Genomic DNA, 56,809 nt, shown 5'->3' with positions numbered 1-56,809 from the left:
TAAAGAATTTAGTGCGTAGAGCATGCGAAATATCTGAGCGCGCCCAGGCGCTTTACTTAGTAAGGCGGCTTATATGCCGGGCTTGGAAGTACGGCGTACACGTGATCGACGTCACAAAAAATGTCCCAACGAGCCAAACCGGTTGAATACCGGGCAACTGTTGGCGGGGTCGATCTCTAACAGAACTCAGGCCACCGCGAACTCGATGGCAGCACCGTGCGTACGCGCGGTGTGCGGCGTTGCAGGCGCAGCGCCCTCAGTAGCCAGTACCAGCGCATACGGCCCTTCGCCGCGCGTGCCCAGCTGCGCTCCCGCCGACTGCCCTGCGGCACCGCGCAGCGGCCCTTCCTGCGTCAGCACCAGCGTGCTGCGTCCCAGCGTCACCGTACCCACCCGCGCACCCGTGCCGGGCTGCAGAAAAGGTGCGCTCACATTGGCGGCCTGGGCTTGGCCCAGCAGGGCGCGGTAGTGGGCCAGGCTGGCGTCCAGGTCCTTCACGGCCAGGGCCAGGCTGGCCACGCCGCGGGCGCCGTTGGGGTGCACGCGGGCGTCGCCTTCGGGCACGCGCAGGGCGCGCGGGGTCTGGTCGCCGCACAGGAAGGGCAGGTCGTGCGACGGGGGGCGTGCCGTCTGCCACTGCAGGCGCTCGCCGTCGGGCCGCACGCGGCCGCCGTCGTGGGGGCCGCTGTAGGCCAGGCCCCGGTCCTTGGCGCCGGCCACGGTGGTGGCGGTGTCGGGCGGCAGCAGCGCAAAGTCCACGATGCCGTCGCCGTGCGCGTTCAAGAGCTCCCACCAGCGCTCGCCGGGCGATGGGGATCGCCACGCGATCAGCTCGAAGTAGGAGCCGTCCGCAAAGACGACCAGCGCGTTGTAGGTGGGCCGGCCGGGGTGGTCGCCGCCCTGCAGCACGTTGAATCCGAGGGCGCGGTAGTCGGCGATGGTCTGCTCCAGATCCTTCACCGCGATCACGATGTGGTCGAGTGTCAATGCCATGGGGGCTGTGTTCCTTGCGGGGTCAATGGGTGGTGAATGGTCGATGTGCGGTCAGTCGGTGGTCACGCGGGCACGGCTTCGGCGGGCTGTGCGGCTGGCTGCGGTGCGGTGGCGCTGGAGTTGGTCAGCGCGACGCTGGCGCGTACCTGCTGCGGGTTGCGCAGCAGGTTCAGGATGGGGCAGGTGCGCTCCACCGCTTCAAACAGTGCGTCGATGTCGGCCCGGCTCGCGGGCGAGTCGATGTGCACGGTGTAGGCGATGTCGTGCGGCCAGATGGGCGTTTCCTCGTGCCCGGGCTTGCCGCCGCGCGGGTCGATCACGCCGGTGACCTCGACCTCCAGGCTGGTCAACGGCACCTGGCGCGAGGCGGCCTGGATCAAGAAGATGTGCGTCACGCAGCTGCCCAGCACACCCAGTTGCAGCTCGGGTGAACTGGGGCCCAGGTTGTAGCCCGCGAAGTCGGGCGGGCTGTCGCTGATGACCTGGTGGTCGCGGATGCGGATGCGGCGCACGCCGCTGCGGCCTTCGGCGCTCACGCGGGCCTTCAGGGCCGCCGGCTGTGCGGTGCCGCGTTCGATGGCTGCGTCGCGCGCCAGCACGGCAGCGCGCTTTTCGGCCAGGTAGTCGTTGAGGTGGGCATGAAGCTGGGGCATAGCGGTGTGCTTTCTGCTGCTTGCCGCCGCGGACATCGGGCGCAATACAAGCAGCGTGTTGCTGCCATTGTGGGAAGCCACGCACCCCCATGCCAACAAAGAAAACCGCGCTCGCATATGCGCGTTCCGGATAAGTGCGCAGGCAGTGTCGACTGCATCGTTTTGCGCATATCGATGCTACTTAATACATGCCTGCAACCGCTCTTGCACCGATAGCATGAATGCATATGAACTGGCCCCGCTGCAGTGCGCACACCGCGCTGCAGCCTGTGACAACAGGTCCGCAAGGACGGCGCCGGATGTGTTATTCCAATGCCGGTACGGCGACGAGGTCATCACGTGTTTTTCGCAAAAAAGAAGTCGGTGGGATGGTGGGCCGCGGGTGCGGTCGCCGTGGCGGTAGGGGTGCTGTTGGCTGGCTGCTCCAAGCAGGGCAGCGAGCCTGTCGCGACCGCAGGTGCCAGCGCCGACCAGCCGGTGCAGGGCGGCACGCTGGTCTACCTGGAGCAGCAGGCGCACACCAACCTGTACCCGCCAGCGGGGGGCTTCTACCCGAACGGCGGCATCCTCAACCAGATCACCGACAAGCTCACCTACCAGGACCCGAAGACGCTGCAGATCCAGCCCTGGATCGCCGAGTCGTGGACCGTGAACGACACCGCCACCGAGTACACCTTCAAGCTCAAGAGCGGCGTGACCTTCTCCGACGGCACCCCGCTCGATGCCGCCGCTGTGGCCAGGAACTACGACACCTACGGCCTGGGCAACAAGGAGCTCAAGCTGCCGGTGTCCGAGGTGATCAACAACTACGACAAGAGCGAGGTGGTGGACCCGCTCACCGTCAAGTTCTACTTCAAGAAGCCCTCGCCGGGCTTTCTGCAGGGCACGTCCGTCATTGGCTCAGGCCTGGTGTCGCTGGCCACGCTGGCACGGCCGTTTGAAGAGCTGGGCGATGCGACGAAGATCATCGGCTCGGGGCCCTTCGTGGTGACGGCCGAGACGCTGGGCAAGGAGCTCACGCTCACCGCCCGCAAGGAATACACCTGGGGCCCCGCCCAGCACGCCCACCAGGGCCGTGCGCGGCTCGATGAGATCAAGCTCATCGTCACGCCCGAAGACAGCGTGCGCATCGGCGCGCTGCTGTCGGGCCAGGCGGGCTTCATCCGCCAGGTGCAGGCCTATGACGAAAAGCGCGTGCAGGACCAGAAGTTCGAGATCTATGCACCGTCCACGCGCGGCGTGAACAACAGCGTGGTCTTTCGCCCCGACAACGCGCTGGTGGCCGATGTGAAGGTGCGCCAGGCGTTGCTGCACGCCACCAACACCAAGGAGATCGTGCAGACGCTGTTCTCGGCCAACTACCCGCAGGCCACCTCGGTCATCGCGTCCACCGCGCTGGGCTATGTGAACCTGTCGGCCAAGCTGGGCTACGACGAGGCCAAGGCCAAACAGTTGCTGGACGACGCCGGCTGGAAGCTCAATGCCAACGGCCTGCGCGAGAAGGATGGCAAGGAGCTGGTGCTGGCCGCGTACGAGTCGCTGCCGCAGCCGCAGAACAAGGAAACCCTGCAGCTCGTGGCGCAGCAGTGGGCCAAGGTGGGCGTCAAGCTCAACGTGCTGGCGGGTGACGCCGGCAGCCGCGTGGTGGACAACCTCGACCCCGAGAAGACCCCTGTGTCCCCCGGCATGGTGGGTCGGGCAGACCCCGACGTGATCAAGAGCAACTACTACCCCACCAACCGTAACGTGCTGCTGCAAAAGGGCGGCGTGAGCGGCAAGGTCAAGGCGTTCGAGGACACGAAACTCAACGGCCTGCTCGACGCCATCGCCGCCGAGACCGACCTGGCCAAGCGCTTGGCGCTCACGGCCGATGTGCAGAACTACCTGATCGACCAGGCGTACGTGATCCCAGTGTTCGAAGAGCCGCAGGCGTTTGCAGGATCGCCATCGGTGAAGGGCGTGGGCTTTGAGGCGGTGGGCCGACCCAGCTTCTACGGCACGTGGATCGCCGCAAGACATTGACTCCCCCTGAGTCGCTGCGCGCCTTCCCCCTGGGGGGGACGCCACCGGTGGACCGGCGAAGCCGGCTCCACGGTGGCACTGGCTTGGGACGCGCCAGTTTCTAACGCTGTGCGGCTGCTGGCTGCTGCTAATGCTGTTGCTTTTGATGAAGGAGTGACTTCCATGTTCAAGTACCTTGCCCATCGCACGGGCCAGGCCCTGCTGGTGCTGTGGGCGGCGTTCACCGCGTCGTTCGTGCTGCTGCAGCTGCTGCCGGGCGATGCGATCCTGATCAAGTTCCTGAACCCTGAGTTTGGCCTGGGCCCACAGGAGATCGCGGACATCCGTGCGGCCTACGGCGCGGACACGTCGGTGTGGCAGCAGTATCTGCACACGCTGCTGGGCTTCCTCAGCGGAAACTTCGGGTATTCGGTGCAGGCGGGTGTGCCGGTGAGCCAGGGCTTGGCCACCAACCTGCCGCCCACGCTGCGCCTGGCGGGGCTGGGCTTTGCGGCGGCGCTGCTGCTGGCGGTGGTGCTCGCGTTTGCCTCGCAGCTCACGCGCTGGGGCTGGCTGCGCTCGGCGCTGCAGTCGCTGCCTTCGCTGTTCATCTCGGTGCCGGTGTTCTGGCTGGGGATCATGCTGATCCAGGTGGTGTCGTTCCGCCTGGGGTGGATTCCGGTGATCAACCCCGGCAAGTGGCAGGGCCTGGTGCTGCCCACGCTCACGCTCGCCATTCCCATCGCCGCGCCGCTGGCGCAGATTTTGATCCGCAACATCGACGAGGTGCTCACGCAGCCCTTCGTGGCCGTGGCGCGCGCCAAGGGCGCTACACGCCAGTGGGTGTTGTGGAAGCACGTGGCGCGCAACGCGGTGCTGCCCACGCTGACCATTGCGGGCGTGCTGTTCGGCGAATTGCTGGCGGGCGCCGTGGTGACCGAGGCGGTGTTCGGCCTGAACGGCCTGGGCAGCCTCACGCAGCAGGCGGTGGGCAACCAGGACACCGCCGTGCTGCAGGCGGTGGTGGTGGTCTCGGCCACGGCCTTCGTGTTCATCAACCTGGTGGTGGACCTGCTCTACCCCGTGTTCGACCCCCGCCTGCGTTCGCGCCTGGGCACTTGAGGACCACCCCATGACCACCACTTCTTCGACCGCCGACCTGGGCGTTTTTACGGGCACTGCACACCCGGCCCCGCACCGCTTCGAGCGCGCCGTGGCGGCGCCTGCAGCTGTCGTGGTGCCCACGGCGCCCATCCCGGCCGCCCCGCCGCCGCGCGCGCACGGCAGCACCTGGGGCGGCCGCATCCTGCAGCGCACGCGCAGCGCACCCATCAGCCTGTGGCTGGCCTGGGGCGTGATCGCGCTGGTGGCGCTGTGGGCGGTCGCGCCCGGGCTCTTCACCAGCTACAGCGCGACGGTGGGCGTGGCGGGCCAGCAGCTGCAGGCGCCGTCGGCCGCGCACTGGCTGGGCACCGATGCGCTGGGCCGCGACGGCTATGCGCGGCTGGTGTTCGGCGCGGTGCATTCGCTGTCGGGCGCGTTCCTGGCGGTGGCCGTGGGGCTGGTGCTGGGCACGCTGCTGGGCGTGCTGGCGGGCTCTATCGGCGGCTGGGTGGAAGACGTGATCATGCGCACCGTCGACGTGCTGTTGTCGGTGCCTGCGCTGCTGCTGTCGCTGTCCATCATCATCATCCTGGGCTTTGGCACGCTGAACGCCGCGGTGGCGGTAGGCGTGGCATCGGTCGCCAGCTTTGCGCGACTGACCCGGTCCGAGGTGGTGCGCGTGCGCCGCTCCGACTACGTGGAGGCGGCCTTCGGCAGCGGCGGGCGCTTTGGCGCTGTGCTGTGGCGCCATGTGCTGCCCAACTCGCTGACCTCGGTGATCGCCATGGCGGCGCTGCAGTTCGGCTCGGCCATCCTGTCGATATCGACGCTGGGGTTCCTGGGCTACGGCGCGCCGCCGCCCACGCCCGAATGGGGCCTGCTCATCGCCGAGGGGCGCAACTACATCTCCACGGCTTGGTGGCTCACCACCGTGCCGGGGCTGGTGGTGGTGGCCGTGGTGCTGGCGGCCAACCGCATCAGCGCGGCGTTGACGAAGGGGCGCGCATGACCACCATCGCCCAGGCCGTGGCGCAGCCGCCGGTGCTGGAGGTGGAGAACCTCTCCATCGCCTACCGCGACAAGGACCATGAACAGCGTGTGGTGCACGGCGTGTCGTTCGCCATTGCGCCCGGCGAGGTCGTGGCGCTGGTGGGCGAGTCGGGCTCGGGCAAGACCACCACCGCGCAGGCCCTCATCGGCCTGCTCGCCGACAACGGTCGGGTGGAGCGCGGCGCAATCCGGCTCAACGGCACGGACATCGCCGGCTGGTCGCCCGACCGCTTCGACACGGTGCGCGGCCGCGTGGTGAGCCTCATCCCGCAAGACCCGACCAGCTCGCTCAACCCCGTGCGCACGGTGGGCGAGCAGGTGGGCGAGATCTTGAAGATCCACCGCTACGGCGACCGCCAGGCCATCGCGCGGCGCGTGGTCGAGCTGCTGGCCAAGGTGGGCCTGTCGCAGCCCGAGCTGCGTGCGCGACAGTACCCGCACGAGCTATCGGGCGGCATGAAGCAGCGTGTGCTGATCGCCATTGCCATTGCGCTGCAGCCCGCGCTCATCATTGCCGACGAGCCCACCAGCGCGCTCGACGTGACGGTGCAGCGGCGCATCCTCGACCTCATCGACGAACTGCGCAGCGAGTTCGGCACCGCCGTGCTGCTGGTCACGCACGACTTGGGCGTGGCGGCCGACCGCGCCAACCGGCTCGTGGTGCTGCAGGGCGGGCGCATCCAGGAGCAGGGCGACACCGCCAGCGTGCTGCGCAACCCGCACAGCGCCTACACGCGCAAGCTGCTGGCCGATGCGCCGTCGCTTGCGCAGGGCGCGTTTCGCCCGGCCCGTGCCACCGCGGCCAACGACGCGCCCGAGCGGCCCGAAGACTTCGCCATCGTGGTGGACGGCCTGGTGCACGACTTCGACGTGGCCGGGCGCAAGGAGCCGTTCCGCGCGGTGGACGGCGTGTCGTTCCGCGTGCGGCGCGGCACCACACACGCTATCGTGGGCGAGTCGGGCTCGGGCAAGACCACCACCATCCGCGACGTGGTGGGCTTTCGCCAGCCCACGGCGGGCCGCATCGTCATCGAGGGCACGGACCTCACCACCCTGCGTGGCGAGGCGCTGCGGCAGTTCCGCCGCACGGTGCAGCTGGTCTACCAGAACCCGTTCAGCTCGCTGGACCCGCGCCAGACCATCTTCCAGATCATCGAAGAGCCCCTGCTCAACTTCGAGCCGCTGCCCGCCGCCGAGCGAGCGCGCCGCGTGCACGACATCCTGGCCCGCGTGGGCCTGCCGCCCGCCGTGCTGGAGCGCCGCCCGCGGGCCCTGTCGGGCGGCCAGCGCCAGCGCGTGGCCATTGCGCGCGCCCTGGTGCTGCAGCCGCGCGTGCTGGTGCTCGACGAGGCGGTGTCGGCCCTGGACGTGACCGTGCAGGCGCAGATCCTGGCGCTGCTGGAGACGCTGCAGCGCGACCTGGGCCTGACCTATCTCTTCATCTCGCACGACCTGGCCGTGGTGCGCCAGATCGCGGACACCGTCTCGGTGCTGCAGGGCGGCCGGCAGGTGGATGCGGGCCGCGTGGAAGACGTGTTCCTGCGCCCCGGCAGCGACTACACGCGCGAACTCATCGACGCCATCCCCGGCAAAAAGAACCACCTCCCTCACCATGACCCTCTCGACATCCACACCACCCACACCACCCAAGCGCCTGGGCTTCTTCAGCAGACTGCTTGACGACGCGCCTGCGGGCGAGCGTTACCGGCTGGTGACCGAACAGATCGCCCATGCCGAGGCCTTCGGCTTCGACTCTGCCTGGGTCGCGCAGCACCACTTCCACGCGCACGAAGGCGGCCTGCCTTCGCCCTTCGTCTTCCTGGCCCACGTGGCGGCGCGCACGCGGCGTATCCGCCTCGGTACCGGCATCGTGACCCTGCCCCTGGAGAACGCAGTGCGCGTGGCCGAGGACGCCATCGTGCTCGACCTGCTCTCGGGCGGGAGGCTGGAGCTGGGCGTGGGCACGGGCGGAACGCCCGAGTCGTTCGCCGCGTTCGGCATCACCAACTACGACCGCAGCGCGGTCTATGCGCGCCACCTGGCCCTGGTGCGGGACGCATGGGCCGGCAGGCCCCTGCCCGGTGGCGACCGACTGTACCCGGCGTCCGAACAGCTGCTGGGCCGCATCTGGCAGGCCACGTTCTCGGTGGCGGGCGGCGAGCGCGCGGGGCAGGCAGGCGACGGGCTGATGCTGTCGCGCACCCAGCCGCGCACGGCCGAGGCGCCGGGCGCCGCGCTGCACGACCTGCAGCACCCCATCATCGACGCCTACCTGGCCGCGCTGCCCGGCGGCGCCACGCCACGCATCGTCGGCTCGCGCAGCCTGTTCGTGGCCGACGACCGCAAGGAGGCGCTGCGCCTGGCGGATGTGGGCCTGCGCCGCGCTGCCTCGCGTTTTGCCACTGCCGCGCTGCAGCCGGGGCAGGCACCGCGCCCCGGGCCCGATGCGCCCCTGGAGACATTGATCGCCGCGTACGACGTGCACGTGGGCACGCCCGACGATGTGATCGCCTCGCTGCAGGCCGACACGGCACTGGCGCGCGCCACCGACATCGTGTTTCAGGTGCATTCGGTGGACCCGCCGCATGCGCACATCCTGCGCTCCATCGAACTCACGGCCACGCGCGTGGCGCCAGCGTTGGGCTGGGTGCGTAAGCACACCGGCGCTGCCACCACCACTCCCACCACTGCAGCCGCAACCACTACGGCACCCACACCAACAGCTTCCTCCACCCGCACCGAGGCCATCGCATGAGCACCCCTGCCCCCATTCCCTCCCCCGGCGCAACGCCGCACGCTGCGGCGTTGCCCGACGTGATCGACCTGCTCGCTGGTATCGAACCTGGTGACCACTTGGACACCATTCGCCGCCACCGGATCGAGGCGCGCACCCATGCGCAAGCGAGCTACCGCGCGTTGTTCGCGCCCACCGCCCCGGCGCCGGGCACTGTCACGCTGGCCGAGCGCCTGGCGGTTGCGGCCTTTGTCGCAGGCCTGCACCAGCAGCCGGACGCCGCAGCGTTCTATGCCGCCGCGCTGGTGGCGCAGGATGCCGGTGCGGGCCTGGCCCAGGCCATCTCGGCCGAGGTCAGCCGGGGCGCAACGCAGGGCCCGTACGGCCACTACCCCGCCGGCCCACTGAGCCGCGAAAACACCGACGGCCCCGCCTACGCCGTGGGCGATGCGCAGCGCACCGTGCTGGGCGTGCGGTTGTCGGCAGGCCTGGCGCACGCGCACCTGCTGACCTTCCACCCGCGCGATGCCAGCCCCGAGGCCTTGCAGGCGCTGCTGGACGCAGGCTGGTCGGCCACCGACATCGTGATCCTGTCGCAGCTGGTGGCGTTCCTGTCGTTCCAGATCCGCGTGGTGGTGGGCCTGCGCCTGCTCGCAGCGCACCCGGCACCTGCCGCGTCGTCGTCCACCCCCCACACCGCAGAGGCCCAGCCATGAGCGATACCGCCGTCATCACCCACCCCGGCAACCATGAGCCCACGGCCTTCACGCAGGCGCAGCTCGAATGGCTGCCCTGGCTGCCGCCGCTGGCCGAGGACGAGCTGACCGAGCGCCACTACGCCGGCCTGGTGGACGCGGCACGTGCCAAGTCGCCCTACTTTCGCCTGCTGGCGCGCGACCCGGACACGCTGGGCGCGCGCACCAGCACCGACAAGGACATCTTCTACAACCCGGATGCAGGGCTGCCCCGGGCGGAGCGCGAGCTGTCGGCCACGGCCACCTCGCGGGCCAACGGCTGCATCTACTGCGCGTCGGTGCATGCGCGCTTTGCCGCGCACTTCTCGCACCGCCAGGCCGATGTGCAGCGCCTGCTGGACGAGGGTGTCGGGGCCGATCTCGACCCGCGCTGGAACGCCATCGTCGCGGCCTCGGTGGCCCTCACGGCGACCCCCGCGGCGCTGGACGGGACCCATATCGAAAGCCTGCGCGCTGCAGGGCTCGACGACTTCGCGATCTCCGACGCGCTGCACGGCGCGGCGTTCTTCAACTGGGCCAACCGGCTGATGCTGTCGCTGGGGGAGCCGCAGCAGCAGACTGCGGCGGCTGCGGCCTGAAGCGGGTGATGATCGATCTTCCCTGCGCTGAGTGATCGACCTCGGACCTATGGGGCGGGCCACTCCGGTTTGCTTTCCGTTCCACTTCGGCCACTTCGGCCACTTCGGCCGCTTAGGCCCATTTCGGTCATGGCCTCCCACCATCGCTCACTCCCCCAACCGTTCGGACTGAGCCTGTCGAAGCCCTGCGCGGCGCTTCGACAGGCTCAGCTCGAACGGTGGGTGGTTGGGTTGGGCGAGGTTAGGTTGCGTGAGATTGGGTGAGGTTCGCTGGGCTCGGTGGGGTGCGACGGCATCCAGGGCCGCAGCCAGCCTCAGCCCAACAATCCCTTGGGCACCTTGTCCGCCTTCTTCTCCACCGGGTTGGCCGTGAGCCACTGGGGCGCGTACTGGCGCATGAACTCCTTGGCCTTGTCCTGCCGGGCCGTGAGCCAGGCGTCGTAGGCGCCTTCGTTCAGGATGGCGGGCATGCTCTTTTCGCTGCCGGGCTGCTGGTAGCGGTGCAGCAGTGCGTGGTTGTTGGCGTTCACCGTCAGCAGGCAGTAGCTCACGATGACTTCGCCGTCGCTGCCCTGCCAGCGCGCCCACAGGCCCGCCACGCCCATGGGCTTGCCGTCCACGCGGGAGATGCGGGTGGGCAGTGCCTTGCCGGCGCGGTAGTCGTCTTCGTAGAACGCCTGCATGGGCACGATGCAGCGCTGGCCCTTGAGCCATGCGTCGCGGAACGCGGTGCCGGTGGAGGCGAGGTCGGACTTGGCATTGACCAGCTTGGGCGCGCGCAGCTTCGCGTCGGATGCAGACTTGACCCAGTGCGGCACCAGGCCCCACTGCGCAGGCACGAACACGCGGGCGGTCGCAGGGGTGGCTGCGGCAGTGCCTTCGCCGGGGCCGGCTGCGTCTTCCTCGGCCGCGGCAGCTTCCGTGTCCTGGGCGCTGTCGCCTGGGGCCTCGACGGCGGCGGCGGTGGTCGCTGCAGCCGGGTTGGCAATGGCGGCGGCGGTGGCGGCGTGGACGATGAAGCCCCCTGGCTTGCGCGGCCACAGGTGACGCTCGCCGGGCTCGGCGGGGGGCTCCACGGCGAACGCCTCGCGGTAGGTGTCGGCGGGGTGCAGGGTTTCGTAGTGCGTGCTCATGGTGCGATGGTACCGGGCTGTGCCGAGGTTTCCATTAAAAATGCCGGCTACCGCTGAATTGGCGAGCGCTGATAGCTATCAAAAAAGGAGTGTCTGTACGCGGCCAAGTGGTGGAGCGGTGGAACTGTGGCACCGGTGGCCCGCCTGAAGCACCTTGGCGCCTGCCTGGTCGTGGCAACCGGTGCGCCTGCAGGCGCTCAGGCGCGGGCGCCGAGCGGCTTGCCGGGGCCTTTGCTGCCGACGCGGGGGCTCACCGGGGCGACGACGATGCGGTTGCGCCCGAGCGACTTGGCGGTGTACAGCGCCTGGTCGGCGCGCTCGAGCGTCAGCTCCACCGTGTCGCCCGGCAGGTGCAGCGCCAGGCCTGCCGACAGCGTCATGTGCAGGCTGCCCGAGGGGTGCGGGATGTCCATGCCGGCCACCGCCAGGCGCACGCGTTCGAGCAGTTCGCGCGCGTCGTCGCTCTGGGTGTCCGACAGCAGCAGCACGAATTCTTCGCCGCCCCAGCGGCCCAGCACGTCCGTATCGCGCACGCTGGCCCGCACGACGCCGGCAAAGGCCTGCAGCGCGCGGTCGCCGGTGGCGTGGCCGTGGCTGTCGTTGATGCGCTTGAAGTGGTCGATGTCCAGCTCGGCCAGCAGCATGGGGCGGCCGCTGCGCAGGCTGCGGCGGTGCTCCAGGTCCATCAGGTCCTGCATGGCGCGGCGGTTGGGCAGGCCGGTGAGCTCGTCGCGCGTGGCCAGTTCGCGGTTCACGGCCAGGGCCTGGGCCAGCGCCTGGCGCTGCTCGCTCAGCCGCGCGCGGATGCGCTGGATGCGCAGGTTCAGCGCAATGCTGCCACCCAGCACGATGAGCACCATGAGCGCGTAGGCCGTGTCCAGGTAGCCGAAGGGAGAGGTGCTGAAGCGCGTGGTGGCCGCCACCGCGCAGCTGAAGGCCAGCAGCGCGTACACGCCGATGCCGATCACCTCCGCCACGCTGAGGCCGAAGGTGCCGAAGAAGAGGATCATGGCCAGCACGCTGGGCACGATGCCCCGCGCTTCGCCGGCCAGCACGTACGCCACGGCGCCGCTGGTGATGGTCCAGACCATCTGCGGTACGGTCAGGGAAGGGTCGGCCAGGCGCGCTGTGTGGCCGGATCGGATGAAAGCGGTCATCACGGCCAGCCCACCCACCGAGATGGCGGCCCACCACTGCACGGCGGGCGCATTCGTCGCATCGCTGGCCCCGGCCACCAGCAGCATCACGCCCGAACTGGCGCTCATCAGCACCAGCGCGAGCAGCGCCACGCTCATCAGCGTGCGCCGACGGGGGTCGGTGGAGAGAACCACGTCCCTCAAGCGTTTCCAGCGTGACGGTGCGCGCAAATCGAAGCTCCTGACTGGACCAATCACCGCGCAAGGCACGGAGCAGCAGGCCGCCCCGGGAGGGCCTGGGCCTGACGTCGTTTCATTCTAGGCCTCGGCCTGCGGGGCGTACAGGCCCACAGGGCGGGATGACGCCGGGTGCGGGTGGCCGCCTACAGGGTGAGCGCGGCCAGGGCGGCCAGTGGCGCCGTTTCGGCCCGCAGCACGCGCGGGCCGAGCGTGGTGGGGGCAAAGCCATGCTGCAGTGCAAGATCTTCCTCGGCGGCGCTGAGGCCGCCCTCCGGGCCCGACAGGAAGATCACGGCCCGTTCGCTCTCCGGCTCGACCACGCTGCGCAGGGGCGCCGTGCCGGCGCGCAGCGACAGCAGCAGGCGCTGCGCACCCGCGGGTGCGCCGGCGAGGCCCGTGGCCGCGCCCTGCGCGCGCACCCACCCGGCCAGGTCGACCGCGTCATGCACCACGGGCACGCGGTTGCGGCCGCACTGCTCGCACGCGGCCACGGCCACGGCCTGCCAGTGGGCGAGCTTCTTCTCGGCGCGCTCGCCCTTGAGCTTGAGCACGCTGCGTTCGGCCACCAGCGGGGTGATGCTGGCCACGCCGAGCTCGGTGGCTTTCTCCACGAGCCAGTCCATGCGCTCGTTGGCGGTGATGCCCGCCAGCAGGTGCACGGCGCGCGGTGCCTCGCGCTCGACGGCGTGGTGCGCGCCCACCACCACGCGCACGTCGCTGCGGCCCATGCGCAGCACCGTGGCGTCGAACTCGCCACCGGGGTCGCCCGCGCCCTGCCCGCCGTTGAAGAGCGTGATGCCGTCACCGGGCTGCAGGCGCAGCACCTGCACGTGGCGCGCGGCGCCGGCAGGCAGGTCCAGTTCGGCCCCGGTGATCAGGACCTCCGGGCAGTGGAAACGGGGCATATGCTATTGATTTGGTAGCTTCTGGCGCTTGCTGGATGAGCGGCAGAGGCTGTTTTGATGGTGAAGACGGCTGGCCTACATGCGGCCGTAGGCAAAGCCCACGACCGGCTGCGTGCCTTCGATCTCGTCCAGCATCTTGAGCAGCGGCCCGAGTTGGCGGTAGCGGTTGGCCGTGGCGCCGATGTAGGCCATGAAGCGCGGCGTGTCGGCCAGGTACTTGGGCTTGCCGTCGCGCAGCGTCAGGCGCGCAAAAATGCCCGCGACCTTCAGGTGGCGCTGCAGGCCCATCCACTCCACGCTGCGGTAGAACTCGCCGAAGTCGTTGCCCCAGCCGCTGGCGCTGTTGGCGCCCAGCAGGCCGGCCTTGCGCGCCTTTTCCCAGTAACGCACGGTAATGTCGATGACAAACTCTTCTTCCCAGCTGATGAACGCGTCGCGCAGCAGGCTGGCGATGTCGTAAGTGATGGGGCCGTAGACCGCGTCCTGGAAGTCGAGCACGCCCAGCGGGCCGTCGGCGGGTGTGGCCGGGCTGTGGGCGTGCCGGCCCGCCGCAGGCTTGGGCGCCATCAGGTTTCGGGTCATGAAATCACGGTGCACATACACGCTGGGAGCAGCCAGGTTGTGCGCCACGATCGCATCGAACGCGCTCTGGAGCGTGGCCTGCTGGGTGGCATCGAGCGTGACGCCGCGGTGCTTGCCGAGGTACCAGTCCGGAAACAGCGCCAGCTCGCGGCGCAGCAGGGCTTCGTCGTAGACGGGCAGCACGCCGGGTTGCGAGGCCTTTTGCCAGTCCAGCAGCGCATCGGTGGCCTGCTGGTACCAGGCGTACGCGTCCTGGGGCCGGGCGGGGTCCAGCAGTTCGATCAGGGTCTGGTGCCCCAGGTCGGACAGCAGCATGAAGCCGCCCGCCTCATCCCAGGCCAGTATCTGCGGCACGTGCAGGCCCGCGGCGGCCAGCAAAGCCTGCACCTGCACGAAGGGGCGGCAGTTTTCCTTGTCCGGCGGCGCATCCATCACGATGCGGCTCACGCCGCTGGCGCTGTCGATGCGCAGGTAGCGCCGAAAGCTCGCATCCGCCGAGGCGGGGCGCAGCGTGTGGGGCAGCAACTGGTGGGGGCCCACCAGCGGCGCGAGCCACGCATCGAAGGCGCTGCGGCGGGCCGCGTCATGCCAGGTGACGGCCGTGGCGGCGGGGGCTGAGCCGCCCGGCGAGGCGGGTGGAACGGCGGGCAAGGAGGGGGATGGGTGGCTCATGGATAATCCGATTTTACAAACCGCTGCGGGCCTCCCGCCGCGGTCTTCCTTTTGTCCGCCCTCTGCCCACCGTCCCACGTGCCACGCAGCCAGTCTTCTCCCGCGCAGACCCCCTCCCTCCGGACCCGGCCCGCCTCGGCAAAGGCCGCTCGGCTGCGCCCGCCCGTGCCCCGGGCCCTGGCCTATGGCGTGGCGCTGGCCTGGTGCGGCCTGCCCCTGTCCGCCCTGGCCCAGGCTGACACGGCACCTGCCGCCAGCGCCTGGGATGCGCCGCCCGCGCTGCGCAGCTCGCCCCTGCTGCAGGAAAAGATCCCGGACGCGGTGCGGCCCCAGTTGCCCGTCTTCGTGAAGGGTGACCACATCAGCGGCCAGACCGACTTGAACGCGGTCATCGAAGGCAATGCCGAGCTGCGCCGGGGCGACACCGTGATCCGCGCGGACCGGCTGGACTACGACGTGCCCGAAGACCTGGCCAAGGCCCGTGGCCAGGTGCGCGTGAACCGCGCCGGCAACGTGTACGAAGGCACGGCGCTCGAGCTGCGCGTGGATGCGTTCGAGGGCTTCTTCAGCGACGCGCGCTACCGCTTTCTGGCCACGCAGGCGCATGGCGAATCCAAGCGGGTGGATTTCATCGACAAGGACCGTGCGGTGGTGCACGCCGCCACCTACACCACCTGCCAGGTGGGCGATGAAGCCAGCTGGCAGCCCGACTGGGTGCTGCGCGCCAGCGTGATCCGCATCGACAACGAAGAGTCGGTGGGCACGGCCGAGAACGCGGTGCTGGAGTTCAAGGGCGTGTCGCTGCCGCCCATCCCGTACATCAGCTTTCCGCTGTCGGACAAGCGCAAGTCGGGGCTGCTGCCGCCGACCATCGGCCTTGATAGCCGCGACGGCGTGGCCTATTCGCAGCCCTACTACTGGAACATCGCCCCCAACCGCGACGCCACGCTGCGCGCGGCGCTGATGACCAAGCGCGGCGCCAACCTGGGCGGCGAGTTCCGCTACCTGGAGCCCAGCTACAAGGGGCAGATCAGCGGCGACGTGATGCCCGGCGACCGGCTGCGCGACCGCATGCGCTGGAGCTATTCGGGCCAGCACCAGGGCATGCTCGATACCGCCATCGGCGGCGTGGGGCTCAACATCAACGTCAACCGCGTGAGCGACGACAACTACTGGCGCGACTTCGGCCGAGCGTCCGAGCCGCTGCGCCAGCGCCTGCTGCCCAACGACGCCAGCCTGTCGTGGGGCGCCAACGACATGAGCGCCACGGTGCGCACGCTCAAGTGGCAGACGCTGCAGGACGTGAACTCGCCCATCGTGCCGCCGTACGACCGCATGCCCCAGATGCAGTGGCGCTACGTGCCGTCGCAACTGGGCGGCGGCTTCGATGCCACGGTGGAGCTCGACACCACGCGCTTTCAGGCGGCCCGGGCGCTGACCAACCAGCCCAATGCCGACCGCAGCTATGCCATGGCGGCGATCAGCCGGCCGTTTCTGGCGCCCGGCGGCTTCGTCACGCCGCGGCTGCAGCTGCATGCCACCACGTACCAGTTCGACACGGGCCTGAGCAACGGCGACCGCTCGGCCAGCCGCACGCTGCCCACGTTCAGCCTGGACAGCGGCCTGGTTTTCGAGCGCGACGCGGCGTACTTCGGCCGGTCCTTCCTGCAGACGCTGGAGCCGCGCGCCTTCTACACCTACACGCCCTACCGCGACCAGAGCCGCCTGCCCGTGTACGACACGGCCGCGAACGACTTCAACTTCGCGACCATCTACACCGAGAACGCGTTCGGCGGCAATGACCGCATCGCGGACAACAACCTGCTGACGCTGGGTGTGACCACGCGCCTGCTGGACCCGAACACCGGGGCCGAGGCCGCGCGCTTCGGCGTGGCACAGCGCGTGCGCTTTTCTGACCAGCAAGTCACGCTGCCGGGCGGTGCGCCGGTGAGCGAGCGCCTGTCGGACGTGCTGTTGGGCGCGGGCATCACCTGGACGCCGCAGTGGGGCTTCGACTCCACGGTGCAGTACAACCCCAAGACCGGCCGCTCGATCCGATCGACCATCGGCGCACGCTACAGCCCCGGCAACTACCGCACCGTGAGCGCGGCCTACCGGCTGCAGCGCGGCACCAGCGAGCAGATCGACATCGGCTGGCAATGGCCCTTGAACGACCTGTGGGGCGACAAGGGCAAGGACCTGGGCCCTGGCCGGGGCCAGGGCGGCAACCGCTGGTACACCGTGGGCCGCCTGAACTACAGCCTGCAGGACAGGAAGCTCGTGGACACCGTGGTGGGCCTCGAATACGACAGCTGCTGCTGGATCGGCCGCGTGGTGCTCGAGCGCCTGCAAAGCGGCGTGACCACCTCCAACACCCGCCTGCTGTTCCAGGTGGAGTTCGTGGGCTTCTCCCGCCTGAGCCTGGGCTCCAGCCCGCTGGAAACCTTCAAGCAACATGTGCCGCGTTACCAGTACCTGCGCGAGCAGGTCAGTACGCCGAGCCGTTTCACCAACTACGACTAGGCGCTCGCGCGCCCCAGTACCTCACACGCTCCACACCATGAACCAACGAGCATTTGCCCTGGCCTTGGCGGCCGCCCTGGTTTCCCTCATGGCCCAAAGCGCCGCCGCGCAGGGCCTGCGGCCGTCCGGGGCTGCTGCGGGCACGGGGCTGTCGCGCCCATCTGCCACACCGTCGGTCACGCTGCCGCCTGAAAACCGAAACAGCAGCGGCAACAACAGCACGGCCCCGCGCGCTGCGGACTACATCGTGGCGGTCGTCAACTCCGAGCCCATCACCAATAACGAAGTGCGCTCGCGCCTGGCCCGCGCCGAGGCCCAGCTGGCACAGCAAGGCGGCGCCATGCCCCCGCGCGACGTGCTGGCGCGCGAGGTGCTCGAGCGCCTCATCGTCGAGCGCGCGCAGCTGCAGCAGGCCAAGGAGTCCGGCGTCAAGGTGGACGACTTCGCCGTGTCGCAGGCCGAGCAGGGCGTGGCCCGCCAGAACAACATGACCACGGACGAGCTGTACCAGCGCCTGGCCCGCGACGGCATGGGCAAGGAACGCTTTCGCGAAGAGCTGCGCAACCAGCTGCTGCAGCAGCGCCTGCGCGAGCGCGAGGTCGAAGCCCGCGTGAAGGTCAGCGATCTGGACATCGACCAGTACCTGCGCGAGCAGCAAAAGGGCATGGACGTCGCGTCCATGGAAATCAACCTGGGTCACGTTCTGGTGCTGGTGCCCGAGAACGCGAGCCCCGTGCAGGTGGCAGAGCGCCAGGCACGCGCCCAGCGCGCCGCCGAACGCGTGCGAGCCGGCGAGGACTTCGCCACCGTCGCGCGCGAACTCTCCGACGCCCCCGAAGGCCAGCGCAACAACGGCCTGCTGGGCCTGCGCCCGGCCGACCGCTACCCCGAACTGTTCGTGAACTCCACGCTGGGCCTGCCGGTGGGCGGCATCGTAGGCCCCGTGCGTTCGCCTGCAGGTTTTCACATCCTGAAGGTGGTCGAGCGCGTGACCGCGGGCGTGCCCACCACCGTGACGCAAAGCCACGCACGCCACATCCTGCTGCGCACCAGCCCCCAACTGACCGAGACCGCCGCCGCTGCGCGCCTGGCCGACTACCGCCGCCGCGTGCTGGCAGGCCAGGCCGACTTTGCGGTGCTGGCGCGCGAGCATTCGCAGGACGGCAGCTCCAAGGAGGGCGGCGATCTGGGCTGGGCCAACCCGGGCCGCTACGTGCCCGAGTTCGAGCAGGCGATGAACGCCCTGAAGCCTGGTGACATCAGCGAGCCGCTGGTATCGCGTTTCGGCGTGCACCTGATCCAGCTGCTGGAGCGCCGCGAGGCCAAGCTCACCCAGCGCGAGCAGCGCGAGATGGCGCGCGACACCGTGCGCGAGAAAAAACTGGACGAGGCCTACGCCACCTGGGCGCAGGAACTGCGCGGCCGGGCGTACGTGGAATACCGCGACCCGCCGCAATGAGGAATAAGTGCATCCCCCTGAGGCGCTGCGCCTGGGTGCCACCGCCAGAGGCGACGGCTTTTCGGGCTCGTCCAAGCCTGCGCAGGCAGGCTTGGAGCCGCGGCCCTCAGCCCCTCTCTCGAACGGCTGCGCCGTTCGGGAAGGGGGACACCGCCAGCGCACGCCAGCGAAGCGCAGCCTGCGCTGCCAGGCGGCCCTTGCTCGGCGGCCGCTGGTCTGCGCGCCCTCGTCACAGCTCGCACATCGACCACACACGCGAGCCCACGGCATGAAACACATCCCCCGCAAGCGCTTTGGGCAGCATTTTCTGTCCGACAAAAGCATCATCGAAGACATCGTGCAGGCCATCGCCCCGCAGCCGGGCGACCCCATGGTCGAGATCGGCCCCGGGCTGGCGGCGCTCACGCAGCCCCTGGTGGAGCGCCTGGGCCGCCTGACGGTGATCGAGCTGGACCGCGACCTGGCGCTGCGCCTGAGGCTGCACGGGCAGCTCGACGTGATCGAGTCCGATGTGCTCCGGGTCGACTTCACGCAGCTGGCGCAGGACTTTCGCGCCAAGGCGGGCCAGCCCGACCTGCGGCTGCGTGTGGTGGGCAACCTGCCCTACAACATCTCCACGCCCATCCTGTTCCATCTGCTCGAGCATGTGGAGGTCATCCAGGACCAGCACTTCATGCTGCAAAAGGAAGTGATCGACCGCATGGTGGCCCGCCCATCGACCAGCGACTACGGCCGCCTGTCGGTGATGCTGCAGTGGCGCTATGCGATGGAGAACGTGCTGTTCGTGCCGCCGGAGAGCTTCGACCCGCCCCCGCGCGTGGACAGCGCCGTGGTGCGCATGGTCCCGCACGCCGAGCCCGCAGCGCTGTCGGTGCCCCTGCTGGAAGAATTGGTGCAGGTGGCCTTCAGCCAGCGCCGCAAGCTGCTGCGCCACACCCTGGGCCGCTGGCTCGAAGCCCGCCAGTTCCCCGGCACCTTCGACACCCAACGCCGCGCCGAGGAAGTGCCCGTGGCCGAATATGTGGCCCTGGCGCAAGTTTGCTCTTGAATTGATAGCTGTTAGCGCTTGCTGGACAAGCGGTAGCGGTCAATTCGATCAGTATTAAGGGGAATCTGAGGGCTCAGGCAGGCTGCACGGTGGAGCTGCAAGCACGCCTGCCAACGTCGCACCGACCCGACCCGACCCGATGCGGTGCGGTGCGGGCTAAACCCGTCGGTCAAACATCAACAGATGTGAAACAGGTTTGAAGTAGGCACTGCGCTGCAGTCGCCTGCGCTGATTTCGTCACTTAAAACGAAACTGGCGCGGCCAAGGCGAGAGGCACCGCGCAAGGGCCGCCCCGCCGCGCTGGTGTCGTCCCCCTTCCCGAACGGCGCAGCCGTGCGAGAGAAGGGGCTGAGGGCCGCGGCTCCAAGCCTGCCTGCGCAGGCTTGGACGAGCCCGAAGAGCCGCCGCCTCTGGCGGTGGCACCGAGGCGCAGCGCCTCAGGGGGATGCCCCGAATTCAAGCCGCGCTGAGCCAGTACCCGGAGTTGAAGGGGCTGCTCATGCGCAGCGCCATGGGCGAGACGTCCACGAGCTTGTCCGTGGGCATCTTCTCGCCGGAAGGATCTGTGGCAACAGCTGCTGCTGCGCTACCGATGTCTATGACCTCGACACCCGGGGTACCGTGAGCCTCGTTCGCCCGTTCTGCTTGGCTGGTGGATGCAGAACGGGCTACAGAAAAGAATAGAAACACCGGAAGGGGATCTTGCGGTCACCCCAGTAGTCGGCGGCGTCCCGGAAGATGTCGAGCAGTTGCTCGCGGGCTTCCTTGTCGAACTTGCCGGTGGCGGGAATCTGCTCCAGCACCACGATGAAACCAGGCTGCGGGCCTGATTTGTGCAAGGGGTCTGTCATGCAGTCGTACAACGCGTCGAAGTTCTTGCCGAAGTGCGACGGGAAGGTGAATTGCCCGGCAATCAGGTCCAGCACATCCTGCTTGGACTGCGCGTGGGCCAGGTTGGCGTACAAGAAATGGTGACCCATGGAAGTGGCTGCATCCTGCAGGTCCTGCACGCGGAAGGCGCGGATGGACTGCACGATGTTGGTGCGCACGCCACGCAGTGGCGTTTCCAGGTCTTTACGAAGTGGCGTCTGCATCTCCGCTACTCTTTCTTTAGAAAGTCCACAAACTTCTGGCATCTCGCAGGGCTGCGAGGGCCAGCCTGCGATGGGTGAATTCAATGGGATACGGTGCAGGTTGCCAAGTTTCATTTGGCAGGTGTGCACCGCAACGGGTGTCATTTGGCGATTTCGCGAAAACTGGCGTAGTGGTCGCTGGTGTAGTAGCAGGCGTCCGGGGTCCGGGGCTTGCCGCCGCACACGATGCGCCGGGCTCCCCGGTCGCGCGATCCTGGCGTTCTGACGGTGTATTCGCGGTAGTAGCCCCGCTGGTGGGCGGGCAACAGCCGCTCGCGATTGCCGAAAACCGATCCATCCTTGTCGTACGGAAACGGCCCGCCCTCAAGGATCAGCGCATACGTCGCTCGCCCTTGGGGCGGCAAGTCGGCCAGTGCAATGGGGGTGATGGACCCGTCTGTGGACGGGGATTTACGGGCGTGCCCCGCAACCGGGGACAGCACGAACGCAACACCCAGAACACACAAAACCCCTGCTTTGCGCGCCCGGGTGGCTACAGCCTTCAGCATCAACGAAACCTTTCACACGACTTATGCAATCCTGGACAGGCAAATCGCCTATCCCTGAAAACGCACTTCATGCCCCCTTGTTTGCATAAGTCCAGACTCCAGAAACCTACGGGTTAACCCGAAATTTCGACCCGCTAGTGTGACTCAATGGCCCCCAAAAAGCAAGCGTCTGCACAAAACTTGGGCAGACGCTGAAAGGGGGTGCAGGCGCTTTAAGTTAGCACTTGCTATCGGTTGGTGACTTACCGCAACGCGTTGGCATCGGCCACGGTCAGTGCGGTCATGTTCACGATGCGGCGCACGGTGGCGCTCGGCGTCAGGATATGGACCGGCTTGGCGGCGCCCAGCAGGACCGGGCCGATGGCAATACCGCCGCCGGCGGCCGTCTTGAGCAGGTTGTAGGCGATGTTGGCCGCGTCGATGTTGGGGAACACCAGCAGGTTGGCGTCGCCCGTCAGTTCGCTGCCGGGCATGACGGCGGCACGGGCCTTGCCGTCCAGCGCCACGTCGCCGTGCATCTCGCCGTCCACCTCCAGCCACGGCGCCTGCTGGCGCAGCAGCTCCAGCGTCTGGCGCATCTTGATGGCGCTGGGGCTGTTGCTGGTGCCGAAGTTGGAGTGCGACAGCAGCGCGGCCTTGGGCTTGAAGCCAAAGCGCATCATTTCTTCCGCGGCCAGCGCGGTGATCTCGGCCAGCTCCTGGGGCGTGGGGTCGTAGTTCACGTGCGTGTCGACCAGGAACACCTGGCGGCCGGGCAGCATCAGGCCGTTCATGCAGGCGTACACCGGCACGTCCTGTTCGGTGCTGTCGGCGCCGCCCGCGTGCTTGCCGATCACCTGGTCGATGTACAGCAGGTGGTTGGCCGTGGTGCCCCAGGTGCCGCAGATCAGGCCGTCCACCTCGCCCTTGTGCAGCATCATCGCGCCGATCAGCGTGAGGCGACGGCGCATCTCGATCTTGGCGACCTGCTGGGTGATGCCCTTGCGCTCGGTCATGCGGTGGTAGGTCTGCCAGAAGTCGCGGTAGCGGTGGTCGAAGTCGGTGTTGACCACGTCGTAGTCCACGCCTTCCTTCAGGCGCAGGCCGAACTTCTCGATGCGCTGGGCGATGATGGCCGGGCGGCCGATCAGCGTGGGGCGGGCCACGCGCTCGTCCACCACGATCTGCGCGGCGCGCAGCACGCGCTCTTCCTCGCCCTCGGCGTACGCCACGCGCTTGCGTGCGGCGCTGCGGGCGGCGTCGAAGATGGGCTTCATCGTCGTGCCCGAGGCATAGACGAAGGCCTGCAGGCGGTCGCGGTACGCGTCCATGTCGGTGATGGGGCGCGATGCCACGCCGCTGTCGGCAGCAGCCTGGGCCACGGCCGGGGCGATCTTCATCATGAGGCGCGGATCGAACGGCTTGGGGATCAGGTAGTCGGGGCCGAACGACAGTTTCTCGCCCACATACGCTGCGGCCACCACTTCGCTTTGCTCGGCCTGGGCCAACTCGGCAATGGCGTGCACAGCCGCGATTTCCATCTCATCGGTGATGGTGGTGGCGCCGCTGTCCAGCGCGCCGCGGAAGATGTACGGGAAGCACAGGACGTTGTTGACCTGGTTGGGGTAGTCCGAGCGGCCCGTGGCCATGATGATGTCGCTGCGCACGCTGTGCGCGAGCTCGGGCATGATTTCGGGGTTGGGGTTGGCCAGCGCGAAGATCACCGGGCGCTCGGCCATGGTGGCCACCATTTCGGGCTTGAGCACGTTGCTGGCCGACAGGCCCAGGAACACGTCGGCACCGGCGATCACTTCGGCCAGCTTGCGCGCGTCGGTCTTTTGCATGAACTGGCGCTTGTCGTCGTCCATCAGCTCTTCGCGGCCTTCGTACACCACGCCGGCCAGGTCGGTGACGAACACGTTCTTGCGCTGCACGCCCACCTTGAGCAACAGGTTCAGGCAGGCCAGCGCCGCGGCGCCCGCGCCGCTGGTCACGAGCTTCACATCCTCGATCTTCTTGCCCGCCACCTTGAGCGCATTCACCATGGCCGCCGCCACCGTGATGGCCGTGCCGTGCTGGTCGTCGTGGAAGACCGGGATCTTCATGCGCTTGCGCAGCTCGCGCTCCACGTAGAAGCAGTCGGGCGCCTTGATGTCTTCGAGGTTGATCGCGCCGAAGGTGGGCTCGAGCGCGGCGATCACTTCCACCAGCTTGGCGGGGTCCTTCTCGTCGATCTCGATGTCGAACACGTCCACGCCCGCGAACTTCTTGAACAGGACGCCCTTGCCCTCCATCACCGGCTTGGAAGCCAGCGCGCCGATGTCACCCAGGCCCAGCACGGCCGTGCCGTTGGTGATGACGGCCACCAGGTTGCCGCGCGCCGTGTAGCGGAAGGCATTGGCCGGGTCTTTGACGATCTCTTCACACGGGGCGGCGACGCCGGGCGAGTACGCCAGGGCCAGGTCGTGCTGGTTCACCATCTGCTTGGTGGCGGCAATGGCGATCTTGCCGGGCTTGGGAAACTCGTGGTACTCGAGAGCGGCACGGCGCAGTTGGGCGCGCTTGTCGGATTCGTTGTTGTTGTTCTCGGTCTGGGCCGTGGTGTTCTCGGGCATTCAATGTCTCCAACTCAGGGGTGGGTGCAAAAAAACCGGGCTGCAGCGGCTCCGCGCGGGCTGTCAGCTTTGTAAGGGTCCGCGATTGTAGGACGATGCCGGTAAAAACCCTAGTAAGCGAATCTGCTTATGCGGGTGGATCAGTGATGACCTGGGTCGCTGCAATCGGCGCCCCCATGAAAAACGCCCCGCAGCCGAGGGGCTGGGGGCGCTGCAGGGTCAAATCAGCGGGTATCTGCGCTTATCTGCCGGCATCAGCGGCTGCTGGGGAAGGCGAACACCGCGCCCTCGCGCACACCGGCGCTGGGCCAGCGCTGCGTGATGGTTTTGCGCTTGGTGTAGAAGCGCACGGCGTCGGGGCCGTAGGCGTGCAGGTCGCCGAACAGGCTGCGCTTCCAGCCGCCGAACGAGTGGTAGGCCACGGGCACGGGCAGGGGCACGTTCACGCCCACCATGCCGACCTGGATGTGGTCGGTGAAGTAGCGGGCGGCCTCGCCGTCGCGGGTGAAGATGCAGGTGCCGTTGCCGTATTCGTGGTCGTTGATGAGCTGCATGGCTTCCTGCAGCGTCTTAACGCGCACCACGCCCAGCACGGGGCCGAAGATCTCTTCCCGGTAGATCTTCATGCCGGGCTTGACGTTGTCGAACAGGCAGGCGCCCAGGAAGTAGCCCTCTTCATGGCCGGCCACCTTCATGCCACGGCCATCGACCACCAGCGTGGCGCCTTCGGCCACGCCGCTGTCCACATAGGCAGTCACCTTCTCGAAATGCGGCTTGCTGACCAGCGGGCCCATGTCGTTGCCGCCGTTGTCGGTCTGTGTGCCGGGGCCGACCTTCATCTTGGCGATCTCGGTCTTCAGGCCCGCAATCACGGCGTCACCCACCGCATCGCCCACGGCCACCAGCAGCGGGATGGCCATGCAGCGCTCGCCGCACGATCCGTACGCCGCGCCCATCAGCGCGCTCACTGCGTTGCCCACGTCCGCGTCGGGCATCAGCACCGCGTGGTTCTTGGCACCGCCCAGGGCCTGCACGCGTTTGCCGTGCTTGCAGCCTTCGGCGTAGATGTACTCGGCAATGGGGGTGGAGCCCACAAAGCTCACGGCCTTGACGCGCGGGTCCTGCAGCAGCGTGTCCACCGCCAGCTTGTCGCCGTTGACCACGTTCAGCACGCCCGGTGGCAGACCGGCTTCCAGCGCCAGCTGGGCGATGAACAGCGTGCTGCTGGGGTCGCGCTCGGAGGGCTTGAGCACGAAGGTGTTGCCGCAGGCCACGGCCATGGGCCACATCCACAGCGGCACCATGGCCGGGAAGTTGAACGGCGTGATGCCTGCCGTGACGCCCAGCGCCTGGAACTCGCTCCACGAGTCGATGCTGGGGCCCACATTGCGGCTGTGCTCGCCCTTGAGCAGCTCGGGCGCGTAGCTCGCGTACTCCACGTTCTCGATGCCGCGCTGCAGCTCGCCGTGCGCGTCGCTCAGCACCTTGCCGTGCTCGGCGGTGATCAGGGCGGCGATCTTGTCGGCGTTCTCTTCCAGCAGGACCTTGAGCTTGCTCATCACGCGCGCGCGCTTGAGCGGCGGCGTGTTGCGCCAGGCGGGGTAGGCGGCTTCGGCCGATGCGATGGCGGCCTCGACCGTCGCCTTACTGGCCAGCGCCACGCTGGTGGTGGACTGGCCGGTGGCGGGGTTGAACACCGGCTGGGTGCGCTCGGTGTCGGCAACGAGCTGGCCGTCGATCAGGTGGCCGACAGTGGTGGTGACGTTCTTGTCGTGGTTCATGGCTGTTTTCAAGTAAAAAATGCCGCTACCGCTGGATGGGCAAGCGGCAGCAGCTATTGATTTAGGAGCGTGGGGTGTGGGCGTCGGTGGCCGGGCTCAGGGCTTACGCGGTCTCGGTGAGCGCGTCGCCCAGCGCACTGACCATGCGGTCGATCTCGGCCTCGGTGCTGATGAACGGGGGCGCCAGCTGAATGGTGTCGCCGCCGTAGCGCACGTAAAAGCCCTTGTCCCAGCACTTCATCGCGATCTCGTACGGGCGGCGGGCCGGCTCGCCCGGCAGGGCGCTGATGGTGATGCCCGCGGCCAGGCCGTAGTTGCGGATGTCCGCCACGTGCTTGGCGCCCTTGAGGCCGTGCACCGCGTTCTCGAAGAACGGAGCCAGGGCCTTCACGCGGCCGGGCATGTCTTCTTTTTGCAGGATGTCCAGCACCGCATTGCCGGCCGCGCAGGCCACGGGGTGGGCCGAGTAGGTGTAGCCGTGCGGGAATTCGAGCATGTACTCGGGCCCGCCCTGGCTGATGAAGGTGTCGTAGATCTCCTTGGTGGCGATCACGCCGCCCAGCGGCTGTGCGCCGTTGGTCACCTGCTTGGCGAAGTTCAGGATGTCCGGCGTCACGCCGAAGGCCTCGGCACCCGTCCACGCGCCGCAGCGGCCAAAACCGGTGATCACCTCATCAAAAATCAGCAGGATGTTGTTCTGCGTGCAGATCTCGCGGATGCGTTCCAGGTAGCCCTTGGGCGGGATCACCACGCCGGCCGAGCCCGAGAACGGCTCCACGATCACCGCGGCGATGTTGGATGCGTCGTGCAGCGCGATCACGTCCAACAGTTTGTCGGCCAGCGCACGGCCGCCGTCCTCGGCCATGCCCTTCTGGAAGGTGCCGGCCGGTGGCTGGGTGTGGGGCAGGTGGTCGGCCTCGATGCCCTGGCCGAAGGTCTTGCGGTTGCCCACGATGCCGCCCACCGAGATGCCGCCGTAGTTCACGCCGTGGTAGCCCTTTTCGCGGCCGATCAGGCGGGTCTTGCTCGCCTGCCCCTTGGCGCGCCAGTAGGCACGGGCCATCTTGAGCGAGGTGTCGGCCGACTCGGAGCCCGAGCCTGTGAAGAACACGTAGTCCAGGCCTGCGGGCGTCAGCTCCTTGAGCTTGTTGGCCAGCGCGAACGAGGCCGGGTGGCCGAACTGGAACGCGGGCGAGTAGTCCAGCGTGGCCGCGGCCTTGCCGATGGCTTCGGCCACGTCCTTGCGGCCATGCCCGAGACCGGAGCACCACAGGCCCGACAGGCCGTCGAAGATCTTGCGGCCTTCGGCGTCGGTGTAGTAGGCGCCCTGGCCGCTCACGATCATGCGCGGCTTGGCCTTGAAGTTGCGGTTGCCGGTGAAGGGCATCCAGTGCGCATCGAGCCATTCGGCATCCATGCGAGGGCTGTCCGGGCCAGCGGCGGGTTTTTCGATGTGGACGAAGCTCATGGCGGTCTCCAGGGCGGCGGTGAATGGCGGGGTGAAAGGACGGTAAGGGGGCAGCGCAGGGCCTTGCGTGGCAAAGCCCGGCCGACAGCGCATTGTTGTGCCGCCTGTTAATCTCTCCAATAGTGCAATATCAATGTTTACTTGACGATTTATGCAAGTAAAAGACACCCCCGAGCCATCCTCCGTTCCCCCGGCCACATCGCTGTCGAGCCCCAACGCCCGGCACCGCGCCGTGCTGGGCCAGCTCAGTGACATGGATCTGCGCCTTTTGCAGGTGTTCAAGAGCGTGGTGGAGTGCGGCGGCATGTCGGCGGCCGAGCTGGAGCTGAACATCGGCACCAGCACCGTCAGCCGCCACATGAAGGACCTGGAAACCCGCCTGGGCCTCACCCTGTGCCGCCGGGGCCGCGCGGGCTTTGCGCTCACAGCCGAGGGCCAGCGCGTGTATGACGAAACCCTGCGCCTGCTGTCCGCCGTGGACGCCTTTCGCAGCAGCATCGACGACATCCACCGCCGCATGGGCGGGCGGCTGGAGGTGGCGGTGTTCGACAAGACGGCCAGCAACCCCGCCGCGCACATCGGCGACGCCATCGCCCTTTTCGCCAGCCAGGCGCCCGAGGTCAGCCTGCAGATGCACGTGGCCAGCATCAACGCCATCGAGCGCGGGCTGATCGACGGCAGCTTCCACGTGGGCATCATCCCGGCGCACCGCGCGTCGCAAAGCCTGGTGTATGCCAACCTGTTCACCGAGACCATGCTGCTGTACTGCGGCGCCCGGCACCCGCTGTTCGGCACCGACCATGCCAGCCTGACCTGGGAGGCCTTGCGCGCCTACCAGTTCGCCGGCCTGGGCTACCACTCGCCCAACATGGAACTCAGCCACAGCGCCCGCCTGCCGCGCAAGGCGACGGGGTTCGACCAGGAGTCGATCGCGACGCTGATCCTGTCCGGGCGCTACCTGGGTTTTCTGCCTGACCACTATGCGGAGAGCTTCGAGCGCCAGGGGCTGATGCAGGCGGTGTCGCCCGCGCAGTTCTTTTACCGCTGCGAATTCGTGAGCGTGCTGCGCAAGTCGCCCCAGCCGCCGCGGGCCGCGCAGGCGTTTGCGCAGTGCCTGGTGCAGACACATGGATGATGAAGCCGGCTTGCATTCCTTGTGCTCTTGAAGATTGCAGCTCTTCTCATCTTCGCTCGGGTCATTCCGTCGAGCTGAGTTTCTCCCTCTTCCAGTGGCAACTCTGCGATGGACCCGCGATGCTGCCTCAGAATGTCTTGGCTGCACACGAGCGCTACGGGTGCAGTGGCAAACATCTGCTCTCTACCCCGTCAAGGCGAAATCAGGTAATCGTTGCTGCATGCCACTGCCTGAGCAGCCAGACGAGTAGGCATATAGATCAGCCAGATGCGATGTGCTTGTGCTGTGCTGTTCTAATTATTACCTGTCCTCAGTCTTCGCTGACTAAGCTTTGCTGAAAGACACCGCGCGGAGTGCGTCCCATCTGCGGTGCTGGATCGATATCTATGTCATCGAAGGTTAAATGCCAACAAGTTGCCACTCGACGATTGAATTAGTAGGGATCCGTTCTCGGATATACCCATCCTACCTGTCACCGGATAAGTCCAAACGATCTGTCGCGTGTTGCGGTCGACCGCGTAGGTCGCGCCTCCAACTAGTCGATTTGAAGATATAAAAATAATATCCCCGACGGTAATGACCTCGTACATCACGTTTTGATTTGAATTAACAGTATCCGGCAGCAAGACACTCCAGATGACGGCGCCTGTGTCTCCAGAACGCGCTTGCAGGGATGGTCGCTCAGCGCTGTTGGTTTGTGTAGCCACTGTGTAGAGCATGTTGTGCGCAAGGCTAGGTAAGCTTCTAAAGCCATCCTTGACAGACCACATTTGCTTCTTTGTGACAATCGAGAAACTAGTGAGGTACGCGTGACTTAAGCTATACCAGCCCCCAATAATGCGCTGGGAACTATCAACCATGGCCGTCAGTGGGCGGGATGTCGCGTTGTCCCCGAGTTCATGATCTAAGGAAAATGCCTCAACTCCATCACTTTTGCGAAAAACACGGAGCTTATTGAACATATAAGCATAAGCATACTGATCATCAATCGCCACCCTGCGATCTGCTCTGAAGAGATCATGCTGGATTTGCCATCCAGCGGCTCCGGTCGCTGAATCAGTACGCGTCAATTGGTAAAATGTTTGGCCGGCTATGGTTTTTAAGTAGTCGAAATACAATGATTCTCCATCAGTGCGAAGCTTAGAGGATGAACCAAGAATGGAGAGCGATTTTTGCCCTGTTGAAATTTCATAGCCGGTTATTGCGCTGTCAAATCCCAAATATTCTGGTGTAAATACTTTATTTTTTAGAATGACGGGTTCATCTGCTGAAGTGGGATTGGAGTTGATGCTCCATATGCGTGCTCCATCATGCTCACGTAGAGCTTCCAATTTTGATCCCGTGTGCGCGATTATGTAGCCGTTGGCAGTCAATGGGCTTGATATAAATCGAGTGTCCGCCGTTTTCCATCGCAATTTGAACGACGCGGGGTTCAGTTTTACTGTAGTTGGCACGTAGCTTGAATTGGCTCCATTGCCATAACGAGAGGACCAAGCACCAGCGCCATCCAAGCGCTGCAATGGCGTTAAGTTTGGCTGGGCGGGTAATACCTCGACACGATACGGATGCTTCGATTCGTGAATCACCTGGGCATCCCCACAGCCGTTAGGACAAACAACTATCGATACGGTCAGGAGTCCGGATTTAGTTCCTGCGCTGAGGTTGCTGAAAGTTGTCAGAGTCCTACTGTAGGTTAAAGCGTCGATCTTTTCGGTAGTGCCTCTTGATTCGAACGGAGGGGGTAGTGACAGATCGACAAATACAGCGCCTGACACTGGCTTGGCTAACTTGACTGTCAGTGTGACATTCTGTGATTCGCCTTCGACAGTGGAAACGTCAAGTACCGAAGGCGTCAACGCTATAGAACCAGTGTTCTCAGCAGGGGCTGGCGAAGTGGGCGGAACTGGCTCAGGAGCAGGAGCAGGAGCAGGAGCAGGAGCAGGAGTTGATGGGGCATCGTGGCCCCCCCCACCTCCTCCGCAAGCAGAAAGTAGTACAGCAAGCATCAACACGAACTTGTTCATTTTCCCTCTTCTTGATGTGTAAAGATCGTGCGATTTTATGTAGCAAAACGTGTTCGCACTTCCGGTGCGCGTTCTGGTCTGTACGCCGATCATCACAGTGCCTACCTGCTAGAACCGTTTGGCCTTGCGTGCTGCAACAGTTGCGAGAACAATGGCAATTCGGCTACCAACTTATTTATCGGCCCTTATCGCGGAGCACACCATGGCCAGCATTTCCTCCATCGGCAGTTCCGGCCTGCAGGCCGCCCAGTTGCGCCTGGATGCCTCGGCCAACAACGTGGCCAACATGAACACCCCCGGCTACCGCCGCGAGGTGGTGGCGCAGCAGGAGGCCAAGGACAGTGCGGGCGTGCAGGCCACGGTGCAGCGCGAGCAGGACGCCAAGGGCGTGGCGCTGGAGCAGGAGGCGGTGGAGCAGATGTCGGCCACCTATGCGTTCAAGGCCAACCTGCAGACCATCAAGACGCAGGATCAGATGATGGGATCGCTGCTCGACACCCGGGCCTGACCGGCAAGCAAACCGCCGTGGCGGGCTGCAGTTGCTTCTGGCCCCTTCTGTATCACCTGATGCCCCGATTGCGGGGCATCGTCGTTTTTGCGCCGGGTTTTCCGACGATGGCGTCAGTGCGTCGACGCCATGCGCGCCAAGCGGTCGACAAGCCAGCGCTGAAACGCCAGGCCAGCGGTCGAACGGCTGTGCAGAGGAATCTTGTACATGGTGGGCTCCTTGCGGGGTCGGTTGCTGATGGATGAAGGAAGGGCTCGGACTCTCGTCACCCGGGCTGTGCCGCAAGCGCTGCATGCGCACCACCGGGCGCTGTGCCTGCGGCTTTGCGCAGCTTGCGGTCCCAGGCCTTTTCGTGAAAGAAAAACGCCACCGCCTGCACGGTAGGCTCCAGCAGGCTCAACGTGAGCGACGCCCAGAAATTGCCCGTCACCGCGTAGGCCACCATCGCGGCGACGCAGATGTGTACCAGGTAATAGCTGCCGGTTTTCATCAGCATGGTCTTGTTCTGGTGAGCGGCTTGGCGGATGCGGGTCATGGTGGGGCTCCTGTCAGTGGCAACGCCGATCCCGGGTGTGGAACGGCTCGGGAAGGCATGGAGTGAATGGTAGGCATTCTCAATAGCGAACACCAATTGATTGCCGCTAATGCAGAGATAGCCGCTATGCACCGTGCCGAGCCTGTGCTGGCCGGTACGAGGACAGCGCAGGGTGTGAACTACTTCACGGCCGCACCCTGAAAAAAGCGCCGGAGGCCTGCAGCCCCGTTGCTATGATGGCCGCTCTCTTCAACCCCCTTCTCTTTGCTTTGGGAGCAGACATGGCCCTCATGGACTTCATCAAGAAACAGTTCATTGACATCATTCAATGGACCGAAGAGGGGGACGGCACCCTGGCCTGGCGCTTCCCCATGCGCGACATGGAAATCCAGAACGGCGGCACGCTGGTGGTGCGCGAGTCGCAGATGGCCATCTTCGTGAACGAAGGCCAGGTGGCCGACGTGTTCACGCCCGGCACCTACAAGCTCACCACGCAGACGCTGCCGGTGCTGACGTACCTCAAGAACTGGGACAAGCTCTTCGAGTCCCCCTTCAAGAGCGACGTCTACTTCTTCAGCACGCGCCAGCAGATCGACCAGAAGTGGGGCACGCCCCAGCCCATCACGATCCGCGACAAGGACTTCGGTGCGGTGCGCCTGCGCGCGTTCGGCAATTACTCCTTCCGCATTGCCGACCCCAAGCTGTTCCACACCGAGATTTCCGGCACGCGAGAGTCCTACCCCGTGGCGGACCTCGAAGGCCAGCTGCGCGGCCTGGTGCTGCAGAACATCAGCAACGCCATTGCCGGCAGCGGCCTGCCGTTCCTGGACCTGGCGGCCAACCAGGTCATGTTCGCCGATGCGCTGACCAAGGAGCTCGCGCCCATCTTCGCCAAGCTGGGCCTCTTGATCGAGAACCTCACGGTCCAGAACGTCTCGCTGCCCGAAGAGCTGCAGAAGATCCTCGACCAGAAGATCGGCATGGGCATGGTCGGCAACGACATGGCCAAGTTCATGCAGTACCAGACGGCGCAGGCCATCCCCAAGTTCGCCGAAGGCTCGGGCAACGGCGGTGGAGGCATTGCGGGCGACGCCATGGGCCTCGGGGCCGGCGTGGCGCTGGGCCAGGTGCTGGCGCAGAACCTGCAGCAAGGCCTGCAGACGCCGGTGGCTCCTGCTGCCGCAGCGGCTGCCCAGGCGGCGGCTGCGCCCGCGGGCGTGCGGCCCGACGAGGTGATGGCCACGCTGGAGAAGTTGGGCGAGCTCAAGTCCAAGGGCATCCTGACCCAGGAAGAGTTCGACGCCAAGAAGGCCGAGCTGCTCAAGAAGCTGATCTGACCCGGTTGCTATCATAATAATAGCTGCCTGCGCGCGAGGGACAAGCGCCAGGGCCTTCACCGGCCCTGCATCGCGCTGAACGGCGCAGCACCAACACAGCACGATGGCCACCGCCGACCCCACACAGCGTTACTACCGCGCGCCCTGCCCGGGCTGCGGCGCGCCGGTTGAATTCCGCAGCGCGCAGTCCACGCACGCCGTCTGCGGCTACTGCCAGAGCACCGTGGTGCGCAACGGTGACGTGCTGCAGCGCCTGGGCAAGATGGCCGAGCTGTTCGACGACCACAGCCCGCTGCAGCTCATGGCCAGCGGGCGGATTCAGCTCGATGGCAAGGACATTCCCTTCACCCTGGTCGGCCGCCTCCAGTACAAGGGCGACGCGGGCGTGTGGACCGAATGGGCGGCGTTCCTCAACGACGGCACCCTGGCCACGCTGGGCGAGGACAACGGCGCCTACGTCTTCACCCGGACCATCGACCCGGGCCGCGAGATGCCCGCGGCCGAGCGCTTTCGCGTTGGCACCACCACGGCCATCAACGGCAAGCCCTACAGCGTCGCCTACACCGGCCAGGCATCGCTCATCTCCGCGCAGGGCGAGCTGCCCAAACTACCGCCGCTGGGGCACCCCTTCGGCATGGTTGAGCTGCGCAGCGCCGACGGCGAAGTGGTCAGCATCGACTACGGCCACACCCCGCCCAATGTGGAGCGCGGCAAGTCTGTGCTGCTCGAAGACCTGCAGCTGCAGGGCCTGAAGGACGAGTCCGCCAAGGAAGAAAAAGGTCGCCAGTTCAGCTGCCCGCACTGCGGCGCACCGGTGCAGGTGCAGCTGTCCAGCACCAAGAGCCTCACCTGCGGCTCGTGCGCCAGCATCATCGACCTCAGTGGCGGCGTGGGCGGCGAGCTGCGCTCTGCCGAGCAGGACGAGCCCGTGCAGCCCATCATCCCGCTGGGCAGCAAGGGCCAGCTGCAGGGCGTGCACTGGCAGGTGGTGGGCTTTCAGCACCGCATGGGCGTTGCGCCCGGCGACGACGAACACTTCGGCTGGAGCGAATACCTGCTCTACAACCAGAAGCGCGGCTTCGCGTTCCTGGTCGATTCGGAAGAAGGCTGGAGCATGGTGCGCCCCACCACCGGCGCGCCGCAGCTGGCCGGCACCGGCAGCACCGCCACCTACCTGGGCACGACCTACAAGCTCAAGTACAGCTACGAGGCCGAGACGACCTACGTGCTGGGCGAGTTCTACTGGCAGGTCACGCGCGGCCAGAAGACCTTCAACCGCGACTTCGAGGGCAGCAAGGGCGTGCTGTCGATGGAGCAAAGCACCAACGAGATCACCTGGTCCGCCGGGGACAAGCTGGCCAGCGACACGGTGGCCAAGGCCTTCAAGCTCGAAGACAAGCAGGACGTGCTCAAACGCGACGACCCGGGCCCGTTCGTGGCCAAGTCGGGCCTGGGCTGCGGCACCATCATCATCATCGCGGTGGTGATTTTGATCCTGCTGCTCTTGCTCAGCCGCTGCTCCAGTTGCGACCCGCAAAAAGAGAACTGCTCGTCCTCGTCCAGCTACCGCAGCTCGGGAGGCTCGTACGGTGGGTACTCCTCGGGCGGCAGCCACAAGTAGGTGCGGCGCTGGAGGCCACGGCTGGCGCACCGCCCCTCTTTTTTATTCAATCGACAGACAGCAACCGTTCCAAGGAGAACACATCATGATGGGAATCGAATGGCTCAAGCCCGCGGCGTTCCTCGGGTCCATCCTGTACGCACTGATCGGCGTGGTCATCTTCTGGGTGTGCTTCGTCATCGTCGACAAGATCACGCCGTACGACCTGTGGCGCGAAATCGTCGAAAAGCAGAACAGGGCCTTGGCCATGGTGGTGGCAGCGATGTGCCTGGGCATCAGCATCATCGTGGCGGCTGCGATTCATTGAATTCGGCAGTGCCGTACCGGGCATGCCGTCCGCACCCGCAGCGAACACACTCGCGGGGTCCACGCGAACAGCCTTGGCAGCCGCAATAGAAATTCAATGTATGGACGCGAATGCGTTGTGACATGTCCTCTGCGGAGCTGACGGCCCATCGAATTGCAGGCTCGGTTGCAAGCACACTCTCCCTCGTAGGACGGGCGTCATGAGTGGAAGGAATAGCGCACCTGACACACAGCGTGACCGGCCGCAAAGGCGACGATCTGGCGTCCTACGCCCTTGACGGTTTATGCCTTGTTGCTCCCCCAACTGCTGATTCCTGAGTTGGCGTATCGCAAGGAGTATGTGAAGGTGTTACTCAACGAGGTGTCCAAGAAAGGGCATTCGGAATATCGGCGGGAAAACCAAGGCGGCGGCCGGGCGCTGGGCTCGACTTTCGAAGCTTCCGCTCTCGCCACGTGATGCCACGATTCATGCTCCGCAGAGCTTCCAAAACCCGGACTGATCCCAAACACAATGGATTTTTCCCCAATGGGCTTCAAATAAGTCTTGGGCATCAATTGGTTGCGTTGAACTTGGCTCCCCAATCATTCCCAATCAGTCTCAGTCGGCTATTCATCGCGATTCATGAAATCACTCCACATCGTCATTCATCACGAACATGCTGCCGAGCAGCTACGCCGTAGCGTGACAGGTATGCCTGATGCCCAGCAGCGCGGCACCAACCTCCCGCAACCGCAACCGCAACTCGCTGGGGTAGCGGGTTGACCATGGTGCAACCGTCACCCGCACGACCGGCAGAGCAAGCCCCGTCGCAGGGTGCCCGTTCCATCGACATCGCGCTGCTCATCAGCGTCTTCGTCGTGGCCGCCTGCGGCCTGCTGTACGAACTGGCCGCCGGAGCGCTCGCGTCCTATGTGCTGGGCGACTCGGTGCTGCAGTTCTCCACCATCATCGGCACCTACCTGTTCGCCATGGGCGTGGGCTCTTGGCTGTCGCGCTATTTCGAGCGGCAGCTGCCTGCGCATTTTTTGCGCATCGAGCTGCTGGTGGCGCTGGTGGGCGGGGCGCTGCCGGCCACGCTGTTCCTGGCCAATGCGTACACGCCGGGGGCGTTCCGGTTCCTGCTGTACGGCATGGTGATGGTGGTGGGCACGCTGGTGGGGCTCGAGATCCCGCTGGTCATGCGCATCTTGAAGCGCAACGTGGCGCTCAAGGACCTGGTCTCGCAGGTGCTCACCTTCGACTACCTGGGCGCGCTGGCGGTGTCGCTGGCCTTCCCGCTGCTGCTGGTGCCGCACCTGGGGCTGATCCGCACGGGGCTGCTGTTCGGCGTGATGAACGCCGCCGTGGCGCTGTGGGCCGTGTGGCTCTTTCGGCACGAGCTGCGCCGCCTGCGCGCGCACGTGGCCGCCTGTGCCATGGTGCTCGCGCTGCTGATCGCGGGCTTTGCCGGGGCAGACCACATCACCAGCTTTGCCGAGGACAAGTTCTACCAGGACCGCATCGTCTTCAGCACCGCATCGCCCTACCAGCGCATCGTCGTGACGCAGGGGCGGCTGGGCCACCGGCTCTACCTCAACGGCAACCTGCAGTTCGCGCAGGCCGACGAGTACCGCTACCACGAGGCCCTGGTGCACCCCGCCATGTCGGCCCACGGCCATCCGAAGCGCGTGGCCGTGCTGGGCGGCGGCGACGGCATGGCCGTGCGCGAGATCTTGAAGTACCCCTCGGTCGAATCCGTCACGCTGGTGGAGCTGGACCCGGCCATGACGCGCATCTTCAGCGAGAACCCCATGCTCGCGCAGCTCAACGGCAACGCGCTGCGCGACCCCAAGGTGAAGATCATCAACACCGACGCGTTCGGGTGGCTGCAGGGCAACACGGCCGAGCCGGGTGCCGAAGCGCAACCCCCAGCCGCCAGCGCCTCAGGCACCAGCAACACTGGGACTGCACCGCGCGGTCCAGCAAGTCCAGCGGCAACCCCTGCGGCGCTGGAGACCTTCGACGTGATCGTGGTGGACTTCCCGGACCCCACCAATTTTTCCATCGGCAAGCTGTACACCAACAGCTTCTACGCGCTGCTGGCCAACCGCCTGGCCGCCAGCGGCTATGCGGTGGTGCAAACCACCTCGCCGCTGGTGGCGCGCAAGAGCTTCTGGACGGTGGTGCAGACCATGGAATCGGTGGGCCTGCAGACTGCGCCGTACCACGCCCATGTGCCCAGCTTCGGCGAATGGGGCTTCGTCATCGCCAGCCGCCGGCCCTGGCGCCTGCCCGAGACGCTGCCGGACCACCTGCGCTTTCTGACACTGGACTCGTTGCCGCTGCTGTTCGACTTTCCGCGCGACATGGCACGGGTGCCGACGGAGGTGAACCGGCTGTCGAACCAGGCGCTGGTCCACACCTACGAGCGCGAATGGGGAAAGCACTAGATGCCTATTCCCTTTTTGCACCCCACGGCTTAGCGGCCCAGCAAGTTTTGCCAATGAAAGAACCGTTCACGCTGAGCCTGTCGAAGCGCCGCACAAGGCTTCGACAGGCTCGGCCCGAACGGTGTGGATGGTTGACTGCAGACCCGAATCCAACACACTGACACCATGCAACGCCGCCATTTTCTAGCCACGGGTGCTATTGCGACATCCGCAGTTCTGCTGCCGGGCTGCGACGAGGCGCCGCGCACGCTGCAGGGCGGCTTTGCCGGCATCGACATGCAGCGCGGCCATGCGCTGCGCGATCTGCTCAAGACCGGCACCCTGCCCGAGCCCACGGTGCTGCGGCGCGCGCAGGTGATCATCGCGGGCGGCGGCGTGGCGGGGCTGGCGGCGGCGCGGTCGCTGCGGCTCGCGGGCGTGGACGACTTTGCGCTGCTGGAGCTAGAAGACAGCGCCGGCGGCAACAGCCGGGGTGGCGCGGTGGGCGGCATCGCCTGCCCGCTGGGCGCGCACTACCTGCCGGTGCCGGGCGACGATGCGCCCGAGGTGCAGAACCTGCTGGAAGAACTGGGCCTGCGCCAGCGCGTGGCCGGCCGCTGGCGCTACGACGAGCGCCACCTGTGCCACAGCCCGCAGGAGCGCCTGTTCTTCCAGGGTGAATGGCAGGAGGGCCTGCTGCCCGTGCACGGCGTGCCCGACACCACGATCGCGCAGTACCGCCGGTTTGCGCAGGCGGTGGACGATGCCACCCAGGCCGCGCGCTTCACCATGCCGATGATGCGGTCCCTGGGCCCCGGCCAGCCGCTGCCCCAGCCCCACCAGGCGCTCGATGCCGTCACGTTCGCCACCTGGCTGGATCAGCAGGGCTTCGACGACGAGCACCTGCGGTGGTACCTCGACTACAGCTGCCGCGACGACTACGGCGCAGGCACGGCCGTGGTGTCAGCCTGGGCGGGCATCCATTACTTCGCCAGCCGCCATGGCTTTCATGCGCCGGGCGAGGCGGCCGATGAGTCGCGCGAGAGCGTGCTCACCTGGCCCGAAGGCAACGGCTGGATCACCCAGCGCCTGGCGGCCCCGCTGCAGAACAATGCCCAGGGCGGCGGCCAGCTGCGCACCGCCACCAGCGTGCTGCGCATCACCGAAGGCCGCCACGGGGTGGAGGTGGACGCGTACAACCATGCCACCGACAGCGTGGAGCGCTGGCAGGCGCCGCGCTGCATCGTGGCGCTGCCGGTGCACATCGCCTCCCGCGTGGTGCGCAACCCGCCCGCGTTCCTGACCGGCGCGGCGCAGCGCCTGACCTGGGCGCCCTGGCTGGTGGCCAACCTCCACATCGACAGCCCGCTGACCGACCGGCCCGGCGCCGCGCCCGCCTGGGACAACGTGCTCTACGCCGACGCCACGCCCGGCGGCCTGGGCTACGTGGACGCAGGCCACCAGCGCCTGGACACCCGCGCCACACTGGCCGGCCCCACCGTGCTGACGTACTACCAGGCCCTGGGCAGCGTGCCCGACGGCCGTCAGCAACTGGCGCAGCAGCCCTGGCAGCACTGGGCCGAGGGCGCGCTGGCCGCCCTGTCCGTGCCCCACCCCGACCTGCGCCGCCGCGTCACGCGGGTCGAGGTCACGCGCTACGGGCACGCCATGGCCATCCCCACGCCGGGGCTGGTCACGTATTTGAGCCAAATCGGCCTCTACCGCGCACCTGGCAAGCGCAACCAGCTATCAAAAGCAGAGCGTGCACTGGCCCTGCCCACGCCCGCCACGGCGCGCCTGGCGTTCGCGCACAGCGACTGGTCGGGCTACTCGGTGTTTGAAGAAGCCTTCACGCGCGGGCATGGGGCTGGCCTCGTGGCGGCTGCGGGGTAGGCGGGCCGTGGGCGCGGCGATCCACATCGCAATCCACATCGGGCGGCAGGAGCTGTGCCTGCTCGACGGCGACGAGGTGCTGGCCCGTTACCCGGTGTCCACCGCGCTCAATGGCGCTGGCGAGGCCCACGGCAGCGGTTGCACGCCCCGCGGCCAGCACCGCGTGCGGGCCAAGGTGGGCGCGGGCTGCGCACCCGGCACAGTGTTCGTCGGGCGCCGGCCCACGGGCGAGGTGTATTCGCCCGACCTGGCCGCGCAGCACCCCGGGCGCGACTGGATCCTGGCGCGCATCCTGTGGCTCACCGGCTGCGAGCGCGGTTTCAACCGGGGCGGCGGCGTGGACACGCTGCGCCGCTTCATCTACATCCACGGCTGCCCGGACGGCACGCCGCTGGGCGTGCCCGCGTCGCACGGCTGCGTGCGCATGGCCAATGCGGATGTGATCGACCTGTTCGAGCGGGTGCCCGTGGGGACGCCGGTGTTCATGCAGGCCTGAGGCCCGGCGGGGCTGCGGCGCGGCGGCCGCCGTGCGGCCACGCCCTGGTGCGGTTTTTTGCCCAATTGTTCACGCTCCGGCCCCTGCCTGCGGGCGCAGGGGCGCGCTGGCCGCGGCAAACCGGAGACACTCGCGCATCGCCCACTTTTTTGGAGAAAAGACGCCATGACGCTCATGCGCCGCCTGCTCGTATCGCTTGCCACCGCGGTGTCCGCGCTGGTCCTCGTCTCGCCCGCCTCGGCCCAGGACATCGCCGGGTCCAAGGACAACCCCCTGGTCAAACGCTTCGCCGGCTCCACCATCGTGGGCTACGACTACAAGCGCTTTGACGAATACCTGGTGCCCACCGGCACCTACAAGAAGTACGACACCACCACCACCAAGCGCTCGTGGGCCAGCACCCTGCCGGTCGAAGGCGCAGTGACCCGTCTGTGGTACGAAGCGGCCGGCGACGCATCGCCCGCCGAGCTGGTGCGCAACTACCAGAACGAGGTGCAGGCTGCGGGCGGCACGGTGCTGTACGACTCGGGCAAGGACGACGCCTTCCGCGACCGCACCTGCTTCTTGTGCACCTACGGCTGGCGCAAGATCAACACCACGCGCTCGACCTACACCTTCACCCAGGCCGACACGGCCACCGCGCGCATCGCCAGCTTCAAGATCCCGCGCCCGCAGGGCGACATCTACATCGTGGTCGAAGCCGTGAGCTGGGCCAACGCCAGCAAGGACTACAAGGCCGTCAAGGGCGCCTACGCGGCGGTCGACATCATCGAGACCGGCGCCCTGCAGCAGAACATGGTCACGGTGAACGCGAGCGACATGTCCAAGGCCATCGCCACCACCGGCCGCGTGGCCCTGTACGGCATCCTGTTCGACACGGCCAAGGCCGACATCAAGCCCGAGTCCAAGCCCGCGCTGGACGAGATCGCCAAGCTGCTCAAGGCCGAGGCGACGCTCAAGCTGCGCGTGGTGGGCCACACCGACAACCAGGGTTCGCTCGATTCCAACATCGCGCTGTCCAAGCGCCGGGCCGAGGCGGTGAACGCCGCGCTCACCAGCCAGTACGGCATCCCGGCCGCGCGCCTGTCGGCCTTCGGCGTGGCCGATCTGGCCCCGGTGGCCAGCAACGGTGACGAAGGCGGCCGCGCCAAGAACCGTCGCGTGGAGCTGGTGCCGCTGTAAGCGGCGCAGCAACACAACGCAGCGCAACGACCCACGCGCTGCCCGCGCCGCTGCGGTCGGGGCGTGGGCAGCGCCCCGGGCCCGGGGCGCTGCCCAAATGACGCCCCACGGTCACACCCTCGTCACGGGCAGGCGGCATCGTCGCCGCTTCATCTGCTTTCACTGCCCCGAGCGACCATGTCCCGACTCTCCACCCTGGGTGCCTGCGCCCTGCTGGCGTGCACCGCCGCCGCCTGCTTCTCCACCTCTGCCCTGGCCCAGCAGGCCTACCCCGCCACGCTGGCCGGCCACGCCGTGCTGCCGGCGTTCACCGTCATCCCCGCACCCAAGGACGCACCGCAGGACCTGCAGGTCAGTGGCAAGTTCACCACCCCGCGCCGCGTGGAGGCCATCGGCACGGTGATGGGCCAGTCGGGCGGGCGCGACACCGGCGTCTCGCTGCCCTTCAAGGGCCAGCCCCTGCAGGGCCACTCGGGCATCAAGCGCATGGCCGATGGATCGTTCTGGATCCTCACCGACAACGGCGCCGGCGCCAAGGCCAACTCGGCCGACTTCATGCTGTACCTGAACCACTACACGGTGGACTTCCAGGGCGGCGAGTTCAAGCGCCAGAAGACAATTTTCCTGCACGACCCCGACAAGAAGGTGCCGTTTCGCATCACGCACGAAGGTACGGACCAGCGCTACCTGACCGGCGCCGACTTCGACCCCGAGAGCTTCCAGTTCGCCGGCGGCGCGCTGTGGATCGGTGACGAGTTCGGCCCCTTCCTCATCAAGGCCGACCTGAACGGCAAGGTGCTGGGCGTGTTCGAAACCAAGGTCGACGGCAAGGTCGTGCGCTCGCCCGACGCCCCCGGCGTGCTGATGCCCGGCGCGCCAGACGCCAAGCCCACGCCGTTCGAGGTCAAGCGCTCCAAGGGCTACGAAGGCATGGCGTCGTCCAAGGACGGCAGCAAGCTCTACGCCCTGCTCGAAGGCGCGATGTGGAACGAAGAAGCCAAGGCGTACGAGAACGTGGGCGGCAAGCAGTACCTGCGCGTGCTGGAGTTCGACGTGAAGAGCGAACAGTGGACCGGCCGCCACTGGAAGTACGTGCTGGAGGCCAACCACCACGCCATCGGCGACTTCAACATGATCGACGCTACCCTCTCGGGAGATGGCACAAGCGCCATGGGCCTGATCATCGAGCGCGACAACGGCGAAGGCACGGCCGACAAGGCCTGCCCCGCAGACCAAAAGCGCACCGACTGCTTCCACGACCTGGCCAAATTCAAGCGCGTGTACAAGGTCGAGATGAGCGACGCGAACGTGGGCGGCGAGATCCGCAAGGTCGGCTACATCGACCTCATGAACATCCAGGACCCGAAGCGCCTGTCGAAGAAGCCGCTGACCAACGGCGTGCTCACCTTCCCGTTCTTCACGATCGAAAACGTGGACGTGGTGGACGGCACGCACATCGTCGTGGGCAACGACAACAACCTGCCTTTCAGCAGCAGCCGCGAGCCGAACAAGGCGGACGACAACGAGCTGGTGCTGCTGGAAGTGGGCGAGCTGCTGCGAGCCAAGTAATCGGGGCGGGCAACAGCCGCGCGGTGTGTGACGACCGCTGGGGCTACCCCATCGGCCGTTGTGAAATCTCCACATCCCCCCAACCGTTCGGGCTGAGCCTGTCGAAGCCTCGCGCCGGGCTTCGACAAGCTCAGCCTGAACGGATGTTGGGGGCTTGTCCTCGAGCACAGTCCTGCGCAGCGGTCGAATGGCAAAATTCGCCTTTGCCCATCCGCGGCTCAACCTCCGCTCCCCACCATGTTCACAGGCATCGTCCAGGCCACGGCAGGCATTGCCGCCATCCACGACCGCGCAGGCCTGCGCACCTTCACGCTCGACTTTCCCCCAGGCTTCTGCCAGGACCTGGCCATCGGCGCCAGCGTCTCCACGGACGGCGTGTGCCTCACGGTGACCGAAATCCTCTCGCCCACGCAGGCCAACTTCGACGTGATGCTGCAGAGCCTGAACATCACCACGCTGGGCAGCTACGCCGAGGGCGACCGCGTGAACGTGGAGCGCGCAGCCAAGGACGGGGCCGAGATCGGCGGCCACCCGCTGTCGGGCCATGTGGACTTCACCGGCACGCTGGTGCAGCGCCGCGAGTTCGACAACAACCTGGTGTGGCGCGTGGCGGTGCCCGAGGCCTTTCGCCGCTATATCTTCGCCAAGGGCTACATCGCCATCCACGGCGCCAGCCTCACGGTGGCCGAGGTGAACCGGCCAGAGGGCTGGTTCGAAATCTGGATGATCCCCGAGACGCGCCGCGCCACCGTGTTCGAGGGCAAACGCGAGGGCGATGCGCTCAACATCGAGATCGAGCGCAGCACCCAGGTGGTGGTGGACACCGTGCGCGAGGCGGTGCAGGAAAGCCTGGGCCGCCTGCAGCCCGTGCTGGAAGCCTTGCTCAAGGAAAAGGGCCTGTCGCTCGACGACTTCGTGCAGGCGCCGGTGCTGAAGTGACGTGGTGAGGGTGAGGGCCTGCAGTGCAGGCCTGACGCCGCCTTGCTTCGCGTTGCGCCGTGTCGCAGTCAGGCCCCGGCGACATAGTCGAGAAAACCGGTCACTTTGCGCAGGCGGCCGTGTGCGTCGACCTCCGCCATATCCGTGCCGCGCGCCACGGGCTCTGCGCCATCGGCGGCCAGCGCCCACGAAAAGCGCACGACATCATGGTGCCCCTCGGGCGTGCCCAGCAGGGTGAAACGGTGACCCGCAAACCGCTGCTGCGCACCAGCGATCAATGCGGCCAGGCCATGGTGGCCCTGGCCTTCCATCATGGGGTCGCGGTACTGCACATCGCTGCTGAAAGTGCTGCGCACCAGATGGTCGCGCTGCGCGCTGTCGGTGGCGTTCCAGGCGGCGATGTAGCGTGCGGCCAGCTCGGGGGCAACCGTGGCGGCGGTGGGGATGGTGGTGGCGTGCTCCGGGGTTTCGACGGTGTTCATGGCAAGGCTCCTTTTGAGGGTGTGGATTACAGGTGGGTCGGCCGCACAGGACATGCGCGTGCGGCCTGGGGTCATTGTTCAAAAGGGCGTGAACGGCGTCGATGACCCGGCAGGTCATGCACGTCCCTATCATTGAGGACCTGGCCATTGCTGACCACCGTGCCCTGATGTGCTCAACCCCACCTCACGTTCGCCCCCTCTCACTGCAGGACCTGCCCGGCCTGCTGGCGGTGCAGCTGGCCTGCTACGGCGAGGGCTTTGTGGAAAGCGGTGAGGTCTTTGCCCGCCGCCTGGCCAGCCCCGCCAACTGCTCGCTGGTGCTGGAGCGGGCGGGCGTGGTGTGTGCCTACCTGGCCGCCTACCGGTCGGTGCGGCACAAGGTGACGCCCCTGCACGGCAGCTTCGAGGCGGTGCCGCAGCCCGACACGCTCTACCTGCACGACATGGCCGTGCTGCCCGACTGCGCGGGCCAGGGGCTGGCCCGCGCCCTGCTGAAGCCGATGTGGGATGCCGCGCGGGCGCAGGGACTGCAGCACACGGCGCTGGTGTCGGTGCAGGGCTCGCAGGGCTACTGGGAGCGCCAGGGCTACGCGGTGCAGCCCCTGGCCGATGCGGTGCAGCGCGAGCGGCTGGCCAGCTATGGCGCAGGCGCGGTGTACATGGTGCGAATGCTGTAGGCAACTGGCGCCAAGGCAGCACTGCCGTAGCCCCTGCGCGACAGCAGCGCAGGGCGGCTGGAACGGGCTGTTGGCAGCACGTCATGCTGCCTCGTCATAATGCGCGCCATGCCCCACCGCTGGAAACCCAACGTCACCGTGGCCGCGCTCGTCGAGCGCGACGGCCGCTTTCTGCTGGTCGAGGAAGAGACCACGGACGGCCTCAAGCTCAACAACCCCGCGGGCCACCTGGACCCGGGCGAGTCGCCCATCCAGGCCTGCGCGCGCGAGGTGTTGGAGGAAACGGCCCACGACTTCGAGCCCACGGCCCTGATCGGCGTGTACCTCAACCGCTTCACCAAGACGCGCACCGGCGACGACATCACCTACATGCGCTTTGCGTTCGCGGGCACGCTGGGCACGCACCACGACTGGCGCACGCTGGACACCGGCATCGTGCGCACGGTGTGGATGACGCCCGACGAGATCCGCGCCTGCCCGGAGCGCCACCGCAGCCCGCTGCTGCTGCGCTGTCTGGAGGACTACCTGGCGGGCCAGCGCTTTCCGCTGTCGCTGGTGCACACCGACATCTCGGTCACCGAGCCGGCGTCGCAGCAGGGCTAGGCCCGGGCCTCGCTGCAGGCCGCCCACAGGGCCCCTCTGTGGCTGGCCTGTAGCTGGTCTATGGGCCGCAGCGCTCACTCCGCCGTGAGCTTGCGCTCCTTGATGATGGTCGCCCACTGCGCGGACTCTTTCTTCATGAAGGCCGTGAGCTGGGCGCGCGTGGTGGGCTGGGGCGTGAGGCCGTGCTTGTTCAGCGCCTCTTTCACGCCCGCGTCGTTCAGTACTTTCACGATCTCCTGGTTCCAGCGGTCCAGGATGGCCGGCGGCGTCTTGCCGGGGGCGACGAAGGCATACCAGTTCAGCGCCTCGAAGCCGGGGTAGCCCGACTCCGCCACGGTGGGGATGTTCGGCAGGTACGCCGGGCGCGTGAGGCCCGTGGTGGCCAGGGGGATTAGCTTGCCCGTCTCCACATGCGGCATGGCCGTGGGCGGCGCGGCAAAGTACGAGGTGATGCGCCCGCCCAGCAGGTCTTGCAGGGCTGGAGCACCCCCTTTGTATGGAACGTGGGTCATGTCGATGCCCGCACGCTGGTTGAACAGCTCGCCCGCCAGGTGCGACGCCGAACCCGCGCCGGTGGAGGCAAAGTCCACGCTGCCGGGCTTCTTCTTGGACAGCTGCACGAACTCGGCCAGCGTCTTGGCGCCCGCATCCTGGTGCACCACCAGCACGTTCGGAAAGTTCACCCCGCCCGACACTGCCGCCAGGTCCTTGAATGGGTCGTAGGTGAGCTTCATGAGGTGCAGCGCGATGGTCAGCGGCCCCACCGAGCCCAGCAGCAGCACCGTGCCATCGGGCACCGCATTGGCCACGAACTGGTGGGCGATGTTGCCGCCCGCCCCGCCCTTGTTGTCCACCACCACCGGCTGGCCGATGTTCTCGCCCAGTTTCTTGGCGATCAGGCGCGCGGCGGCATCCGCCGCGCCGCCGGCGGCAAAGCCGACGACAAGGGTCACGGGCTTTTTGGGCGGGAAGTCCTGGGCGTGGCCGGCGCCACCCAGCAGCAGGGCGGTGGCCGTGGCGAGGGCGTGCAGGGCAGCGCGTTTTTTCATGGTGGTCTCCTTCATCGTGGTGTTGTGGATTCGTGTTGTCGTGTGGTTGTCGGTGGCGTCACCGCACACCGGGGCGCTTCGCCACGCCCGTGCTCAGTCGGCACCCAGTCCGATGGGGTGGGGCTGGCGCTTTTCCACCGCATGGCGCAGCAGTGCCGCGGTGCGGAAGATGCCGTGCGCGAACTTGCCGTAGGGCAGCGTGGCGAACAGCGCCATCACCGCGCCCAGGTGCAGGCACAGCATCAGCGCCAGGGCCGGCGTGCCGCGCGCGGCCCAGAGCAGCAGGCCGCTGGTCGCGGTGAGGAACAGCAGCGCGATGAAGCCGCGGTCCATGGGCTTTTGCGCGGCATCGCCCTGCGCGGGGTGGCGGCGCAGGTTCAGCCACCACAGGCCCGCGGTGCCCAGCGCCAGGCTGATGCCGCCCACGCCGCCCAGCAGTTTGGGCAGGCTGGGCAGGTCGTACGGTGCGGCCTGGCCCAGCAGGTAGTGGTACAGCGTGGCCACGCTGGTGGCCGCAAAGCACAGCATGAAGCCGTAGAACGTGAGGTGGTGAAACCGCCGGCGCGACAGGGTGTACGCGTCGTCCTCGTTGTGGCAGCCCTCGCCGTGGCCGCCGTCCAGGTATTTCAGGCGCAGCACGGCATCGGTGGCCTCGGCGGTGGCGGGGGCGCTCAGCGGCGCACCACTGGTGGCGGGCGTCACGTCGCGCCAGAAGCGGCGCACGCCCAGCGCCAGGGCCAGCGTGGCGAACAGGAACACCGGCGCGAACAGGCCCACCAGCAGGTTGTGCGGAAAGATGCCGTAGAAGCCGCCCTGAGGCGTGCTCCACAGCGCCGCCAGGCCCTGCCCGTGCAGCGCCACGGCCAGCACCAGGAACAGCGCCAGGCCTGCCGCCAGCGCGAGCGACAGCGTGAGGCCGTTGCGCTGGTACAGCGCGCCCAGCGCCGGGGGCCACGCGTAGTCCGCATACGTCTGGCCGCGCACCTGCGCCATGGCCTGCGGGATGTTCACCGCAAATTCGTGCGGCGGCGCGTACTGGCAGGCGTGCAGGCAGGCTCCGCAGTTGTGGCACAGGTTGGCGATGAAGTGGATGTCGGCCTTGGGGAATTCGAGCCGGCGCGTCATGGCCGGGAACACGGCGCAAAAGCCTTCGCAGTAGCGGCAGGCGTTGCAGATCTGCAGCTGGCGCGCCACCTCGGCTTCGGCGCCCGTCAGGGGCGGTGCAGGCACGACGTCGCCGTTGGCCAGCGCCCGGGCATCGCGTGTCAGGGCTTCAAGCGCTTGCATGGGGTACTCCTGTTTTTATAGCTGGTTGCGCTGGATGGGCAAGCGGTAGGCCCTGTTTTGATGCCAAAGCCGCCTGCGCGCCCGCGATGCGGCCGAAGGCCGTACCGATGCTCATGCCCACCCCGGCCGTGTAACCCTTGCCCAGCACATTGCCGGCCATCATTTCGCCGGCCACGAACAGGTTGGGGCTGGGCGCGTTGCCAAAGCGCACGGCGGCGGTCTCGTCGGTGTGCAGCCCCAGGTAGGTGAACGTCACGCCGGGCCTGAGCGCGTAGCCGTAGAACGGCCCGGTGGCGATGGGCCGCGCCCAGTGGGTCTTGGCGGGCGCGATGCCCTCGGTGTGGCAGTCGTCCAGCGTGGTGTGGTCGAAGGTGCCCGCGCGGCAGGCGGCGTTGTAGGTATCGAGCGTGTGCATGAAGGTGTCCACAGGCAGGCCGAGCTTTGCGGCCAGCTCGGGCAGGGTGTCGGCCTTCACGCCCGGGAACACGGGCGGCATGAAGCGGCCGATGGCCTGGCTGTCGATGACCGAGTAGCCGATCTGCCCCGGCTGCTGCGCCACCAGGCGCCCCCAGATGGCGTAACGCTTGGGCCAGAAGTCCTCGCCCTCGTCGTAGAAACGCTCGCCCTCGCGGTTGACCACCACGCCCAGTGACACGCAGTCGATGCGCGTGCAGATGCCGCCGTCGTACAGCGGCGCGCGCGCGTCGATGGCCACCATGTGGGCCTGCGTGGGGTCGCCGATGCGGTCCGCGCCGTGGTCGTCGAGCAGGTGCCGGAGCAACACGCCCCGGTTGTAGGCCGTGCCGCGGATGAGGAAGTTGTCCGACGGCCACTCGCCGCGCTCGTTCTGGCCCCAGGCCTCGCGCAGCCATTCGCGGTTGGACTCGAACCCGCCGGCCGCGAGCACGCAGCTCCTGGCGGTGATGCGCTCGCCGCCCGCCAGGTGCGCCGCGACGAAGCGGCCGTTGTCGATATCCAGGCGCTCCACCGGCGACTCGTAGCGCACCTGCACGCCCAGGGCCTCGGCGCTGCGGTAGTAGGCATTGACCAGCGCCTTGCCCCCGCCCATGAAGAACGCGTTGGTGCGCGCCACATGCAGCGTGCCCGCCAGCGCGGGCTGAAAGTGCACGCCGTGGCGGCGCATCCAGGGGCGGCAGGTGGCCGACGCGCGGATCACCAGGCGCGCCAGGTGCTCGTTGGTCAGGCCGCCCGTGACCTTGAGCAGGTCCTGCCAGAACTCCTCTTCGGGATAACTGCCGACCAGCACGTCCTGCGGCGCATCGTGCATGCAGCGCAGGTTGCGGGTGTGGGCCGAGTTGCCGCCGCGCCAGGCCCGCGGGGCCGATTCGAGCAGCAGCACGCTGGCCCCTGCCTCGCGCGCCATGAGCGCGGCGCACAGCGCGGCGTTGCCGCCGCCGATGACCAGGACATCCACGCTCATGGCCGTGGGCCCGTGCGGATGCGGCGGGTGCAGCCCGTGCCGCAGGCAGGCGTGGTGGGAAGGGGTGTGGGGCCCATGGTGGTGTCTCCTGGCGGGGTCGCCGTGTCGTTCATCGTGTGACGGCGACTGTAGGGAGACGGCGGGCCGCCGTGCAGCATGCTCAGGTCATGGGGGTATCACGGATCGAGATGGCAGCGTGGCCGTTGAGGGCGCGTGGCAGGTTCAGACGGTTGCGCCTTCGCCGCCGATCCACGTCGTCCCGAACCACTGGCCGCTGGCGACCAGCTCGCGCACGCAGTCCGCCATGACCACGCGCGTGGCCAGCGCGGCGGGCGAGAGTTCTTCGTCCGGCAAACTGCACAGCAGGTTCACGCGGCGCGCGGGCGCGTCGGTCAGGCGCGCGCACTGAAAGCGCTCGGCCGCGTCCGGGTAGCGGCCCATGGCGGCCCAGGGCTGCACGGTGGAGCCCAGGCCCGCGTCCACGGCGGCCATCACCATCGCCAGCGAGTCCACCTCCAGCACCACGTGCGGCGCCACGCGGTCGCGCGCGAAGGCGGTGTCGAGCGTGCTGCGCAGGCCGTGCGGGCCGGTGGGCAGGATCAGCGGCTCGTCGCCCAGCTCGGCCACGGTCAGTGTCTCGGGCAAGGCACGGCCGACGGGGTTGCCAGGGCCTCGGCGCGCGCAGATGAGAAACAGGTCTTCTTCCAGCAGCGGCGCCATCTCCCAGCGCCGCGCGCCCGCGGCCTGCCGGGCCTGGTGCAGGCGGGTGTCGAACAGCACGGCCAGGTCCAGCTCGCGCGCGTTGAGCATGGCCGTGAGGTGGCCCGACATGCTCTCGACCATGTGCAGCCGCACGTCGGGGTAGCGCATGCGCATGGCCTGCATCAGCGGCAGGCCCAGCACGCCCGCGGTGGTGGGCGCCAGGCCCACGGTGACGGTGCCCGACAGGCGCGCCTGCTGCGCGGCGCGCACGGCCTGGTCGGCATGGCGCAGGGTGAGCTGGGCCTCGCGGAAGAACGCCAGGCCCGCCTCGGTGGGCGTCACGCCGCGCGGCGTGCGCTGCAGCAGGCGCGTGGCCAGCTCGCCCTCCAGCCGGGTGATCTGCTGGCTGAGCGCGGACTGCACAACATCCAGGTCCAGGGCGGCGCGGCTCATGGAGCCACGCTCCACCACGCGCACGAAATAGCGCAGTTGTCTCAGTTCCATCGCAGGGCCTCGTGGGCGAATGCCATCACGGTGTGTGATGGGGCGGATGTTCGCACACTCGGGTGGCGCTGCTTTAGGCCAAAAACAGGCTCCACCGCTGGATAGGAAAGCGCTAGCAGCTACTGTTTTTGTAGCATTGTGTCATCAGGGAAGAAACGATGCGTGCGGAGCCATGCCGCCCACTTTGGCCAAAAGAAACAGACTGCGCAGCCCCACCAGACGCTGCGCAGCCGGGCCTGGCGACCTCAGAAGCTGTGCATCACACCGGCAGACACGCCGCTGGCCGTGCGTTTGTTGGCCGCGCCCTGAAAGCCATTGCGCCAGCGCGTGTGGTCCAGCTCGGCGTACACCCGGGTGCGGCGCGACAGCTTGTACTCGGCAAACGCGACCATGCGGCCGTAGCCATCGTCGGCCGAGCCGGTGCGCTCGCGGTCCACCTTGTAGTAGGTGGCGGTCAGGTCCAGCAGCGGCAGGGCCGCCCAGGTGGCACCGGCCGAGAGCACGCGCTGCTCGGTGTGCGTGGCCGCACCGGTCTGCGCCTTGCTGCGCCCGGCGTTGGCCGCCAGGCGCACGGTGCCCCACTGGTAGGCCGCGCCCAGCGTGGCCCCGTCGAGCGAGCGCAGGTTGGCGTCCTTGAAGTTCTGCACAGCGCCCGACACGGTGAAACCGCCGTCCGCATAGGCCAGGCCCACGCCGCGCGAGGACAACGGCGAGGTCTGCGATGCCACCTCGCCCAGGCCCAGCATGGCCCGAGCGGTGAAGCCGCCGAAACGGCCGGTGTACTTGATGGAATTGTCCAGCCGGTACGAGCCTGAGTTGGCGCCCGCGCTGCCGTACTCGATGCCCAGGCCGTGCTGGCTGAGCGCGGTCACGCCGATGTTGGGGTTGAAGCTGGCAAAGCGCATGGCCAGCGGGTCCACGGGCGATATGGCGTCGGCCAGCGTGGTCGTCTGCCGGCCCAGCGCCACCGTGCCCCACCCGCCCTGCAGGCCCACCCACGAGGCGCGGTCGAAGTACTTGCTGCTGTTGGCAGGCGCGCCGGTGTCGGCGTTCAGGCCGCTTTCCAGGTTGAACAGCGCACGCAGGCCGCCGCCCAGGTCCTCCGTGCCCCGCACGCCCCAGCGGCTGGTGGTGTGGATGCCGCTGCCCAGGCTGCGGCTCGACCCCGGCGCGGGCGCGTTGGCGGCCGAGAGGCCACTGGCCTGGCGCACGCCCAGGTCCACCACGCCGTAGAGCGTGAGCGCGGAGGATGGGGTGGAGGCTGCGGGCGTCGTCTGGGCGAAGGCGGGCGCGCACGCCAGCAGGGCGCAAAGGGCGCGCAAGGCGGAGGGCGCATACAGGGCGTACGGCGCCGCGGTCTTTGTTGTCATGGTGTCTCCTCGGATCGGTGTGTTCTTTGGGGGGCAGGTCAATCAGCCGTCAGCTGGGCCTTTTGCACCACACCGCGCCACTTGGCGAGCTCCTGGCGCACGGTCATGGCCAGCGCTTCGGGCGTGCTGCTGTCCACCACGGCGCCCTGCTCTTCGATGCGGCGCGCGACGTCTTTGTCGGCCAGGGCGGCGTTGAGCGTCTTGTTGAGCTGCTCCACCACCGCCTTCGAGGTCTTGGCCGGGGCGAACAGCGCGTACCACTGCGTGATCTCCACGCCCTTGATGCCCGCTTCTTCCATCGTGGGTACGTCTGGCATCAGCGACGAGCGCTTGGGGCCGGCCAGGGCCAGCGCGCGCAGCTTGCCGTTCTTGACGTGCGAGGAGGCCGAGAACAGGCTGGGGAACATCACCTGCGTCTGGTTGGCCATGGTGTCGTTCATCGCCGGGGCCGAGCCGCGGTAGGGCACGTGCGCCATCTGTGCGCCGCTTTCGAGCTTGAACATCTCGGCCGAGAAGTGCGGTGCGGTGCCGTTGCCGGCCGATGCGTAGTTGTAGGCGCTGGGGTTCGCCTTGGTCAGCGCCACGAACTCGGCCACCGTCTTGGCGGGCACCTTGGGGTTGATCACCATCAGCGTGGGCGAGTAACAGACCATGCCGATGGGCTCGAACTGGGTGATGGGGTCGTAGCGCAGCTTCTGCAGCGCGGGGCTCATGCCGTGCGTGCCGATGTAGCCGAACAGGATGGTGTGGCCGTCCGGCGCGGCACGGGCCACAAACTCCGCGGCGATGGCGCCGTTGGCCCCGGCCTTGTTCTCGACGATCACCGACTGGCCCAGCAACTGGGACATCTTCTGGGCCACCACGCGGGCCATGCCGTCGTTGCCGCCGCCGGCCGCGGTGGGCACCACGAGGGTGATCGAGCGCTCTGGAAAGGCGGCATGCGCGGCCAGCGGCATGCCGGCTGCGAGAGTGGCCAGGGCCAGCCCGGCGGCCAGCGTGCGCCGGCGGGAAAGGGGTGCAACGTGGGGTGTGGTGGCAGTGTGGCGAGTCATGTCTTGTCTCCTGGGATGTAGGTATGGAAAAGCGAAAGCGGAAAGCAAAGAAAGGCGGAAAACGTGAAGGGTTGAGGAAGGGCGGCCGGGAGTCCTGCCCGCGGTACGCCGCCATGGGTAGCGATGTGCCTGCGGTCCGGCGGGCGGCCTGGCGGCCTGACGGATGAGAGGCTTCAGTCGTGGGGCTCGAGCGTGTGGTGCGCCACGAACAGCGTGCCCTCCAGGATCTTTCGGGCCGTTCGCACCAGGGCGGCCTGCACCAGCGTGCAGTGGCCGTCCACCAGCGCGAGCTCCACGTCCACGTGGATGCGCCCGGCCGGGTGCAGCACCTCCACCCGGCGCGTGCCGGCGCTGGGCGCGGTGCGGGTGTCGGTGGCCACGGTGCCGGGCAGCACCATGGCGGCGGCCACGCCGATGGCGCCGGTCACGGCGTGCGAGCGGTGGCAGCGCCGGGGCGTGAAGTAGCGCGAGGTGATGCTGCCGGGTACCGTGCCTTCAGAGACGATCACCGGCTTGGGCAGCACGCTATTCGACACATCGCCCATGCCCATGCGCAGCCCCGCTTCGCAGCGCAGGGCTTCGAGCCGGGCCAGCAGGGCCGTGTCGCCGTCGAGCTCGGCCGGGGTTTCATCGCCGCGCAGCCCCAGATCTGCGGCGCGCACCAGCACCATCACCTGGGCGGCGTCGATGCAGGTGACCGGCAGCCCGTGGATGATGTCGATGCGCTGGCCGGTCGGAAAGATCTGGCCCGTGACGGCGCCCCAGGCGTCGAGGAAGTTCATCAGCACCGGGGCGGCCGTGCCCTGAACGCCGTCGATGTGCACGTCGCCCTCGTAATGCACCCGGCCGCCGCGGGTTTGCACCTGCACGTCGATGCGCGAACGGGTGTTCACGTTATAGACCCGCACCCGGGTCACGTCGCCGGTGGTGCTGGCGGGCACCAGGCCTTGCTCGATGGCGAAGGGCCCCACGCCGGCGAGCATGTTGCCGCAGTTGGGGCGGGTGTCCACGCGGGCCTCGTCCACGCTGACCTGGGCGAAGAGGTAGTCCACGTCGCAGTCGGCGTGCACCGACCGCGAGACGATGGCCACCTTGCTGGTCAGCGAGTTGCCGCCACCCAGGCCGTCGATCTGCAGCTCGTGCGGCGAGCCCAGCGCGGCTATCAGCGTGCGGTCACGCTGGGCGGTGTCCTGCGGCAGCCAGTCGGCCAGGAAGAAGGGGCCCCGGGAGGTGCCGCCGCGCATCAGAACGCAAGGAAGGTTGTAGCTCATGGGTCCGCATGGTGCGGCGCCGCGACTTGTTTGTGAATTGCATTGTTGGCAACGATTGATGCATGCTGTGCAATGGATGCCACGCGCTTTTACGTGCTGAAATGGCATCTGTAAATTGCAATGTTGCGAAGCATTGATGCACACGAAGCAATGGTCTTTGAGCCCCCGGGCTGAGTCCACCGCACCCCTTTCATCACCGCTAGAACTGCCAGAACCGCAGGACCGCCATGAACCAGAAATTCGATCTCGCCGACATCCAGGCCTTTGCCGCCGTGGCCGAGCTGCAGAGCTTTCGGGCCGCGGCCGAATCCATCCACCTGTCGCAGCCCGCCTTCAGCCGCCGCATCGACAAGCTGGAAGAAGCGCTGGGCGTGCGCCTGCTCGACCGCACCACGCGCCGCGTGACGCTCACGGCCGTGGGCCGCGACTTCGCGCGCAAGACGCGTGTGTGGCTCGACGACCTGGACGGCATGCTCATGGGCCTGGGCGACGTGGCGGCGCGGCGCATGGGCGAGGTGACCATTGCCTGCGTGCCGTCAGCCGTGTATTACTTCCTGCCGCAGGTGGTCAAGCGCTACCACGAGCGGTTTCCGAAGATTCGCGTCAAGGTGCACGACGCCAGCGCCAACGAGGTGCTGGTGGCCGTGGCGCAGGGCGATGCGGATTTCGGCCTCAACTTCATTGGCAGCCAGGAGGCCGAGATCGAGTTCAAGCCGGTGCTGGCCGAGCGCTTCGTGGCGGCCTGCCGGCGCGACCATGTGCTGGCGCGGCGCAAGAAGGTCACCTGGGCGGAGCTGGGCCAGCACGACTTCATGTCGGTGGGCAAGACCTCGGGCAACCGCCTGCTGATGGATTTGGCGCTGGCCAACGTGCCCGACCGCCCCCAGTGCCTGTACGAGGCCAAGCACGTGACCACGCTGCTAGGGCTGGTGGAGGCCGGCCTGGGCGTGGCGGCGGTGCCCAGCCTGGCGATGCCGGGCAAGGACCACCCCACGCTGGTCAGCATTCCGCTGGTGGACCCGGTGGTCACGCGGCAGATGGGGCTTATCAAGCGCCGGGGGCGGTCGCTGTCTCCGGCGGCCCAGCAGCTCTATGACCTGCTGGTGGCTACGCGTACTGCGCGCCCGCGCAGCGCCCGGGCGCCGGCAAAAATACAATCGCAGGGATGACAGCATTCCCCAAGCAGCGCGTCGTCGTCGGCCTCTCCGGCGGCGTGGACTCCGCCGTGACCGCCCACCTGCTCAAACAGCAGGGCCATGAGGTGGTCGGCATTTTCATGAAGAACTGGGAAGACGATGACGACAGCGAGTACTGCTCGTCCAACATCGACTTCGTGGACGCGGCCGCCGTGGCCGATGTGATCGGCATCGAGATCGAGCACGTGAACTTCGCGGCCGACTACAAGGACCGCGTGTTCGCCGAGTTCCTGCGCGAATACCAGGCCGGCCGCACGCCCAACCCCGATGTGCTGTGCAACGCAGAGATCAAGTTCAAGGCCTTCCTCGACCACGCCATGCGCCTGGGCGCCGAGAAGATCGCCACCGGCCACTACGCCCGCGTGCGCCAGAACGAGTCATCTGGCCTGTTCGAGCTGCTCAAGGGGCTGGACCCCTCCAAGGACCAGAGCTACTTCCTGCACCGCCTGAACCAGGCGCAGTTGTCCAAGACGCTGTTCCCGGTGGGCGAGCTGCACAAGACCGAAGTGCGCCGCATCGCCGAGGAGATCGGCCTGCCCAACGCCAAGAAGAAGGATTCCACCGGCATCTGCTTCATCGGCGAGCGGCCGTTCCGCGAATTCCTGAACCGCTACATCAGCCACGAACCCGGCCCCATCCAGGACGACCGGGGCCGCACGCTGGGCAAGCACGTCGGCCTGAGTTTCTACACGCTGGGCCAGCGCCAGGGCCTGGGCATCGGTGGCATCAAGGAAAAGGGCGCCCAGCGCGGCGGCGGCGAGCACGAGCCCTGGTTCGTGGCCCGCAAGGACCTGGCCAAGAACACCCTGCGCGTGGTGCAGGGGCATGACCACCCCTGGCTGCTGTCGCACCAGCTGTCCGCCCAGGACGTGAGCTGGACAGCGGGGCACGCACCCACCCCCGGCGCCTACGCCGCCAAGACCCGCTACCGGCAGCAGGACGCAGCCTGCGGTTTGAGCGTGACCAGCGCTGCCGCGCAGGGGTTCGAACTGCGGTTCGAGGAGGCCCAGTGGGCCGTGACCCCCGGGCAGAGCGCCGTGCTGTACGACGGCGAGGTGTGCCTGGGCGGCGGGGTGATAGCGGGCGCGTCGGACTGAAACATCTGCATACTGCGGGCGATGTAGAAAACTATTAAATTTGATAGTTAATAGTTTTTACATATTTTCGTGTGGTTTGGTACCTACAAACCCGCCAAGGTTGACGGCAGTTCGCACAAGTTAACCTTTGGATGCGTGCCAAAAAGCACATTCCACTGTGCAGGCTTCTAGAATTCCGGGACGTGTTTGAAACCATGTGTATCAATCACAAGTTCTGGTTAACCCTTAGTTGATCAATCCCCGCGCTGGCGTCCCGCTGGCCCGATGCTCTGCCTGCGCCATGTCCTTTACCGCCGTTTCCGCCCCCAGTCCCGAGATCGCCCAGCATCTGGCCGCGCAGCAATGCGCCGTGCAGTGGAGGGGGTTTCTGCAGGCGCTCACTGATGAATTCGCGTCGTCGCTGTCGCCGGAAGACTTGCACGCGCTGATGTTCCGTGTGGGTACGCGCTTTGCGGCGGCGAACCCGCTGGCGCCCGCTGCCACGCTCGAGGAACTCCAGCGCAGCATGACCGCCATGTGGGAGCGGATCGATTGGGGCTGGGTGCAGCTTTCGCAAGAAAGTGCGCGTTTGAACATCCAACACAGCCTTTCGCCCGTATCTGCTGCATTTGGGGTAAACCACGTCCAATGGTCGGGCGGGTTTCTGGAGGGGGTGTACCAGAGCTGGCTGGAGCAGGCCGGCTCCGGGTCGCTGCGTGTGGTGCAGGTGGCTCCGGCAGACGCCTGGGGCTGCGTGCAGTTCCAGCTGGCGCGCTGACCCTCTCGTCCACCCGGCATGTACAACGGATTGACGGTGATTGACTTATGAAGCCCTCCGACGACGTCGTGAACCTTTTCCAGCAGTTCGGTGCCAAGCCAGGGCGCTACCAGGAACTGGCCCGCCAGCAAGAGCACCAGCAGTCGCGCGACCGCTGGCCGCTGGTAACGGCCATCCAGGGCGCTGTGGCCGGGGACATCCCGTCCGTGGTGCGCCGCGGTGACGGTGTGCCCGCGGACGCGCCCGCGCCCGCCGCCCGGCAAGACGCCCCGCCGCCAGCCGCCGCTGAGCGGCCCGAGCCTGCCGTGTGGGTGCA

The 56,809-nt window shown here is 67.3% G+C and carries 49 protein-coding genes (1 of these 49 running past the window's edge); 28 read left to right on the top strand and 21 right to left on the bottom strand.

The window, feature by feature from the left end:
• Window positions 1–186: 186 nt before the first annotated feature.
• The gene (locus ASF16_RS20020) at window positions 187–993 is read right to left on the bottom strand and encodes a VOC family protein (protein ID WP_056171445.1); all 807 of its coding nucleotides are present in this window, start codon (window positions 991–993) and stop codon (window positions 187–189) included.
• Window positions 994–1,055: 62 nt separating this feature from the next.
• Window positions 1,056–1,646 (bottom strand): OsmC family protein, encoded by a 591-nt coding sequence (locus ASF16_RS20015; RefSeq protein ID WP_056171443.1) that lies wholly within the window; start codon window positions 1,644–1,646, stop codon window positions 1,056–1,058.
• A 312-nt stretch (window positions 1,647–1,958) separates the two neighbouring features.
• Between ASF16_RS20015 and ASF16_RS20010 the strand changes: the two genes are divergently transcribed.
• The 7 genes from ASF16_RS20010 (at window position 1,959) to ASF16_RS19980 (ending at window position 9,868) form a co-directional block, all read left to right on the top strand.
• Entirely contained in the window at window positions 1,959–3,668 is a 1,710-nt protein-coding gene (locus ASF16_RS20010; RefSeq protein WP_056171441.1) for a TIGR04028 family ABC transporter substrate-binding protein, read from the top strand.
• 162 nt (window positions 3,669–3,830) lie between these two features.
• Window positions 3,831–4,769, top strand: a complete 939-nt coding sequence (locus ASF16_RS20005; RefSeq protein WP_056171439.1) for an ABC transporter permease — start codon at window positions 3,831–3,833, stop codon at window positions 4,767–4,769.
• 10 nt (window positions 4,770–4,779) lie between these two features.
• Complete coding sequence (locus tag ASF16_RS20000) at window positions 4,780–5,760, top strand: ABC transporter permease (protein WP_200926939.1); 981 nt, start codon at window positions 4,780–4,782, stop codon at window positions 5,758–5,760.
• Window positions 5,757–7,481, top strand: coding sequence for an ABC transporter ATP-binding protein (locus tag ASF16_RS19995; protein ID WP_056171437.1), 1,725 nt, complete (start codon window positions 5,757–5,759; stop codon window positions 7,479–7,481). The genes ASF16_RS20000 and ASF16_RS19995 overlap by 4 nt, the downstream gene beginning before the upstream one ends.
• The gene (locus ASF16_RS19990) at window positions 7,414–8,556 is read left to right on the top strand and encodes a putative FMN-dependent luciferase-like monooxygenase (protein ID WP_056171435.1); all 1,143 of its coding nucleotides are present in this window, start codon (window positions 7,414–7,416) and stop codon (window positions 8,554–8,556) included. Before ASF16_RS19995 ends, ASF16_RS19990 begins: the two co-directional genes overlap by 68 nt.
• On the top strand, window positions 8,553–9,251 hold the full coding sequence (locus tag ASF16_RS19985) for a CMD domain protein (protein ID WP_056171433.1): 699 nt from the start codon (window positions 8,553–8,555) through the stop codon (window positions 9,249–9,251). The genes ASF16_RS19990 and ASF16_RS19985 overlap by 4 nt, the downstream gene beginning before the upstream one ends.
• The gene (locus ASF16_RS19980; RefSeq protein ID WP_056171431.1) at window positions 9,248–9,868 is read left to right on the top strand and encodes an alkylhydroperoxidase domain protein; all 621 of its coding nucleotides are present in this window, start codon (window positions 9,248–9,250) and stop codon (window positions 9,866–9,868) included. Before ASF16_RS19985 ends, ASF16_RS19980 begins: the two co-directional genes overlap by 4 nt.
• A gap of 314 nt (window positions 9,869–10,182) precedes the next feature.
• Here ASF16_RS19980 and ASF16_RS19975 read toward each other — a convergent pair whose 3' ends face one another.
• The 4 genes from ASF16_RS19975 to ASF16_RS19960 all read right to left on the bottom strand — a co-directional run bounded on the left by ASF16_RS19975 (window position 10,183) and on the right by ASF16_RS19960 (window position 14,536).
• Window positions 10,183–11,001 carry an SOS response-associated peptidase gene (locus ASF16_RS19975; RefSeq protein WP_056171429.1) on the bottom strand — a complete coding sequence of 273 codons (819 nt, stop codon included), beginning with the start codon at window positions 10,999–11,001 and terminating at the stop codon, window positions 10,183–10,185.
• A 197-nt stretch (window positions 11,002–11,198) separates the two neighbouring features.
• Window positions 11,199–12,332: a diguanylate cyclase domain-containing protein gene (locus ASF16_RS19970; RefSeq protein WP_235507451.1), complete on the bottom strand. Its 1,134-nt coding sequence runs from the start codon at window positions 12,330–12,332 to the stop codon at window positions 11,199–11,201.
• 188 nt (window positions 12,333–12,520) lie between these two features.
• Complete coding sequence (locus ASF16_RS19965) at window positions 12,521–13,282, bottom strand: 16S rRNA (uracil(1498)-N(3))-methyltransferase (protein WP_056171426.1); 762 nt, start codon at window positions 13,280–13,282, stop codon at window positions 12,521–12,523.
• Between the two features lie 75 nt (window positions 13,283–13,357).
• Window positions 13,358–14,536 (bottom strand): aminoglycoside phosphotransferase family protein, encoded by a 1,179-nt coding sequence (locus ASF16_RS19960; RefSeq protein ID WP_056171424.1) that lies wholly within the window; start codon window positions 14,534–14,536, stop codon window positions 13,358–13,360.
• 165 nt (window positions 14,537–14,701) lie between these two features.
• Here ASF16_RS19960 and ASF16_RS19955 point away from each other — a divergent pair, with 165 nt between their 5' ends.
• The 3 genes from ASF16_RS19955 (at window position 14,702) to rsmA (ending at window position 19,566) form a co-directional block, all read left to right on the top strand.
• Window positions 14,702–17,059, top strand: coding sequence for an LPS-assembly protein LptD (locus tag ASF16_RS19955; RefSeq protein WP_235507450.1), 2,358 nt, complete (start codon window positions 14,702–14,704; stop codon window positions 17,057–17,059).
• 37 nt (window positions 17,060–17,096) lie between these two features.
• A complete protein-coding gene (locus ASF16_RS19950; RefSeq protein ID WP_056171422.1) occupies window positions 17,097–18,518 on the top strand; it encodes a peptidylprolyl isomerase in 1,422 nt (473 codons plus the stop codon).
• 268 nt (window positions 18,519–18,786) lie between these two features.
• The gene (gene rsmA, locus ASF16_RS19945; protein ID WP_056171420.1) at window positions 18,787–19,566 is read left to right on the top strand and encodes a 16S rRNA (adenine(1518)-N(6)/adenine(1519)-N(6))-dimethyltransferase RsmA; all 780 of its coding nucleotides are present in this window, start codon (window positions 18,787–18,789) and stop codon (window positions 19,564–19,566) included.
• Between the two features lie 668 nt (window positions 19,567–20,234).
• Here the strand turns inward: rsmA and ASF16_RS19940 are convergent.
• From ASF16_RS19940 to ASF16_RS19920, 5 genes are all read right to left on the bottom strand, one after another.
• Entirely contained in the window at window positions 20,235–20,660 is a 426-nt protein-coding gene (locus tag ASF16_RS19940) for a barstar family protein (protein WP_010464776.1), read from the bottom strand.
• Window positions 20,661–20,800: 140 nt separating this feature from the next.
• On the bottom strand, window positions 20,801–21,208 hold the full coding sequence (locus tag ASF16_RS19935; RefSeq protein ID WP_056171418.1) for a ribonuclease domain-containing protein: 408 nt from the start codon (window positions 21,206–21,208) through the stop codon (window positions 20,801–20,803).
• 242 nt (window positions 21,209–21,450) lie between these two features.
• Entirely contained in the window at window positions 21,451–23,802 is a 2,352-nt protein-coding gene (locus tag ASF16_RS19930) for an NADP-dependent malic enzyme (protein ID WP_056171416.1), read from the bottom strand.
• 254 nt (window positions 23,803–24,056) lie between these two features.
• Window positions 24,057–25,583, bottom strand: a complete 1,527-nt coding sequence (locus ASF16_RS19925) for a CoA-acylating methylmalonate-semialdehyde dehydrogenase (protein WP_056171414.1) — start codon at window positions 25,581–25,583, stop codon at window positions 24,057–24,059.
• Between the two features lie 103 nt (window positions 25,584–25,686).
• On the bottom strand, window positions 25,687–27,051 hold the full coding sequence (locus ASF16_RS19920) for an aspartate aminotransferase family protein (RefSeq protein WP_056171412.1): 1,365 nt from the start codon (window positions 27,049–27,051) through the stop codon (window positions 25,687–25,689).
• A gap of 232 nt (window positions 27,052–27,283) precedes the next feature.
• Between ASF16_RS19920 and ASF16_RS19915 the strand changes: the two genes are divergently transcribed.
• The gene (locus ASF16_RS19915) at window positions 27,284–28,186 is read left to right on the top strand and encodes a LysR family transcriptional regulator (protein WP_056171410.1); all 903 of its coding nucleotides are present in this window, start codon (window positions 27,284–27,286) and stop codon (window positions 28,184–28,186) included.
• 389 nt (window positions 28,187–28,575) lie between these two features.
• Here ASF16_RS19915 and ASF16_RS25625 read toward each other — a convergent pair whose 3' ends face one another.
• On the bottom strand, window positions 28,576–30,210 hold the full coding sequence (locus ASF16_RS25625; protein WP_082517051.1) for a PQQ-binding-like beta-propeller repeat protein: 1,635 nt from the start codon (window positions 30,208–30,210) through the stop codon (window positions 28,576–28,578).
• Between the two features lie 202 nt (window positions 30,211–30,412).
• Here ASF16_RS25625 and ASF16_RS19910 point away from each other — a divergent pair, with 202 nt between their 5' ends.
• Window positions 30,413–30,718, top strand: coding sequence for a flagellar basal body protein (locus tag ASF16_RS19910; RefSeq protein WP_056171407.1), 306 nt, complete (start codon window positions 30,413–30,415; stop codon window positions 30,716–30,718).
• A 265-nt stretch (window positions 30,719–30,983) separates the two neighbouring features.
• Here the strand turns inward: ASF16_RS19910 and ASF16_RS19905 are convergent, their stop codons facing one another.
• Window positions 30,984–31,253 carry a DUF2061 domain-containing protein gene (locus ASF16_RS19905; protein WP_056171405.1) on the bottom strand — a complete coding sequence of 90 codons (270 nt, stop codon included), beginning with the start codon at window positions 31,251–31,253 and terminating at the stop codon, window positions 30,984–30,986.
• Between the two features lie 281 nt (window positions 31,254–31,534).
• On the opposite strand from ASF16_RS19905, the gene ASF16_RS19900 reads away from it, so the two are divergent.
• From ASF16_RS19900 to ASF16_RS19860, 10 genes are all read left to right on the top strand, one after another.
• Window positions 31,535–32,590, top strand: a complete 1,056-nt coding sequence (locus ASF16_RS19900; protein ID WP_056171403.1) for an SPFH domain-containing protein — start codon at window positions 31,535–31,537, stop codon at window positions 32,588–32,590.
• A 103-nt stretch (window positions 32,591–32,693) separates the two neighbouring features.
• Window positions 32,694–34,211: a DUF4178 domain-containing protein gene (locus tag ASF16_RS19895; protein WP_056171402.1), complete on the top strand. Its 1,518-nt coding sequence runs from the start codon at window positions 32,694–32,696 to the stop codon at window positions 34,209–34,211.
• An 85-nt stretch (window positions 34,212–34,296) separates the two neighbouring features.
• Window positions 34,297–34,518, top strand: coding sequence for a DUF350 domain-containing protein (locus ASF16_RS19890; RefSeq protein WP_056171400.1), 222 nt, complete (start codon window positions 34,297–34,299; stop codon window positions 34,516–34,518).
• 273 nt (window positions 34,519–34,791) lie between these two features.
• Window positions 34,792–34,974, top strand: coding sequence for a hypothetical protein (locus ASF16_RS26285; protein WP_156372144.1), 183 nt, complete (start codon window positions 34,792–34,794; stop codon window positions 34,972–34,974).
• Between the two features lie 308 nt (window positions 34,975–35,282).
• Window positions 35,283–36,947, top strand: coding sequence for a polyamine aminopropyltransferase (locus ASF16_RS19885; protein WP_082517050.1), 1,665 nt, complete (start codon window positions 35,283–35,285; stop codon window positions 36,945–36,947).
• A 165-nt stretch (window positions 36,948–37,112) separates the two neighbouring features.
• Window positions 37,113–38,819 carry an NAD(P)-binding protein gene (locus tag ASF16_RS19880; RefSeq protein ID WP_056171398.1) on the top strand — a complete coding sequence of 569 codons (1,707 nt, stop codon included), beginning with the start codon at window positions 37,113–37,115 and terminating at the stop codon, window positions 38,817–38,819.
• Window positions 38,764–39,315: a L,D-transpeptidase gene (locus ASF16_RS19875; protein ID WP_235507449.1), complete on the top strand. Its 552-nt coding sequence runs from the start codon at window positions 38,764–38,766 to the stop codon at window positions 39,313–39,315. The genes ASF16_RS19880 and ASF16_RS19875 overlap by 56 nt, the downstream gene beginning before the upstream one ends.
• A gap of 165 nt (window positions 39,316–39,480) precedes the next feature.
• Entirely contained in the window at window positions 39,481–40,497 is a 1,017-nt protein-coding gene (locus tag ASF16_RS19870; RefSeq protein ID WP_056171395.1) for an OmpA family protein, read from the top strand.
• Window positions 40,498–40,674: 177 nt separating this feature from the next.
• Window positions 40,675–42,066: an esterase-like activity of phytase family protein gene (locus tag ASF16_RS19865; protein ID WP_056171392.1), complete on the top strand. Its 1,392-nt coding sequence runs from the start codon at window positions 40,675–40,677 to the stop codon at window positions 42,064–42,066.
• Between the two features lie 237 nt (window positions 42,067–42,303).
• Window positions 42,304–43,005, top strand: a complete 702-nt coding sequence (locus ASF16_RS19860) for a riboflavin synthase (protein WP_056171389.1) — start codon at window positions 42,304–42,306, stop codon at window positions 43,003–43,005.
• A gap of 68 nt (window positions 43,006–43,073) precedes the next feature.
• On the opposite strand, the gene ASF16_RS19855 is transcribed toward ASF16_RS19860, so the two are convergent.
• Complete coding sequence (locus ASF16_RS19855) at window positions 43,074–43,487, bottom strand: nuclear transport factor 2 family protein (RefSeq protein ID WP_156372143.1); 414 nt, start codon at window positions 43,485–43,487, stop codon at window positions 43,074–43,076.
• Between the two features lie 167 nt (window positions 43,488–43,654).
• On the opposite strand from ASF16_RS19855, the gene ASF16_RS19850 reads away from it, so the two are divergent.
• Together ASF16_RS19850 and ASF16_RS19845 are read left to right on the top strand one after the other, a co-directional pair.
• Window positions 43,655–44,164 (top strand): GNAT family N-acetyltransferase, encoded by a 510-nt coding sequence (locus ASF16_RS19850; protein ID WP_056171734.1) that lies wholly within the window; start codon window positions 43,655–43,657, stop codon window positions 44,162–44,164.
• A 108-nt stretch (window positions 44,165–44,272) separates the two neighbouring features.
• Window positions 44,273–44,767, top strand: a complete 495-nt coding sequence (locus ASF16_RS19845; protein ID WP_056171731.1) for an NUDIX hydrolase — start codon at window positions 44,273–44,275, stop codon at window positions 44,765–44,767.
• 74 nt (window positions 44,768–44,841) lie between these two features.
• On the opposite strand, the gene ASF16_RS19840 is transcribed toward ASF16_RS19845, so the two are convergent.
• The 7 genes from ASF16_RS19840 to ASF16_RS19810 all read right to left on the bottom strand — a co-directional run bounded on the left by ASF16_RS19840 (window position 44,842) and on the right by ASF16_RS19810 (window position 53,443).
• Window positions 44,842–45,816, bottom strand: coding sequence for a tripartite tricarboxylate transporter substrate binding protein (locus ASF16_RS19840; RefSeq protein ID WP_056171730.1), 975 nt, complete (start codon window positions 45,814–45,816; stop codon window positions 44,842–44,844).
• 93 nt (window positions 45,817–45,909) lie between these two features.
• A complete protein-coding gene (gene tcuB, locus ASF16_RS19835; protein ID WP_056171386.1) occupies window positions 45,910–47,103 on the bottom strand; it encodes a tricarballylate utilization 4Fe-4S protein TcuB in 1,194 nt (397 codons plus the stop codon).
• Complete coding sequence (gene tcuA / locus ASF16_RS19830; protein WP_056171385.1) at window positions 47,090–48,544, bottom strand: FAD-dependent tricarballylate dehydrogenase TcuA; 1,455 nt, start codon at window positions 48,542–48,544, stop codon at window positions 47,090–47,092. Before tcuA ends, tcuB begins: the two co-directional genes overlap by 14 nt.
• 222 nt (window positions 48,545–48,766) lie before the next feature.
• Entirely contained in the window at window positions 48,767–49,750 is a 984-nt protein-coding gene (locus tag ASF16_RS19825; protein ID WP_056171382.1) for a LysR substrate-binding domain-containing protein, read from the bottom strand.
• A gap of 245 nt (window positions 49,751–49,995) precedes the next feature.
• Window positions 49,996–51,120 carry a porin gene (locus tag ASF16_RS19820; protein ID WP_056171381.1) on the bottom strand — a complete coding sequence of 375 codons (1,125 nt, stop codon included), beginning with the start codon at window positions 51,118–51,120 and terminating at the stop codon, window positions 49,996–49,998.
• A gap of 38 nt (window positions 51,121–51,158) precedes the next feature.
• A complete protein-coding gene (locus ASF16_RS19815; protein ID WP_056171379.1) occupies window positions 51,159–52,172 on the bottom strand; it encodes a tripartite tricarboxylate transporter substrate binding protein in 1,014 nt (337 codons plus the stop codon).
• A gap of 173 nt (window positions 52,173–52,345) precedes the next feature.
• A complete protein-coding gene (locus tag ASF16_RS19810) occupies window positions 52,346–53,443 on the bottom strand; it encodes a 4-oxalomesaconate tautomerase (protein ID WP_056171377.1) in 1,098 nt (365 codons plus the stop codon).
• A 227-nt stretch (window positions 53,444–53,670) separates the two neighbouring features.
• Here ASF16_RS19810 and ASF16_RS19805 point away from each other — a divergent pair, with 227 nt between their 5' ends.
• From ASF16_RS19805 to bcsP, 4 genes are all read left to right on the top strand, one after another.
• Window positions 53,671–54,612 (top strand): LysR family transcriptional regulator, encoded by a 942-nt coding sequence (locus tag ASF16_RS19805; protein WP_056171376.1) that lies wholly within the window; start codon window positions 53,671–53,673, stop codon window positions 54,610–54,612.
• Entirely contained in the window at window positions 54,609–55,736 is a 1,128-nt protein-coding gene (gene mnmA, locus ASF16_RS19800) for a tRNA 2-thiouridine(34) synthase MnmA (protein ID WP_056171374.1), read from the top strand. The genes ASF16_RS19805 and mnmA overlap by 4 nt, the downstream gene beginning before the upstream one ends.
• A 280-nt stretch (window positions 55,737–56,016) precedes the next feature.
• Window positions 56,017–56,493 carry a cellulose biosynthesis protein BcsD gene (bcsD, locus tag ASF16_RS19795; protein ID WP_235507448.1) on the top strand — a complete coding sequence of 159 codons (477 nt, stop codon included), beginning with the start codon at window positions 56,017–56,019 and terminating at the stop codon, window positions 56,491–56,493.
• A gap of 47 nt (window positions 56,494–56,540) precedes the next feature.
• Window positions 56,541–56,809, top strand: the start of a protein-coding gene (gene bcsP / locus ASF16_RS19790) for a cellulose biosynthesis protein BcsP (protein WP_056171372.1). Its footprint extends 499 nt past the window's final position; 269 of the gene's 768 nt are visible here — the first part of the coding sequence; the start codon lies at window positions 56,541–56,543; its stop codon lies beyond the right edge, outside the window.

The organism is Acidovorax sp. Leaf78, assembly GCF_001422735.1.
GTDB lineage: Bacteria > Pseudomonadota > Gammaproteobacteria > Burkholderiales > Burkholderiaceae_C > Acidovorax.
The sequence above is the reverse complement of the archived record's forward strand: the minus strand, read 5'-3'. Positions and strand labels throughout refer to the sequence as shown.

What these genes read in the sequence shown, in the direction of transcription:
- ASF16_RS20020 (WP_056171445.1), bottom strand. Translation starts at nt 993, where the DNA reads ATGGCATTGACACTCGACCACATCGTGATCGCGGTGAAGGATCTGGAG.
- ASF16_RS20015 (WP_056171443.1), bottom strand. Translation starts at nt 1,646, where the DNA reads ATGCCCCAGCTTCATGCCCACCTCAACGACTACCTGGCCGAAAAGCGC.
- ASF16_RS20010 (WP_056171441.1), top strand. Translation starts at nt 1,959, where the DNA reads ATGCCGGTACGGCGACGAGGTCATCACGTGTTTTTCGCAAAAAAGAAG.
- ASF16_RS20005 (WP_056171439.1), top strand. Translation starts at nt 3,831, where the DNA reads ATGTTCAAGTACCTTGCCCATCGCACGGGCCAGGCCCTGCTGGTGCTG.
- ASF16_RS20000 (WP_200926939.1), top strand. Translation starts at nt 4,780, where the DNA reads ATGACCACCACTTCTTCGACCGCCGACCTGGGCGTTTTTACGGGCACT.
- ASF16_RS19995 (WP_056171437.1), top strand. Translation starts at nt 5,757, where the DNA reads ATGACCACCATCGCCCAGGCCGTGGCGCAGCCGCCGGTGCTGGAGGTG.
- ASF16_RS19990 (WP_056171435.1), top strand. Translation starts at nt 7,414, where the DNA reads ATGACCCTCTCGACATCCACACCACCCACACCACCCAAGCGCCTGGGC.
- ASF16_RS19985 (WP_056171433.1), top strand. Translation starts at nt 8,553, where the DNA reads ATGAGCACCCCTGCCCCCATTCCCTCCCCCGGCGCAACGCCGCACGCT.
- ASF16_RS19980 (WP_056171431.1), top strand. Translation starts at nt 9,248, where the DNA reads ATGAGCGATACCGCCGTCATCACCCACCCCGGCAACCATGAGCCCACG.
- ASF16_RS19975 (WP_056171429.1), bottom strand. Translation starts at nt 11,001, where the DNA reads ATGAGCACGCACTACGAAACCCTGCACCCCGCCGACACCTACCGCGAG.
- ASF16_RS19965 (WP_056171426.1), bottom strand. Translation starts at nt 13,282, where the DNA reads ATGCCCCGTTTCCACTGCCCGGAGGTCCTGATCACCGGGGCCGAACTG.
- ASF16_RS19960 (WP_056171424.1), bottom strand. Translation starts at nt 14,536, where the DNA reads ATGAGCCACCCATCCCCCTCCTTGCCCGCCGTTCCACCCGCCTCGCCG.
- ASF16_RS19950 (WP_056171422.1), top strand. Translation starts at nt 17,097, where the DNA reads ATGAACCAACGAGCATTTGCCCTGGCCTTGGCGGCCGCCCTGGTTTCC.
- rsmA (WP_056171420.1), top strand. Translation starts at nt 18,787, where the DNA reads ATGAAACACATCCCCCGCAAGCGCTTTGGGCAGCATTTTCTGTCCGAC.
- ASF16_RS19940 (WP_010464776.1), bottom strand. Translation starts at nt 20,660, where the DNA reads ATGCAGACGCCACTTCGTAAAGACCTGGAAACGCCACTGCGTGGCGTG.
- ASF16_RS19935 (WP_056171418.1), bottom strand. Translation starts at nt 21,208, where the DNA reads ATGCTGAAGGCTGTAGCCACCCGGGCGCGCAAAGCAGGGGTTTTGTGT.
- ASF16_RS19930 (WP_056171416.1), bottom strand. Translation starts at nt 23,802, where the DNA reads ATGCCCGAGAACACCACGGCCCAGACCGAGAACAACAACAACGAATCC.
- ASF16_RS19925 (WP_056171414.1), bottom strand. Translation starts at nt 25,583, where the DNA reads ATGAACCACGACAAGAACGTCACCACCACTGTCGGCCACCTGATCGAC.
- ASF16_RS19920 (WP_056171412.1), bottom strand. Translation starts at nt 27,051, where the DNA reads ATGAGCTTCGTCCACATCGAAAAACCCGCCGCTGGCCCGGACAGCCCT.
- ASF16_RS25625 (WP_082517051.1), bottom strand. Translation starts at nt 30,210, where the DNA reads ATGAACAAGTTCGTGTTGATGCTTGCTGTACTACTTTCTGCTTGCGGA.
- ASF16_RS19910 (WP_056171407.1), top strand. Translation starts at nt 30,413, where the DNA reads ATGGCCAGCATTTCCTCCATCGGCAGTTCCGGCCTGCAGGCCGCCCAG.
- ASF16_RS19905 (WP_056171405.1), bottom strand. Translation starts at nt 31,253, where the DNA reads ATGACCCGCATCCGCCAAGCCGCTCACCAGAACAAGACCATGCTGATG.
- ASF16_RS19900 (WP_056171403.1), top strand. Translation starts at nt 31,535, where the DNA reads ATGGCCCTCATGGACTTCATCAAGAAACAGTTCATTGACATCATTCAA.
- ASF16_RS19895 (WP_056171402.1), top strand. Translation starts at nt 32,694, where the DNA reads ATGGCCACCGCCGACCCCACACAGCGTTACTACCGCGCGCCCTGCCCG.
- ASF16_RS19890 (WP_056171400.1), top strand. Translation starts at nt 34,297, where the DNA reads ATGATGGGAATCGAATGGCTCAAGCCCGCGGCGTTCCTCGGGTCCATC.
- ASF16_RS19885 (WP_082517050.1), top strand. Translation starts at nt 35,283, where the DNA reads ATGGTGCAACCGTCACCCGCACGACCGGCAGAGCAAGCCCCGTCGCAG.
- ASF16_RS19880 (WP_056171398.1), top strand. Translation starts at nt 37,113, where the DNA reads ATGCAACGCCGCCATTTTCTAGCCACGGGTGCTATTGCGACATCCGCA.
- ASF16_RS19870 (WP_056171395.1), top strand. Translation starts at nt 39,481, where the DNA reads ATGACGCTCATGCGCCGCCTGCTCGTATCGCTTGCCACCGCGGTGTCC.
- ASF16_RS19865 (WP_056171392.1), top strand. Translation starts at nt 40,675, where the DNA reads ATGTCCCGACTCTCCACCCTGGGTGCCTGCGCCCTGCTGGCGTGCACC.
- ASF16_RS19860 (WP_056171389.1), top strand. Translation starts at nt 42,304, where the DNA reads ATGTTCACAGGCATCGTCCAGGCCACGGCAGGCATTGCCGCCATCCAC.
- ASF16_RS19855 (WP_156372143.1), bottom strand. Translation starts at nt 43,487, where the DNA reads ATGAACACCGTCGAAACCCCGGAGCACGCCACCACCATCCCCACCGCC.
- ASF16_RS19850 (WP_056171734.1), top strand. Translation starts at nt 43,655, where the DNA reads ATGTGCTCAACCCCACCTCACGTTCGCCCCCTCTCACTGCAGGACCTG.
- ASF16_RS19845 (WP_056171731.1), top strand. Translation starts at nt 44,273, where the DNA reads ATGCCCCACCGCTGGAAACCCAACGTCACCGTGGCCGCGCTCGTCGAG.
- ASF16_RS19840 (WP_056171730.1), bottom strand. Translation starts at nt 45,816, where the DNA reads ATGAAAAAACGCGCTGCCCTGCACGCCCTCGCCACGGCCACCGCCCTG.
- tcuB (WP_056171386.1), bottom strand. Translation starts at nt 47,103, where the DNA reads ATGCAAGCGCTTGAAGCCCTGACACGCGATGCCCGGGCGCTGGCCAAC.
- tcuA (WP_056171385.1), bottom strand. Translation starts at nt 48,544, where the DNA reads ATGAGCGTGGATGTCCTGGTCATCGGCGGCGGCAACGCCGCGCTGTGC.
- ASF16_RS19825 (WP_056171382.1), bottom strand. Translation starts at nt 49,750, where the DNA reads ATGGAACTGAGACAACTGCGCTATTTCGTGCGCGTGGTGGAGCGTGGC.
- ASF16_RS19820 (WP_056171381.1), bottom strand. Translation starts at nt 51,120, where the DNA reads ATGACAACAAAGACCGCGGCGCCGTACGCCCTGTATGCGCCCTCCGCC.
- ASF16_RS19815 (WP_056171379.1), bottom strand. Translation starts at nt 52,172, where the DNA reads ATGACTCGCCACACTGCCACCACACCCCACGTTGCACCCCTTTCCCGC.
- ASF16_RS19810 (WP_056171377.1), bottom strand. Translation starts at nt 53,443, where the DNA reads ATGAGCTACAACCTTCCTTGCGTTCTGATGCGCGGCGGCACCTCCCGG.
- ASF16_RS19805 (WP_056171376.1), top strand. Translation starts at nt 53,671, where the DNA reads ATGAACCAGAAATTCGATCTCGCCGACATCCAGGCCTTTGCCGCCGTG.
- mnmA (WP_056171374.1), top strand. Translation starts at nt 54,609, where the DNA reads ATGACAGCATTCCCCAAGCAGCGCGTCGTCGTCGGCCTCTCCGGCGGC.
- bcsD (WP_235507448.1), top strand. Translation starts at nt 56,017, where the DNA reads ATGTCCTTTACCGCCGTTTCCGCCCCCAGTCCCGAGATCGCCCAGCAT.